This window comes from Salipiger bermudensis HTCC2601 (assembly GCF_000153725.1).
GTDB classification, from domain to species: domain Bacteria; phylum Pseudomonadota; class Alphaproteobacteria; order Rhodobacterales; family Rhodobacteraceae; genus Salipiger; species Salipiger bermudensis.
Window position 1 is genome coordinate 1,006,686 of the sequence record NZ_DS022276.1, and the last position, 40,437, is coordinate 1,047,122.

The 40,437-nt window shown below is 67.4% G+C and carries 40 protein-coding genes; 18 read left to right on the forward strand and 22 right to left on the reverse strand.

Features of this window, described 5'->3' with window-relative positions:
- Window positions 1–4 precede the first annotated feature (4 nt).
- Window positions 5–1,006, reverse strand: coding sequence for an N-acetyltransferase DgcN (dgcN, locus tag R2601_RS04850; RefSeq protein ID WP_007794410.1), 1,002 nt, complete (start codon window positions 1,004–1,006; stop codon window positions 5–7).
- A 259-nt stretch (window positions 1,007–1,265) separates the two neighbouring features.
- Here dgcN and R2601_RS04855 point away from each other — a divergent pair, with 259 nt between their 5' ends.
- A complete protein-coding gene (locus tag R2601_RS04855) occupies window positions 1,266–2,225 on the forward strand; it encodes an L-malyl-CoA/beta-methylmalyl-CoA lyase (protein WP_007794414.1) in 960 nt (319 codons plus the stop codon).
- A 261-nt stretch (window positions 2,226–2,486) separates the two neighbouring features.
- Window positions 2,487–2,900: a DUF6636 domain-containing protein gene (locus R2601_RS04860; protein ID WP_007794416.1), complete on the forward strand. Its 414-nt coding sequence runs from the start codon at window positions 2,487–2,489 to the stop codon at window positions 2,898–2,900.
- 51 nt (window positions 2,901–2,951) lie between these two features.
- Here R2601_RS04860 and R2601_RS04865 read toward each other — a convergent pair whose 3' ends face one another.
- Window positions 2,952–4,310, reverse strand: coding sequence for a dicarboxylate/amino acid:cation symporter (locus R2601_RS04865; protein WP_007794418.1), 1,359 nt, complete (start codon window positions 4,308–4,310; stop codon window positions 2,952–2,954).
- 263 nt (window positions 4,311–4,573) lie between these two features.
- On the opposite strand from R2601_RS04865, the gene rimK reads away from it, so the two are divergent.
- A complete protein-coding gene (gene rimK, locus R2601_RS04870; RefSeq protein WP_007794421.1) occupies window positions 4,574–5,959 on the forward strand; it encodes a 30S ribosomal protein S6--L-glutamate ligase in 1,386 nt (461 codons plus the stop codon).
- 232 nt (window positions 5,960–6,191) lie between these two features.
- A complete protein-coding gene (ilvD, locus tag R2601_RS04875) occupies window positions 6,192–8,021 on the forward strand; it encodes a dihydroxy-acid dehydratase (RefSeq protein ID WP_007794425.1) in 1,830 nt (609 codons plus the stop codon).
- A gap of 292 nt (window positions 8,022–8,313) precedes the next feature.
- On the opposite strand, the gene R2601_RS04880 is transcribed toward ilvD, so the two are convergent.
- Together R2601_RS04880 and R2601_RS04885 are read right to left on the reverse strand one after the other, a co-directional pair.
- Window positions 8,314–9,171 carry a hypothetical protein gene (locus tag R2601_RS04880; RefSeq protein ID WP_007794427.1) on the reverse strand — a complete coding sequence of 286 codons (858 nt, stop codon included), beginning with the start codon at window positions 9,169–9,171 and terminating at the stop codon, window positions 8,314–8,316.
- 195 nt (window positions 9,172–9,366) lie between these two features.
- On the reverse strand, window positions 9,367–9,819 hold the full coding sequence (locus R2601_RS04885; RefSeq protein ID WP_040544369.1) for an Lrp/AsnC family transcriptional regulator: 453 nt from the start codon (window positions 9,817–9,819) through the stop codon (window positions 9,367–9,369).
- Between the two features lie 72 nt (window positions 9,820–9,891).
- Between R2601_RS04885 and R2601_RS04890 the strand changes: the two genes are divergently transcribed.
- Complete coding sequence (locus R2601_RS04890) at window positions 9,892–10,491, forward strand: LysE family translocator (RefSeq protein WP_007794435.1); 600 nt, start codon at window positions 9,892–9,894, stop codon at window positions 10,489–10,491.
- 81 nt (window positions 10,492–10,572) lie between these two features.
- Window positions 10,573–11,535 (forward strand): acetyl-CoA carboxylase carboxyltransferase subunit alpha, encoded by a 963-nt coding sequence (locus tag R2601_RS04895; RefSeq protein WP_007794438.1) that lies wholly within the window; start codon window positions 10,573–10,575, stop codon window positions 11,533–11,535.
- 67 nt (window positions 11,536–11,602) lie between these two features.
- Here R2601_RS04895 and R2601_RS04900 read toward each other — a convergent pair whose 3' ends face one another.
- The gene (locus R2601_RS04900; RefSeq protein ID WP_007794441.1) at window positions 11,603–12,643 is read right to left on the reverse strand and encodes an aldo/keto reductase; all 1,041 of its coding nucleotides are present in this window, start codon (window positions 12,641–12,643) and stop codon (window positions 11,603–11,605) included.
- A gap of 196 nt (window positions 12,644–12,839) precedes the next feature.
- Here R2601_RS04900 and metG point away from each other — a divergent pair, with 196 nt between their 5' ends.
- Complete coding sequence (metG, locus tag R2601_RS04905; protein ID WP_007794442.1) at window positions 12,840–14,552, forward strand: methionine--tRNA ligase; 1,713 nt, start codon at window positions 12,840–12,842, stop codon at window positions 14,550–14,552.
- Window positions 14,553–14,689: 137 nt separating this feature from the next.
- Window positions 14,690–15,604, forward strand: a complete 915-nt coding sequence (gene truB, locus R2601_RS04910) for a tRNA pseudouridine(55) synthase TruB (protein WP_007794447.1) — start codon at window positions 14,690–14,692, stop codon at window positions 15,602–15,604.
- Between the two features lie 75 nt (window positions 15,605–15,679).
- Here the strand turns inward: truB and R2601_RS04915 are convergent, their stop codons facing one another.
- Both R2601_RS04915 and R2601_RS04920 read right to left on the reverse strand, forming a co-directional pair.
- The gene (locus tag R2601_RS04915; protein ID WP_007794448.1) at window positions 15,680–16,501 is read right to left on the reverse strand and encodes an alpha/beta fold hydrolase; all 822 of its coding nucleotides are present in this window, start codon (window positions 16,499–16,501) and stop codon (window positions 15,680–15,682) included.
- A complete protein-coding gene (locus R2601_RS04920; protein ID WP_007794451.1) occupies window positions 16,501–17,178 on the reverse strand; it encodes a haloacid dehalogenase type II in 678 nt (225 codons plus the stop codon). Before R2601_RS04920 ends, R2601_RS04915 begins: the two co-directional genes overlap by 1 nt.
- A 179-nt stretch (window positions 17,179–17,357) precedes the next feature.
- Here R2601_RS04920 and R2601_RS04925 point away from each other — a divergent pair, with 179 nt between their 5' ends.
- The 5 genes from R2601_RS04925 (at window position 17,358) to R2601_RS04945 (ending at window position 21,145) form a co-directional block, all read left to right on the forward strand.
- Window positions 17,358–17,786, forward strand: coding sequence for an FKBP-type peptidyl-prolyl cis-trans isomerase (locus tag R2601_RS04925; RefSeq protein ID WP_007794453.1), 429 nt, complete (start codon window positions 17,358–17,360; stop codon window positions 17,784–17,786).
- Window positions 17,787–18,174: 388 nt separating this feature from the next.
- Entirely contained in the window at window positions 18,175–18,963 is a 789-nt protein-coding gene (pcaD, locus tag R2601_RS04930) for a 3-oxoadipate enol-lactonase (RefSeq protein WP_007794455.1), read from the forward strand.
- Complete coding sequence (locus R2601_RS04935; RefSeq protein ID WP_007794456.1) at window positions 18,963–19,673, forward strand: alpha/beta fold hydrolase; 711 nt, start codon at window positions 18,963–18,965, stop codon at window positions 19,671–19,673. Before pcaD ends, R2601_RS04935 begins: the two co-directional genes overlap by 1 nt.
- A gap of 70 nt (window positions 19,674–19,743) precedes the next feature.
- Complete coding sequence (locus tag R2601_RS04940) at window positions 19,744–20,697, forward strand: lyase family protein (protein ID WP_007794459.1); 954 nt, start codon at window positions 19,744–19,746, stop codon at window positions 20,695–20,697.
- A 157-nt stretch (window positions 20,698–20,854) separates the two neighbouring features.
- Window positions 20,855–21,145, forward strand: coding sequence for an ArsR/SmtB family transcription factor (locus R2601_RS04945; protein ID WP_007794464.1), 291 nt, complete (start codon window positions 20,855–20,857; stop codon window positions 21,143–21,145).
- 58 nt (window positions 21,146–21,203) lie between these two features.
- Here R2601_RS04945 and R2601_RS04950 read toward each other — a convergent pair whose 3' ends face one another.
- The 6 genes from R2601_RS04950 to R2601_RS04975 form a co-directional block, all read right to left on the reverse strand.
- The gene (locus tag R2601_RS04950; protein WP_007794467.1) at window positions 21,204–23,105 is read right to left on the reverse strand and encodes an acyl-CoA synthetase; all 1,902 of its coding nucleotides are present in this window, start codon (window positions 23,103–23,105) and stop codon (window positions 21,204–21,206) included.
- Between the two features lie 142 nt (window positions 23,106–23,247).
- Window positions 23,248–24,462: a class I SAM-dependent methyltransferase gene (locus tag R2601_RS04955; RefSeq protein WP_007794470.1), complete on the reverse strand. Its 1,215-nt coding sequence runs from the start codon at window positions 24,460–24,462 to the stop codon at window positions 23,248–23,250.
- A 62-nt stretch (window positions 24,463–24,524) separates the two neighbouring features.
- Window positions 24,525–24,827, reverse strand: coding sequence for a DnaJ family domain-containing protein (locus R2601_RS04960; RefSeq protein ID WP_007794474.1), 303 nt, complete (start codon window positions 24,825–24,827; stop codon window positions 24,525–24,527).
- 88 nt (window positions 24,828–24,915) lie between these two features.
- Entirely contained in the window at window positions 24,916–25,347 is a 432-nt protein-coding gene (locus R2601_RS04965) for a MarR family winged helix-turn-helix transcriptional regulator (RefSeq protein WP_007794476.1), read from the reverse strand.
- Window positions 25,348–25,667: 320 nt separating this feature from the next.
- A complete protein-coding gene (locus R2601_RS04970) occupies window positions 25,668–27,227 on the reverse strand; it encodes a bifunctional metallophosphatase/5'-nucleotidase (protein ID WP_007794478.1) in 1,560 nt (519 codons plus the stop codon).
- A gap of 143 nt (window positions 27,228–27,370) precedes the next feature.
- The gene (locus R2601_RS04975) at window positions 27,371–27,943 is read right to left on the reverse strand and encodes a TetR/AcrR family transcriptional regulator (protein WP_007794481.1); all 573 of its coding nucleotides are present in this window, start codon (window positions 27,941–27,943) and stop codon (window positions 27,371–27,373) included.
- A gap of 112 nt (window positions 27,944–28,055) precedes the next feature.
- Here R2601_RS04975 and R2601_RS04980 point away from each other — a divergent pair, with 112 nt between their 5' ends.
- From R2601_RS04980 to arsC, 4 genes are read left to right on the forward strand one after another with little or no spacing between them, the layout of a single operon-like run.
- Window positions 28,056–28,274, forward strand: coding sequence for a putative antibiotic biosynthesis monooxygenase (locus R2601_RS04980; RefSeq protein WP_007794484.1), 219 nt, complete (start codon window positions 28,056–28,058; stop codon window positions 28,272–28,274).
- Between the two features lie 57 nt (window positions 28,275–28,331).
- Window positions 28,332–28,670, forward strand: coding sequence for a DUF952 domain-containing protein (locus tag R2601_RS04985; RefSeq protein WP_007794486.1), 339 nt, complete (start codon window positions 28,332–28,334; stop codon window positions 28,668–28,670).
- The gene (locus R2601_RS04990) at window positions 28,667–29,725 is read left to right on the forward strand and encodes a quinone-dependent dihydroorotate dehydrogenase (RefSeq protein WP_007794489.1); all 1,059 of its coding nucleotides are present in this window, start codon (window positions 28,667–28,669) and stop codon (window positions 29,723–29,725) included. The genes R2601_RS04985 and R2601_RS04990 overlap by 4 nt, the downstream gene beginning before the upstream one ends.
- A complete protein-coding gene (gene arsC, locus R2601_RS04995; protein ID WP_007794491.1) occupies window positions 29,722–30,060 on the forward strand; it encodes an arsenate reductase (glutaredoxin) in 339 nt (112 codons plus the stop codon). The genes R2601_RS04990 and arsC overlap by 4 nt, the downstream gene beginning before the upstream one ends.
- A 204-nt stretch (window positions 30,061–30,264) precedes the next feature.
- Here arsC and R2601_RS05000 read toward each other — a convergent pair whose 3' ends face one another.
- The 9 genes from R2601_RS05000 to R2601_RS05040 form a co-directional block, all read right to left on the reverse strand.
- Window positions 30,265–31,485 carry a phenylacetate--CoA ligase family protein gene (locus tag R2601_RS05000; RefSeq protein WP_007794495.1) on the reverse strand — a complete coding sequence of 407 codons (1,221 nt, stop codon included), beginning with the start codon at window positions 31,483–31,485 and terminating at the stop codon, window positions 30,265–30,267.
- Between the two features lie 13 nt (window positions 31,486–31,498).
- Window positions 31,499–32,059, reverse strand: coding sequence for an RNA 2',3'-cyclic phosphodiesterase (gene thpR / locus R2601_RS05005; RefSeq protein WP_007794498.1), 561 nt, complete (start codon window positions 32,057–32,059; stop codon window positions 31,499–31,501).
- A gap of 41 nt (window positions 32,060–32,100) precedes the next feature.
- Window positions 32,101–32,925 (reverse strand): ABC transporter ATP-binding protein, encoded by an 825-nt coding sequence (locus R2601_RS05010; RefSeq protein ID WP_007794500.1) that lies wholly within the window; start codon window positions 32,923–32,925, stop codon window positions 32,101–32,103.
- Between the two features lie 108 nt (window positions 32,926–33,033).
- Complete coding sequence (locus R2601_RS05015; RefSeq protein WP_007794506.1) at window positions 33,034–34,326, reverse strand: ABC transporter substrate-binding protein; 1,293 nt, start codon at window positions 34,324–34,326, stop codon at window positions 33,034–33,036.
- Between the two features lie 50 nt (window positions 34,327–34,376).
- The gene (locus R2601_RS05020; RefSeq protein ID WP_007794509.1) at window positions 34,377–35,453 is read right to left on the reverse strand and encodes a branched-chain amino acid ABC transporter permease; all 1,077 of its coding nucleotides are present in this window, start codon (window positions 35,451–35,453) and stop codon (window positions 34,377–34,379) included.
- A gap of 95 nt (window positions 35,454–35,548) precedes the next feature.
- On the reverse strand, window positions 35,549–35,803 hold the full coding sequence (locus tag R2601_RS05025) for a hypothetical protein (RefSeq protein ID WP_007794512.1): 255 nt from the start codon (window positions 35,801–35,803) through the stop codon (window positions 35,549–35,551).
- 219 nt (window positions 35,804–36,022) lie between these two features.
- A complete protein-coding gene (locus R2601_RS05030) occupies window positions 36,023–36,976 on the reverse strand; it encodes a branched-chain amino acid ABC transporter permease (protein ID WP_007794515.1) in 954 nt (317 codons plus the stop codon).
- A gap of 13 nt (window positions 36,977–36,989) precedes the next feature.
- On the reverse strand, window positions 36,990–37,853 hold the full coding sequence (locus tag R2601_RS05035; protein WP_050768432.1) for an ABC transporter ATP-binding protein: 864 nt from the start codon (window positions 37,851–37,853) through the stop codon (window positions 36,990–36,992).
- A gap of 88 nt (window positions 37,854–37,941) precedes the next feature.
- Complete coding sequence (locus R2601_RS05040) at window positions 37,942–39,906, reverse strand: AMP-binding protein (RefSeq protein ID WP_007794519.1); 1,965 nt, start codon at window positions 39,904–39,906, stop codon at window positions 37,942–37,944.
- Between the two features lie 259 nt (window positions 39,907–40,165).
- Between R2601_RS05040 and R2601_RS26925 the strand changes: the two genes are divergently transcribed.
- Window positions 40,166–40,437 (forward strand): Ntn hydrolase family protein (locus R2601_RS26925; RefSeq protein WP_007794522.1); only part of this gene is annotated, 272 nt, incomplete at its 3' end.

Sequence of the window (40,437 nt, forward strand, 5' to 3'; positions counted from 1 at the left end):
TGGCTCAGAGCGCGGCAACCGCATCCGCGAGGCGGTCTGCCCCGTGGCGGTAGGGATCGACCGTCGGCAGACCGAACTTCTCTTCGATCTCCTTGCAATAGGCCTTGGCCTCGTCCTCGCCCATGTGCTGGGTGTTGATCGAGATGCCGATCACCTTGCACGCGGGGTTGGCGACCTGCGCCAGCTGCAGCGCCACGTCGCGCACCGCCTCCAGCGAGGGCAGCTGGTAGCCCGGCAGGCCGCGCATGTGGCTGCGGGTCGGCTCGTGGCACAGCACCAGCGCGTCCGGCTGGCCGCCATGCACCAGCGCCATGGTCACGCCCGAGTAGGAGACGTGGAACAGCGAGCCCTGGCCCTCGATGATGTCCCAGTGATCCTCGTCGTTGTCCGGCGTCAGGTACTCGATCGAGCCGGCCATGAAGTCGGCGATGACCGCGTCGAGCGGCACGCCGTCGCCGGTGATCAGGATGCCGGTCTGGCCGGTGGCGCGGAAGGTCGATTTCATGCCCTTCTCGCGCATCGAGGCGTCAAGCGCGAGCGCGGTGTACATCTTGCCCACCGAGCAGTCTGTGCCCACCGCCAGCAGGCGCTTGCCCTTGCGCGGCTCGCCATTGGCGATCGGGTATTTCACCGACGGAATGCGCACGTCGTGCAGCTTCTGGCCGGTGGCGCGCGCCACGGCGGCGAGGTCTTCCTCGTCGCGCAGCAGGTTGTGCAGGCCGGAGGCGAGGTCGAAGCCCTCTTCCAGCGCCTCGACGAGCACCTTCTTCCAGGTCTGCGAGATCACCCCGCCCCGGTTGGCGACGCCGATCACCAGCGTCTTGGCGCCGGCGGCCTTGGCCTCGGCCAGCGTCATGTCGGGCAGTTTCATGTCGGCCTTGCAGCCCTCGAGGCGGAATTGGCCCACGCAGTTCTCCGGGCGCCAGTCCTTGATGCCCTGCGCCACCTTGGCGGCGAGGGGGTCCGGAGCGTCTCCGAGAAAGAGCAGATACGGCGTCTCGATCATGTCAGTTCCCTGTCGTTTGGATTCGCGGCATGTTGCCCCGCATCACACGCAAATACATCGCGAATGCCAGCGATCCACCGGAGCCCGCGCCGAATTTTCGTGCATTTCCGCCGCGCCGCCGAAGAATCGTGCATCCCTTCGCGCCTCTCACGCCGCAAGGCAGCGCCTTTCGCAGGAGGATTTTGCTTGCGCAGAATGGCGCAATTTAATAACCCCAATCGCGGAGTAAGCGAAATATCATTACGCAACGAGGACCCGCATGAGCTTCCGCATCCAGCCCGCCGCCCCGGCACGCCCCAACCGCTGCCAGTTGTTCGGCCCGGGCTCGCGCCCCGCGATCTTCGAAAAGATGGCCGGTTCGGCGGCGGACGTGATCAACCTCGATCTCGAGGATTCGGTCGCGCTGTCTGACAAGGACAGCGCCCGCGACAACATCATTCAGGCCATCGGTGACATCGACTGGGGCAACAAGACGCTCTCGGTGCGGATCAACGGGCTCGACACGCCCTACTGGTATCGCGACGTGGTAGAGCTGCTCGAGAAGTCGAGCGACCGGCTCGACCAGATCATGATCCCCAAGGTCGGCTGCGCCGCAGATCTCTATGCCGTCGACGCGCTGGTGACCGCGGTGGAGCGCGCCAAGGGCCGAGCCAAGCCGATCAAGTTCGAGGTGATCATCGAATCTGCCGCCGGCATCGCCCATGTCGAGGAGATCGCCGCCGGCTCGCCGCGCCTCGAGGCGATGAGCCTCGGCGCCGCGGATTTCGCCGCCTCGATGGGCATGGCGACCACCGGCATCGGTGGCACGCAGGAAAACTACTACATGATCCGCGAGGGCCAGAAGCACTGGTCGGATCCGTGGCACTGGGCGCAGGCCGCCATCGTCGCCGCCTGCCGCACCCACGGCGTGCTGCCGGTCGACGGTCCGTTCGGCGATTTCTCCGACGACGAGGGCTTCCGCGCGCAGGCGCTGCGCTCGGCCACGCTGGGCATGGTCGGCAAGTGGGCGATCCACCCCAAGCAGGTGGCACTGGCCAACGAGGTCTTCACCCCGTCCGACGAGGCGGTCTCGGAAGCGCGCGAGATCCTCGCCGCGATGGAGGAGGCCAAGGCCAAAGGCGAAGGCGCCACGGTCTACAAGGGCCGGCTGGTGGACATCGCCTCGATCAAGCAGGCCGAGGTGATCGTGAAGCAGTCCGAAATGATCGCCGGGCACTGAGCTCACAGGGCGAGACGTATCACGGCGCGGTCCTCAGCCGGGGGCCGCGCCTTTTTTCATGCGGGCCCGACGGCATCCCGCAGAACCGCGCGCGACGGGCTTCATGCGCTCACCCGCGCCGCCGCGCTCGCTCGCCCCGCTTCATCTGAGCGCCCTCCCCCACAAGTCGCTTCACTGCCACGGCACGATTGACAGACGCGTCCTCCCGGCGGACCCTGTACGGGCAAGACCTTTTCCGATTGCCTTTTTCAGGATCCGTCCATGTTCAAACCTCTTCTTGCCGCCGGCCTGATGCTGGCCAGCCCGGCCATCGCCGACGTTACCCCCTTCAAGACCCCGTCCGGCAATATCGAGTGCTACATCGGCACCGGCCCGAACTCCGCCGATCTGAGCTGCACGATCTTCCAGTTCAGCGGCACCCCCAACGTGCCACGCCCCGCCTCCTGCGGCAGCGGCTGGGGCCATAACTACGTCATCCTCGAGCGCGGACCGGTACAGATGGAGTGCCGCGGGCCGGGCCGGCCGAACACCGCACCCGGCGTCGACGTGGCGCCCTATGGCGTATCGGCCACCTGGGGCGGCATCTCGTGCCTCTCCGAAACCACCGGGCTGCGCTGCCAGAACGCCGACGGCCACGGCTTCCACCTGTCGCGCCGGGTGCTTCAGGTCTGGTGACACGCAAGAGGGCGCCCGAAGGCGCCCTCTCAATCGTTCCGACGCAGACGCCTACTCCGCCGGCTTGTGCGCCGCGTCGGCCAGCACGTGCTCGGCCTCCTCGTCGATATGCAGGTCGTCGGAGGTGATCACGCCGGCATTCGGGTCGGCATAGATGGCAAGGTCCATCTGGCCCTCGGTCTTGGCGACGATGGTCGAGACCACCGCGTCGCCGGTGATGTTCACCGCCGTCCGGATCATGTCCATCAGTCGGTCGACGCCAAGGATCAGCGCGATGCCCTCGATTGGCAGGCCCACCTGCCCCAGCACCATCGTCAGCATCACGAGCCCCACGCCGGGCACGCCCGCGGTGCCGATCGAGGCCAGCACCGCCATGGCGATCACCGTGAGATAGCCGCCAAGGCCGAGGTCGATGCCGTAGACATTGGCAAGGAACACCGTCGCCACGCCCTGCATGATCGCGGTACCATCCATGTTGATGGTGGCGCCGAACGGCACCGAGAACGAGGCCACCGAGTTGTTAACCCCCATGCGCTCGGTCACGCAGCGCAGGGTGACCGGGATGGTCGCGTTCGACGAGGCGGTGGAGAAGGCGAAGATCTGCGCCGGGCGGATCTTCTGCAGGAAGGTGATCGGGTTGAGCCCTGCGAACAGCTTCAGGAACAGCATCAGCGTGACGAAGAGATGCAGCAGCAGCGCCCCCACCAACACCAGCACATAGGCGATGACCGGCATGAAGAGGCCGATGCCCTGCTCGGTGAAGGTCTTGGCGATCAGGCAGAACACGCCGTAGGGCGCGAAGGCCATGACAATCTGCACCACCTTCATCATCAGCTCGTTCATGTACTCGCAGGCTTCCACGAAGGTCTTCGAGCGCTCACCCAGCATCAGCACCGCAATGCCGAGCACGATGGTGTAGAAGATGATCTGCAGCATCTCGCCGCCGGAGAACGCCGCCACCGGGTTGCGCGGCACGATGGCCGCGAAGGTCTCCCAGACGCTCGGCGCCTCTCGTCCGGTCACGCCCGAGGTGTCGATGCCCTCCATCACGAAGCCGTCGCCCGGCGAGACCAGCAGCGCGATCAGGATCGCCACCGCGATGGCGGTCCCGGTGGTCGCCATGTAGAGTCCGAAGCTCTTGCCGCCGACCCGGCCAAGGATGCGGATGTCGCCGATCCCGGCCACGCCGCAGATCAGCGAGAAGAACACCAGCGGCACCACCAGCATCTGCAGCGCGTTGACGAACATCCGCCCGACCATGCCGAAGAAGCCTCCGACGAGATGCGTGTTGATCGCCTCGATGCCGGCGATGTTGAGGATCACCCCGAGGACGAGCCCCGCCCCCATGGCGATCATGATCCGGGTGGTCAGCGACAGTTTGCCGTCGCTATCGCGCAATGCGGCCCCCATGGCAGTCTCCTTTTCGAATCCAGATCCCCAGTCTGCGCCGGTTCCGCGCCATCGCCGCGCAGAATCCGCTCGCAACCCCGGCTTTTCACGGGCGCGACGCCGCGCGATGCGCCCACAACGCACAAATAATAGACGATTTTCGCCTTTTGCGCGAGCGGGCCCATTTGCCTCGACGCTGCAGAAGGCTAGCTGCGCAGACGTATTGTGCCTGTCATACTGTCCCGCTACAGCGCGCTACCGCGCGTCTCGAAAGGAGCCCGTAGATGACCCAGTTCACCCTTGGATGGGAAGAGTGGCTTGCCCTTCCCGATCTCGGCCTTCCGGCGATCCGCGCCAAGGTGGATACCGGCGCGCGCACCTCGGCGCTGCACGCCTTCGCGATCGAACCCTTCGGCTCCGAGGACAAGCCGATGGTGCGCTTCGCCATCCATCCCGATCCGGCCGACCCGGGGCTCGAGATCATCTGCTCGGCGCCGCTCAAGGACCGGCGCGAGGTGACCTCGTCGAACGGCGAGACCGAGTTGCGCTTCGTGATCGAGACCACGGTGGCGATGGATGGGCGCAGCTGGCCCATCGAGGTGACCCTGACCGATCGCGGTTCGATGGCCTACCGCATGCTGCTCGGCCGCTCGGCGCTCGACGACGACATGATCGTCTCGCCCAGCCACAGCTTCCAGCAGCCCGAACTGTCCTTCGACGAGTACCGCGCCATCCCGCGCCACAAGCAGCACCGCCGCGCCCTGCGCCTCGCCATCCTGACCCGTGAGCCCTCGAACTATTCGACCCGCCGGCTCATCGAGGCGGCCGAGGCGCGCGGCCACACGATGGAGGTGATCGACACCTCGCGCTGCTACATGAACATCCGCGCCGTCGGCGGCGAGGTGCATTACGATGGCCGCCGCCTGCCGCATTACGACGCGGTGATCCCCCGCATCGGGGCCTCTGTGACCTCCTACGGCACCGCGGTGGTGCGCCAGTTCGAAAGCCTCGGCACCTATTGCCTGTCGGGCTCCGAGGGCATCACCGTGTCGCGCGACAAGCTGCATGCCCACCAGGTGCTGGCGCGCCACCGCATCGGCATGCCGACCACGGCCTTCGCCCGAAGCCCCAAGGATTCGGGCAATGTCATCAGCCTCGTGGGCGGCGCGCCGCTGGTGCTGAAGCTGCTCGAGAGCACGCAGGGCAAGGGCGTTGTGCTGGCCGAGACCAAGAAGGCGGCCGAGAGCGTAATCTCCGCCTTCCAGGGGCTGAAGGCCGATTTCCTGGTGCAGAGCTTCGTCAAGGAAGCCGCCGGCGAGGACATCCGCTGCTTCGTGGTCGGCGGCAAGGTGGTGGCCGCCATGCGCCGCCGCGGCAAGCCTGACGATTTCCGCTCCAACCTGCACCAGGGCGGCACCGCCGAGCCGGTGAAGATCACCCGCAGCGAGCGCGAGACCGCGATCAAGGCCGCCCGCGCCATGAAGCTCGACGTGGCCGGTGTCGACCTGCTGCGCGGCGAGGACGGCCCCAAGGTGCTCGAGGTCAATTCCTCGCCGGGGCTCGAGGGCATCGAGAAAACCTCCGAGAAGGACATCGCCGGGCTGGTGATCCAGCATATCGAGGAAAAGGTCGCCCCGCGCCCGCCCAAGCCGCGCCGCCGTGCCCCGTAGGGGCTTGCCCTGCCGGGCGCCCGCCCCACTGAGCCTGCCCTACCGATCCCGCGCAGCCCCCGGGCCTATGGCCCACCCTCGACCATAGGCGCCCCCTGCCCTTCTCTGGTTTCCAAATACCTCGGGGGAGTCGCCCGCAGGGCGGCGGGGACAGCGCCCCCATCCGCTGCGCCTTGCCGCAAGCGCTGGCGGACGATAAACAGCCCCAACACCGCCAACGGAAGGGAAACCCATGCCCGCCTATCGCTCCCGCACCACCACCCATGGCCGCAACATGGCCGGCGCCCGCGGCCTGTGGCGCGCCACCGGCATGACGGATGGCGACTGGAACAAGCCGATCATCGCGATCGTCAACAGCTTCACCCAGTTCGTGCCCGGCCACGTGCACCTCAAGGATCTCGGCCAGATGGTCGCCCGCGAGGTCGAGAAGGCCGGCGGCGTGGCCAAGGAATTCAACACCATCGCGGTGGATGACGGCATCGCCATGGGCCATGACGGCATGCTCTACTCGCTGCCCTCGCGCGAGATCATCGCCGACTCGGTCGAGTACATGGTCAACGCGCACTGCGCCGACGCCATGGTCTGCATCTCGAACTGCGACAAGATCACCCCGGGCATGCTGATGGCCGCGATGCGGCTCAACATCCCGGTGGTCTTCGTCTCCGGCGGCCCGATGGAGGCCGGCAAGGTCGAGTGGGAAGACGGCGAGAAGGCGCTCGACCTGGTCGACGCCATGGTCGCCGCCGCCGACGACAAGTACACCGACGCGCAGGTGCAGGCGATCGAAGAGGCCGCCTGCCCGACCTGCGGCTCCTGCTCGGGCATGTTCACCGCCAACTCGATGAACTGCCTGACCGAGGCGCTGGGACTGTCGCTGCCCGGCAACGGCTCGACGCTTGCCACCCATGCCGACCGCCAGCGCCTGTTCATCGAGGCCGGCCACCTGATCGTCGACCTCGCCAAGCGCTATTACGAGCAGGACGACGCGAGCGTGCTGCCGCGCTCGATCGCCACCGTTCCGGCCTTCGAGAACGCCATGACGCTCGACATCGCCATGGGCGGCTCGACCAACACCGTGCTGCACCTTCTGGCCGCCGCCAACGAGGGCGAGGTCGATTTCGACATGACCGATATCGACCGCCTGTCGCGCAACGTGCCGGTGCTGTGCAAGGTGGCGCCCGCGAAAGACGACGTGCACATGGAAGACGTGCACCGCGCCGGCGGCATCATGGCGATCCTCGGCCAGCTCGAGCGCGCCGGGCTGCTCGACAGCTCGGTGCACACGGTCCATGCCGAGACCATGGCCCACGCGCTCGATCGCTGGGACGTGTCGCGCACCAATTCCGAGAGCGTGCACGATTTCTTCCGCGCCGCCCCGGGCGGGGTGCGCTCGACCACCGCCTTCTCGCAGGACCGCCGCTACGCCGAGCTCGACCTCGACCGCCAGACCGGCGTGATCCGCGACGCCGAGCACGCGTTCTCGAAGGATGGCGGGCTCGCGGTGCTCTACGGCAACCTCGCCGAAGATGGCTGCATCGTGAAGACCGCCGGCGTCGACGAGTCGATCCTCAAGTTCTCCGGCCCGGCCCGCATCTTCGAAAGCCAGGACAGCGCGGTGAGCGCGATCCTGACCAACAAGGTGCATCCCGGCGACGTGGTGCTGATCCGCTACGAGGGCCCGCGCGGCGGCCCCGGCATGCAGGAAATGCTCTACCCCACGAGCTACCTGAAATCGAAAGGGCTCGGAAAGGATTGCGCGCTGGTCACCGACGGCCGCTTCTCCGGCGGCTCGTCGGGCCTGTCCATCGGCCACGTCTCGCCCGAGGCGGCCGAGGGCGGCACCATCGGCCTGGTGGAAGAGGGCGACCTGATCGAGATCGACATCCCCAACCGCAAAATCCAGCTCGCGGTGGATGACGCGGTGATCGCCGAGCGCCGCCTGAAGCGCGACGAGATGGGGTGGCAGCCGGACGAAAAGCGCAAGCGGAAGGTGTCGAAGGCGCTCAAGGCCTACGCCGCGCTGACCACCAGCGCCGCCAAGGGCGCCGTGCGCCAGATCTGAGCCCCGGCTCCGCGCGAAGAGCTCTTGCAGCGCCCCTCTCTCGGGGCGCTGTTTTCATATCTGCCTTGCCGACGATTGCACGCGTGGCACGGGCCGAAGGGGGCCAGCCCCCTCTTGGCCTACGGCCAATTCACCCCCGAGGTATTTTTGAACCAAAGAAGCCAGGAGCGCTGCGCCCGTGGCTTCTCTTCGTCAAAAATACTCCCGCCGGAGGCAGGCCGGTCTGCGCCGTGAAAGATCACCTCCGGCGAGAGCGCCGCGGCCACATGCTCTGCGCGTCGCCCCGATGGGCTCAGACCATCGCCCGGAGGCGCGTCTCGGCCTGCTCCATGAGCGCCGCTTTCTGCGCCGGCCTGGCCTGCGCGACGCAGAGGTCGGCCACCCCGCGCAGCGCCGCGCGCCGGGCTTCAAGGCCGGTCGCCGCGGCGGCAGCCTCGATCGCGGTCAGCCTGTGGACGCTGTTGCAGAACGAACCGAACGCAGCGCGCTCGGAGACCTCCGCGAGATGCTTCGGCGCCTTGAAGCGGGAGAAGATCCACCAGTGCAGCGGGTTGTTGATCTCGGTTCCGTAGGACAGCAGCTTGCGCATCAGCCTCGCGATGCGCGCGATGTCGTCCGGGTCACCGAGCAGCACGATGCCGGCGCATTTGACCGTGTTGCTGCTGCTGTTGAACAGATAGGGCGTCATGCGGCGCAGCTGCAGCCCCTCGACCTCCTCCCGGAACCACGACGCCAGCCGGTCTGCGTGGCGCGCCCCGGTCAGCAGGTCGAGGTTCAGCGCCACATTCAGGGCCGAGAACACCAGGTGGGTACGGTCCTTGCGCAGCCCGAAGGCGATTGGCATGGCACGGATCTGTGCCTCGGCCTCGAGAAACCGGTCGAGCCAGTGCTCCGCCTCCGCGACCATCACCTCCTCGCAGACCTTGTGACCGCCGGCGATCAGCGCGTAGAACCGGTCGATCTCGGTCAGGGCCGGCTCGCTGCGCAGCGCGTCGAGCAGGATGATCTGCTCGTCCAGACCGGCGGGGCGCTGGTTCTTCTTGTAGATCAGACGGCGCGCCGTATCGCGCCGCTTTCGCATTGGCAGATCCGCCAGCCGGGCCAAGGCCTCGCGCCCGGTGAGCACGGTGAAATCTGTGTCCTTCGCCATGACGGCTCCATCTGTGTCGGTCAGCGGACCGCCCACGCCCCTTGTGCCGGCGCGGGGGTCCCGTTGGCCCAAGACCTAGCCGCAGGGGATAACACGGTAAAGACAGGCCGGCGCTTTCGTGACACCGCTTGTGCAGCGCGGCGGCTCAAGCCCGTGCAGCGCACGACGACTCAAGCGCGTGCAGCACACGACGGCTCAGGCGCGCTGATCCTTGGGCGAGCCCATGACCACGTAGGAGGTGATGGCATTGACCTGCGGCAGGGTGCCCAGCACCTCGGTGTGGAAGGTCTTGTAGGCGGCAAGATCAGCGGCCTCGATGCGCAGCAGGTATTCCCAGTTGCCGGTGATGTTGTGGCACTCGCGCACCTCCGGTGCCCGGGCGATGGCGCGCTCAAAGGCCTCCTGCGCGCTCTTGGTGTGGGAGTTCAGCCCCACGGTAACATACGCGACAAAGCCCACCCCGGTCTTTTCGGGGCTGAGTACCGCGCGGTACCCGGTGATCACGCCGGCACTCTCCAGAGCGGCGACGCGGCGCAGGCAGGCGGAGGGCGACAGCCCGACCCTATCGGCCAGGGCGAGGTTGCTGATCCGCCCCTCCCGGGCAAGAACCTGCAATATCCTGCGGTCGGTATCGTCAAGTGCGCTCATTAGTTGCGACAATACTGATCTAGCGCGGCGTTTCGCAATCTCTCCCCGCGCATCTTCGGCAAATATTGCGCCATGACACCCGATCTGCTTCTCGCCCTCTCCGCCTTCGCGCTCGTCTCGGTGATCACGCCGGGGCCGAACAACATGATGCTGCTCGCATCCGGCGCCAATTTCGGCTTCCGCCGGAGCATTCCGCACATGATGGGCATCGGGCTGGGCTTTCCCACGATGGTGCTGCTTGTCGGGCTCGGGGTGATGCAGATCTTCGAGCGTTGGCCGCTGGCGCATGACCTACTGCTCGCGGTCTCGGTGATCTACATGCTGTGGCTGGCGTGGAAGATCGCCCATGCCGCGCCGCCGCCCGAGGCCGGAGCGCAGGCAAAGGGCCGGCCTCTGAGCTTCCTGCAGGCGGCCGCCTTCCAGTGGGTGAACCCCAAGGCCTGGTCGATGGCGCTTGGCGCGATCACGCTTTATGCCGCCGGGCGCGATCTTGCCTCGGTGCTGTGGGTGGCGGGCTGCTACGTGGTGATGTCGCTGATCTCGACCACCTCTTGGACGGTGCTCGGTCGCGAGATGCGCCGGGTGCTCAATCGCCCCGCCCGGCTGCGCGCCTTCAACTGGACCATGGCGGCGCTGCTGGTGGCCTCGCTGCTCCCGGTGCTGCTGGGCTGACACCAAAGCATTCGGCTGCTTTGTTGCAACTCGCCGCCTCAGACGCCATATAGGCCGCGAAAAACAAGAGTGCCCGGGCAAATGACTCACTATCTCGACTTCGAAAAACCGCTCGCCGAAATCGAAGGCAAGGCCGAAGAACTGCGCAACATGGCGCGGAAGAACGAAGAGATGCACGTGGAGGACGAGGCCGCGGCGCTCGACCGCAAGGCGCAGGATCTCCTCAAGGATCTCTACAAGAAACTGACGCCGTGGCGGAAGTGCCAGGTGGCACGCCACCCCGACCGGCCGCATTGCAAGGATTACATCGAGGCGCTGTTCACCGAGTACACGCCGCTTGCCGGCGATCGCGGCTTTGCCGACGACCACGCGGTGATGGGCGGGCTGGCGCGGTTCAACGACCAGCCGGTGATGGTGATCGGCCACGAGAAGGGCAACGACACCCAGAGCCGCATCGAGCGCAATTTCGGCATGGCGCGCCCCGAAGGGTACCGCAAGGCGATCCGCCTGATGGACATGGCCGACCGCTTCGGCCTGCCGGTGATCACGCTGGTGGACACCCCCGGCGCCTATCCCGGCAAGGGCGCCGAAGAGCGCGGCCAGTCCGAGGCCATCGCCCGCTCGACCGAGAAATGCCTGCAGATCGGCGTGCCGCTGATCTCGATCATCATTGGTGAAGGCGGCTCCGGCGGCGCGGTGGCCTTCGCCACGGCGAATCGCCTCGCCATGCTCGAGCACTCGGTCTACTCGGTGATCTCGCCGGAAGGCTGCGCGTCGATCCTGTGGAAGGATGCCGAGAAGATGCGCGAGGCCGCCGAGGCGCTGCGCCTGACCGCGCAGGACCTGCTCAAGCTCGGCATCACCGACCGCGTCATCGCGGAACCTCTGGGCGGCGCCCATCGCGACCGCGAGGCAACCATCGCCGCCGTCGGCAAGACCATCACCGCGATGCTGGGCGAGATGGACGACATGAAGCCCAAGGCCCTGATCAAGGCGCGCCGCGACAAGTTCCTGAGCATGGGCGACAAGGGCCTCGCCGCCTGAGTACGGCCCCGCATCGACAGTCGTCAGACGGCGGCGCGATCCCTCGCGCCGCCTTTTTCGTGCCGGATCAGTAGGGCAGCGGATGCGCCTTGTGGGTCTCGTCGAGCGCCTCGAGCAGCTCGTCCGAGAGCGTCACGTCGACCGCGCCCAGCAGGTGCTCGAGCTGGGCCATGGTGGTGGCGCCAAAGATCGACGAGGCCACGAAGGGTCGCCGCAACGACCACGCCAGCGCCATGTGCACCGGGTCGATTCCGAAGCGCTGCGCCACCTCGAGATAGGCGTCGACCGCCGGGAACACCCGCTCCGACTTGCGCCCGCCGAGGTTGCCGTTGAGCGCCATGCGTGAGCCCTCGGGCACCGCGCCGCCCTGGTACTTGCCGGTCAGCAGACCCGCGCCCAGCGGCGAGAACGGCAAGAGGCCCACATCCTCGTTGCACATCATCTCGGCCAAATCGGTGTCGGCGAGACGGCAGACCAGCGAATACTCGTTCTGGATCGAGGCGACGCGCGGCCCGCCGGTCTCCTCGGCGATCTTGAGCCACATCATCGTGCCCCAGGTGCTCTCGTTCGAGAGGCCGAAGGCGCGGATGGTGCCGCGCTCGACCTCGCGCTGCAGCGCGCCGAGCGCGTCATGCATGTGCTGCACGGTCTGCGCCCGGTCCTGCCCCGACGGATCGAAGCTCCAGTTCTGGCGGAAGTGATAGCTGCCGCGGTTGGGCCAGTGGAACTGGTAGAGGTCGATGGTGTCGGTCTTGAGACGCTTCAGCGAGCCCTCGATGGCGGCCGGGATGGTCTCGCCGCTGATCGGGGCGCCGTCGCGCACCATCTTGGAATCGCCGGTGTGCTTGCTGGCGAGGATCCACTCGTTGCGGCGTCCGGTCTTGGCGAACCAGTCGCCCAGGATCTCCTCGGTGCGGCCAATGGTTTCCGCGCGCACCGGGTTCACCGGGTACATCTCGGCAGTGTCCATGAAGTTGATGCCGGCATCGAGCGCGCGCTCGATCTGGGCGTGGCCGTCTTCCGGCGCGGTCTGGTTGCCAAAGGTCATGGTGCCGAGGCAGAGCTCGGACACGGTCATGCCGGTCCGGCCGAGCGGGTTCATCTTCATCGCGGTCTCCGTGGGTCGATTGTTGGCGCCAACCTAGCGAGCCGCGCCCGGATGCCAAGGGGCGGGGCGCGAAAGCCCGGCCCCGCACCGGCGGCGGGCGCGATCTGCTCAAGCCCTGCGCAGGCACGGGGCCACTGGCAACGCCGGGCCAGTTCCGCTAAAGCGGCATCAAACCGGACCACAGGACAGGCGATACATGGCACGGCATCTCATCACCTCGGCAATCCCCTACATCAACGGGATCAAGCATCTGGGCAATCTCGTGGGCAGCCAGCTCCCGGCGGATCTCTTTGCCCGCTACCAGCGCGCCCGGGGCAACGAGGTGCTGTTCCTCTGCGCCACCGACGAGCACGGTACCCCGGCCGAGCTCGCCGCCGCCAAGGCCGGCAAGCCGGTGGCCGAGTACTGCGCCGAAATGCACGAGGTGCAGTCGAAGATTGCCGAGGGCTTCCGCCTGTCCTTCGACCATTTCGGCCGCTCCTCGAGCCCGCAGAACCACAAGCTGACGCAGCATTTCGCCGGTGTTCTGGCCGAACGCGGCCTGATCCGCGAGGTCTCGGAGACGCAGATGTACTCGCCCACCGACGGGCGCTACCTGCCAGACCGCTACATCGAGGGCACCTGTCCGAACTGTGGCTTCGAGGATGCCCGGGGCGACCAGTGCGACAACTGCACCAAGCAGCTCGACCCGGTGGAGCTGATCAACCCGCGCTCCGTGATCTCGGGCGCCACCGATCTCGAGATGCGCGAGACCAAGCACCTTTATCTCTGCCAGAGCCAGATGAAGGATCAGCTCGAGAGCTGGATCGACACCCGCGAGGGCTGGCCGGTGCTGACCACCTCGATCGCCAAGAAATGGCTCAACGACGGCGACGGCCTGCAGGACCGCGGTATCACCCGCGATCTCGACTGGGGCATCCCGGTGAAGAAGGGTGAAGAGGACTGGCCCGGCATGGAAGGCAAGGTCTTCTACGTCTGGTTCGACGCGCCGATCGAGTACATCGCCTGCGCGCAGGAATGGGTCGATGCCGGCAAGGGCGACGACTGGACGCGCTGGTGGCGCACCGACAAGGGCGCCGAGGACGTGACCTACACCCAGTTCATGGGCAAGGACAATGTGCCCTTCCACACGCTCAGCTTCCCCGCGACAATCCTCGGGTCGGGCGAGCCGTGGAAGCTCGTGGATTACATCAAGTCGTTCAACTACCTGAACTACGATGGCGGCCAGTTCTCCACCTCGCGCGGGCGTGGCGTGTTCATGGACCAGGCGCTCGAGATCCTGCCGGCGGATTACTGGCGCTGGTGGTTGCTGAGCCACGCCCCCGAAAGCTCGGATGCGGAATTCACTTGGGAGAACTTCCAGTCCTCGGTGAACAAGGACCTCGCCGACGTGCTGGGCAACTTCGCCAGCCGCGTGACGAAGTTCTGTCGCTCGAAATTCGGCGAAGTGGTGCCCGAGGACGGCCGCACCGGCGAGCGCGAAGCGCAGCTGGTGGCCGACCTGACCGCGAAGGTCCGCGAATACGAAGAGCACATGGCCCATGCGGAGGTGCGCAAGTCCGCCACCGCGCTGCGCGCGGCCTGGGTGCTGGGCAACGAATACCTGCAGGACGCCGCGCCGTGGTCGACCTTCAAGACCGACCCGGAGACCGCTGCCGCCCAGATCCGCCTGGCACTGAACGTCATCCGCCTCTACGCGGTGATCTCGCAGCCCTTCATCCCCGACGCCTCGGCGCAGCTTCTGCAGGCCCTGAAGACCGACGACGACAGCTGGCCCGACGATGTCCCCGCGGCGCTCACCTCCCTGCCCGCCGGCCACGCCTTCACGGTGCCGGACGTCACCTTCCGCAAGATCACCGATGACGAGCGCGAAGACTGGCAGGCCCGCTTCGCCGGCAAGCGCGACTGATCCGCACCCGTCCCGGCGGCAGCGCCTACCGAGAGCCCGGATGCCTCCGGCGGGGGCAGCGCCCCCAACCATGCGCGATTGACAAGCCACGCTGAGGCTTGCTACCTCGCGCGCCTCATCACATGCGAGGGCAGACCATGGCACGCAAGAAGGGCCGCGACATTTCCGGCTGGCTGATCGTCGACAAGCCGGCGGGCATGACCTCGACCTCGGTGGTCAACAAGGTCCGCTGGGCGCTGGCCGCAAAGAAGGCGGGCCATGCGGGCACGCTCGACCCGGAGGCGACCGGCGTGCTCGCGGTCGCGCTTGGCGAGGCGACCAAGACCGTGCCCTTCATCACCGACGCCCTCAAGGCCTACCGCTTCACCGTGCGGCTGGGCCAGCGCACCAATACCGACGATGGCGAGGGCGAGGTGATCACCTCCTCCGACGCGCGCCCCTCCGATGACGAGATCAAGGAAGCGCTGCACGGCTTCGTGGGCGAGATCCAGCAGGTGCCACCGCAGTTCTCGGCGGTGAAGATCGACGGCGAACGCGCCTACAAGCGGGCTCGCGACGGCGAGACCATGGAAATCGAGCCGCGCCCGCTCTGGGTCGAGGAGCTGGTGATGACAGGCCGGCCCGACGCAGACCATGTCGAGCTCGAGATGACCTGCGGCAAGGGCGGCTACGTGCGCTCGATCGCCCGCGATCTGGGCGAGGCGCTCGGCTGCCATGGCCACGTGCTCAAGCTGCGCCGGATCTGGTCGGGCCCGTTCGAGGCCGAGGACGGCATCACCATCGAGCAGGTCGACGCACTGGCCAAGAGTCCGGAGCTCGACGCCAGGCTGCTGCCGCTCGAGGTCGGTCTGGCCGAGCTGCCGGAGCTCAAATGCACCGCCGAGGGGGCCGCGCGGCTGCGCAACGGCAATCCCGGCATGGTGATCCCCGGAGAGGTCGACTACGGCGACGAGGCCTGGGCCTCGTTCGAGGGCCGCGCAGTGGCGGTGGGTGTCTTCAAGGGCGGCGAGCTGCACCCGAACCGGGTGTTCGTGCAGCCCGCTGCCGGTTGAGCCCGCCAAGATTTTTCGGCGAAAAATCTTTTCCTGCCTGCCCTACAAGATCTTTCGGACGAAAGATCTTGGCCGTCAGCGCAGCATCGCCAGCCAGCGTTTCAGCGCATCGAGCGACTCGGGCTCGTCGAGATAGGGGATGTGGCCCCGCCCCGGCACCTCGACCGCGATCATGTCCGGGCGGCGGCGCTGCATCTCAGCGAAGGTCTCGCGCGTCAACAGGTCAGAATTGGCCCCGCGGATGGCGCAGAGCGGCAGGCCCTTCAGCGCGTCGAAGAGCGGCCACATGTCCTCGACCGGCTGCGCGCCATCACCCAGCACCGCGTCGCGCAGGCGCGGATCGTAGACGATCTCCAAACCGTCCGGCGTTTCGCGGAAGAACTTCCCGACCTCGGCCCGCCAGCGCGCCATCGGGACGCCTTCGAACTGGGTCAGCAGGGTCGAGAACGCGACCGCCGCCTCCTCAAGCGTCCCGAAAGCCGGGTTGCGGCCGAGATAGGCCTCGATCACCGCCAGCCCCGCCGGGGCGATCTCGGGACCGATATCGTTCAGCGCCACGCCGGTCAGGCGATCCCGGGCGGTGGCGGCGAGCAGCATGGCGATCAGCCCGCCGCGCGAGGTGCCGAGCACCGCGGCGCTCTCTAGCCCGAGGTGGTCGAGCAACTCCAGCGCATCGCGCGCCTCGACCGGGATGGTGTACTGGCTGTGATCGCCCCATTCCGACTGGCCGCGTCCGCGGTAATCCATCCGGATCAGCCGCACCTGCTCGAGATGCGGGGCGACATAGTCGAAATCCCGCCCGTCGCGGGTCAGCCCCGAGAGGCAGAGCAACGGCAGGCCCGCCCCCTCCTCGGTGTAGTGCAGCGACAGCCCGTCCGAGGTGGTGAAATGCGGCATCAGAGAAGCTCCGGGATCGTGGTCAGGTCGGTCAGAATATGGCCCGGGCGCGCCGGCAGCCGGTCCACCGGCAGTCCGGCCCGGTTGACCCAGGCGGTGGTGAAGCCGTAGCCCGCGGCACCGGCCGCGTCCCAGCCATTCGAGGAGACAAACAGCACCTCGGACGGTTCGGTTCCGAACCGGGCGCCGACCATGTCGTAGACCGCGCGGGCCGGCTTGAACACGCCGACCTCCTCGACCGAGAGCACCGCGTCGAGGTAGAGTCCGATCCCGGCGCTGTCGACCGCCCCCTCGAGCATGTCCGGCGAGCCGTTCGACAGGATCGCGCAGGTCTTTCCCAGGGCCTTGAGCTGCGCCAGCAGCTTCGGCACCTCCCTGTAGGGTGCGAGCTGCCAGTAGAGCGCCAGAAGATCCTCGCGCAGTTCGAGATCGTCTAGCCCGTGGTGCTCCATCGCCCAGTCGAGCGCATCCTGTGTCACGTCCCAGAACGGCACGTGCTCGCCGGTGATCGCCCGCAGCCAGGAATATTCCAGCTGCTTGCGCCGCCAGTCCTCGGCCAGCCCGGCCCAGACCTCGGCCAGCGCGCCCTGACCGGGCTGCTCCGCCTTGCGCCGCGCGGCGCTCGCGACGTCGAACAGCGTGCCATAGGCGTCGAAGATGCAGGTGGTGATGGTCATGAACGCGTCCTCCCGGCGGAAAACTTGCACGGCAACGTTGGTGTTTAAAGGAGAATTCCGGGCGTTTGTTTGCATTCCGCAAGGCGGATGGTTAGCTTTGTGGGGATCGACACGAGCACCCGCCCCCGGCGGCCTCGTCAATTCACGCATTATCTTCCCGAAAAGACACGGAGTTTCTCATGACGCAGGTCAAGACCGGCGACACCGTTCGCATTCACTACACCGGCACGCTCTCCGACGGCACCACCTTCGATTCGAGCGCTGGCCGCGATCCGCTGGAGTTCACCGTCGGGTCCGGCCAGATCATCCCCGGCCTCGACAAGGCGATGCCCGGCATGACGCCGGGCGACAAGAAAACCGTCGAGATCGCATCGGAAGAGGCCTATGGAGAGGTCCACCCCGAGGCCGTCCAGCAGGTGCCGCGCACCGAGATCCCGGACCACATCCCGCTCGACCTCGGCACCCAGCTGCAGGTTCAGACGCCCACCGGCCAGACCGTGCAGGTGGTGGTCGCCGAGGTGACCGAGACCGAGGTCACCCTCGACGCCAACCACCCGCTGGCGGGCAAGGACCTGACCTTCGCCATCGAGCTGGTCGAGATCGCCTGAACGGCGCGCCCGTTGACGGGGGCGCAAGCCTCCGGCGGGCGCATTCGAGACGCAGAGAAGACCCCGGGGCGGTGCAGACCGCCTCGGGGTCTTTTTTTGTCTCTTGTTCGCCTGCGGGCCGGTTGTCCCGGCGGTCCGACAGACAGGGCGGGAGGATGCCTCCGGCGGGAGTATTTGGGACGTAGAGAAGATGGGGGCGCTGCGCGTTGGCCCGGAGGGTCCGCTTGGGGTGGCGTGCCGGTCGAGAGGCGCCCGGCAGTGCATCCGGTTGGGCGGGCGGGCGCCTCCGGCGGGAGTATTCGGGACGTAGAGAAGATGCGGGGCTGCGCGTTGGCTTTCCTCGCGGGGCGGGGGGCGGTAGGGTCGCTGCGAACGAGAGGAGTGCCCCATGCAGATGGCCGATCTGGGCGATATTCGCCTGCATTACCGCATCGACGGCCCGGAGGACGGCGCGCCGGTGGTGTTCTCGAACGCGCTCGGCACCGATCTGCGGATCTGGGACCGGGTCGTCGCGCGGCTGCCCGAGGGGCTGCGGATCCTGCGCTATGACACCCGCGGGCACGGGCTCTCGGACGCGCCGGAGGGGCCCTATTCCATGGGGACGCTGGTGCGCGACACCGAGCGGCTGATGGCGCATGTGGAAATGCAAGACGCGGTGGTCGTGGGGCTCTCGATCGGCGGCATGATCGCGCAGGGGCTGGCGGCCAAGCGGCTCGACCTGGTGCGCGCGCTGGTGCTGTCGAACACCGCCTGCAAGATCGGCACGCGGGCGATCTGGGCCGAACGCATCGCGCAGGTCGAGGCCGGCGGCGTCGCGGCGCTGGCCGAGGGTACGATGCAGCGCTGGTTCTCGGCCCGGTTCCGCGCCACACCCGAGAGCGCCGCCTGGCGGCACATGCTCGAGCGCAGCCCGGTGCAGGGCTATCTCGGCTGCTGCCACGCCATCGCCGGCACCGATTTCATCACCCCGACCTCGGGGCTGCGGCTCGCTGCGCTCGGCATCGCAAGCTCCGAGGACGGCTCGACCCCGCCCGACCTGGTGCGCGAGACCACCGAGCTGATCCCCGGCGCGCAGTTCCGGCTGATCCGTGGCGCCGGGCACATCGCCTGCGTCGAGGCGGCGGACGTCTACGCCGCGGTTCTGAGCGAGTTCCTTGCGGCGCAGGGGCATCTCTGATGGCGCGCTTCCTGCTGGTGCATGGGGCCTCGCACGGCGCGTGGTGCTGGCGCGACGTGGTGCCCGCGCTGACCGCGCTGGGACATTCCGCCACCGCCATCGACCTGCCGTCGCATGGCGCGGACCCGACCCCGGCGGCCGCGATCGGCCTGCAGGACTACATCGATGCCATCCTCGCGGCCCTGCCCGAGCCCGCCATCGTGGTGGCGCATTCCATGGCCGGAGTGCCCGCCACCGGCGCCGCCGATCGCGCTCCGGCAAGCGTGCAGCGTCTGGTCTATCTCTGCGCCTACCGGCCCGAGGACGGCGACAGCGTCGCCAGCCTGCGCCGCGCGCAGACCGAGCAGCCACTTCTGACGGCGATCCGCCGCGACCCCGACGGCACAACCTTCCGCTTCGATGCCGCCATGGCGCCTGAGCTGTTCTATCATGACTGCAGCCCCGCGGATCGTGCCTTTGCGCTGGACCGGCTGGTGCCGCAGGCGATCCGCCCGCAGGCCGAGCCGGTCACGCTCACCGGGGCGATCGCCTCGGTGCCGCGCAGCTACATCCTGTGCAGCGAGGATCGCGCGATCCCGCCACGCGACCAACAAAGGATGGCAGCGGCGCTTGCGGACGACGAGGTCTATGAGCGCCCCTGGTCGCATTCGCCCTTCCTGGCGCACCCCGAGGCGCTTGCGTCCCTGCTCTCCGGGATCGCGGCGCCCTGACGCGCAACCTGCCACTGGTCAGGCCACCGGCGCCCCACTATAGGGGGAGCGCCAAACGCACGAGGACGCAATGACCGCCACGCCATTCGACAGCGCCCATTTGCACAAGCTCTTCGCCGCCGGCGAGATCGGCAAGCTGTTCTCGGACAGCGCCGAGATCCGCGCGATGATGATCGTGCTCGGCACGCTGGCCAAGGTTCAAGGCGCCGCCGGCGTGATCCCCGAGACCGCGGCCAAGGCGATCCACCGGGCTTCGCTCGAGCTGCAGGTCGATCCGCGCGGGTTGGCCGAGCAGGCGGCGCGGGACGGCAGCCCGGTGCCGGCGCTGGTCGAGGCCTTTGCCAGCCTGATGCAGGCGCCGGAATACGCCCGTTACCTGCTGCATGACGCCCGCCCGCAGGATATCGAGGACAGCGCGCTGATGTTGCGGCTGCGGCAGGCCCTGACGCTCTACGGCGACGAGCTGGACACGCTTCTGGACCAGCTCGCGGCGCTGGCGGGCAGCGGCCGGCAGCCCTGTGCGGCGCTGTCCTGCGGACGCTCTCTGCTGCCGTTGCGCGATGCCCTGCCCGAGCTGCGCGGGCGCGCGCTCTGCGTGTCGCTCGGCGGCGACACGGCGCTTCGCGCGGCGCTGGCCGAGGCGCTCAACCTCGCCGATCCCGGCCGCGACTGGAGCGAGGAGCGCAGCGGACCACGGGCCATCGCGGACTGGGCCGCCCAGCTCACGCAGGCCTTGGCGCTGATCCGGGCGCCGGGCGAGACCGGCACCGAGGCGGCGGCACTGGCATCGCTCTGGGTGCACTCCTCGGCCATGCGCAGCATGTTCCCCAGCGCCCAGTGCGGCGCCGCGGCTCGGTTCACCGAATGGCTGGCCCTTCCGCAGCTCATGCTGGGCACCGGCGCCGCCCTCAAGCATGCGCGCGCCCTCGCCGAGGAGCGGATGCAACGGGCTCCGACCGGGCCGGGCAAGACGCTGGAGCCCGAGGCGCTTGAGCGCTTCATCGCCGCGGCGACGCGCGGCTAGGCAGGCCCGGCCATCAGGCCGGCAGTTGGGCGCCGTCTGGCCGCGTATCCGGTGGCGCTATCTCGCAATCTGCGCGGGACATGCTATATATGCTGCATTCGCAAAGTGAGCCCGCATCGTGACCGATCAAACCCATATTGTTCCCCCGCCGAAGGAAATGGCCGAGAACGCGCGCAGCGCGGCGGCCTACCTCAAGACGCTGGCTCATGAAGGCCGGTTGATGATCCTGTGCCATCTGGGCGCCGGAGAGAAATCGGTGGGCGAGCTCGAGCAACTGCTCGAAATGCGACAGGCCGCCGTAAGCCAGATGCTCGCCCGTCTGCGCGAGGAAGAGCTGGTGACCACGCGACGCGAGGGCAAGACGATCTATTACAGCCTTGCCAACGAGGACACGAGCCGGGTCATCGGCCTGCTCTACGAGATTTTCTGCGCCCGCCACGAGTGCTGAGGCACGCCTCCCCCTGAAACGACACCGGGCGGCCCGAGCCGCTCGATCCGTGCAATGCCTACTCGGCCGCGACCTTTCGGTCCGCCACCCAGTCCCACGGTCGGGTGAAGGCGCCGAGGCAATGGCACACCGACTCTTCGTCTGCACCGTTGCGTTCGACTTGCGCCACCAGACCGCGCTTGCGGTCGTCGATCACGTCGACCACCCGCGCCGGCAGTTCCGCCGCCTCGAGCGCGGCGTTGTAGATCCGCTGGATCGCCAGCATCCGCAGCTTCGGCTTGAACACCTTGCCCACCGCGGTCTTCGGAAGCTCGGGAAGGATGGTCATGTGCTTGGGATAGGCGGCGCGCTCGTGAATATGCACACGGGCGTGCTTCATCAGCTCGTCCTCGCTGACCTCTGCGTCCGCGACCAGCTCCACGAAGGCGCAGGGCAGCTCGCCCGCATGGGCGTCGGGCTGGCCGATGGCACCGGCAAAGGCCACCGCCGGGTGCGCCAGCAACGCCTCCTCGATCTCGGCCGGATCGATGTTGTGACCGCCGCGGATGATCAGGTCCTTGGCCCGGCCGGTGATCCAGAGATAGCCCTCGTCATCGACGCGGCCCAGATCGCCGGTGCGCAGGTAGATGCCCTCGTGGAAGAGATCGTGGTTCTTGTCCTCTTCGGTATAGGTCGAGCCGGCATAGACGCCCGGGTTGGCGACGCAGATCTCGCCGACCTCGTCGGTGGCGCATTCCCGCGGCCCTTCTCCGGTCTGCTTGACGATCTTGACGTGGGTGTAGGGAAAGGGAATGCCGATCGAACCGACCTTCTTCTTCCCCTCGGGCGGGTTCACCGAGACGAGGCAGGTCGCCTCGGTCAGGCCGTAGCCCTCGCAGACGGTGACTCCGCAGGCGCTCTCGAAGCGCTTGAACAGCTCCATCGGCATCGGCGCCGAGCCGGAGAAGGCCGCGCGCACGCTCGAGATGTCGGCATCGACCTTGCGCTGCATCAGCGCCGAGACGGCGGTGGGCACGGTGATCACGAAGGTGATCTTCCAGCGCTCGCAGAGCTTCCAGAAATTGTCGAACACGCCGTCGCCGCGATAGCCTGCGGGCGTCGGGAAGACCACGTGCGCGCCAGAACAGATCGCCGACATCAGGATCACGTGCACCGCGAAGACATGGAACAGCGGCAGCGGGCACATGATGTTGTCATGCTCGTCGAAAAGCAGGTTGTGCCCAAGCCAGCCGTTGTAGAGCATCCCCGAATACAGATGCTGTGCCACCTTGGGCATGCCGGTGGTGCCGCCGGTGTGGAAATAGGCCGCAACGCGGTCGCCTTTGCTGTCGGCAAAGCTCAGCTCGGTCGGCTGCTTGCGCAGTTCCTTGTTGAAGCACTTCACGTCGGCATGGGGATGGCCATCACTCTTGGGCCGAATGAGCGGCACGATCCAGGATTTCGGCGGCGTGAGATAGCGGTTGAGGTCGATCTCGAGCACCGTGTGCACATGCGGCGCGTGGCGGCAGGCCTCGGCCACCTTCTGCGCCACGTCGGTCTTGGGAAATGGCTTGAGCGTCACCACCACCTTGGCGTCGGTCTCGCGCAGGATGGCGGCGATCTGCTCGGGCTCGAGCAGCGGGTTGATCGGGTTCACGATCCCCGCCACAGCGCCGCCCAGCAAGGTGTAGAGCGTCTCGTTGCAGTTCGGCAGCACGTAGGCGACCACGTCGTTCTCGCCGACGCCCAGGCTGCGGAACAGGTTGGCCGCCTGCGCCGTGCGGTCGCGCAGCTGCGCCCAGGTCACGGTCTCGGCCTTGTCCCCGGGGCCCGAGAACATCTGGTAGCTGACCGCCGGACGGTCAGGGAAGGCCTCTGCCGTGCGGCTCAGCTGGCCCCAGAGCGTGGCGGGAACATCGCGTTCCGCCCACGGCATCTCGGCTTCGATCGCGTTGCGGTCGCTCACGGACGCAAAGCTCATGGTATGGCTCCTCCCTCGTGCCCGGACGGCGCCGGGCGATGTTCTCCTCGCGTCACAGTCTGAGAAGGAACGGCCGTCGGCGCAAGGCACAGGGACGTTACGGCAGCCCCGTCACGACGCAACGTTCCGACGCGCGCGGCAGTCACTTGGGCGCATGCCCGCCCGTACGCAGCAATCCCGAATAGAGCAACAGCCCCCATGGCGCCAGCGCCGCCTCGACCTGCGCCCAGACGGTGCCGAATCCCAGCGCGTCGAAGCGCGCCGCGCGGGCGATCTCGGTCAGGTTGCGCCGCCCGTCGATCGCCGCCAGCACCGGCGCCGCACCGCGCGGCAGGGTGATCTCGGCCGAGAGCTGGCCGATGCGCAGCGGCAGGCTGCGCCCCTGCGCCACGGCCTTGGCCAGCGGCTGCCGCTGCACGCCACGCAGGTGCGGCACGAGGCTGCGGTCGGTGCCCTTGGCGATGGTCGTCCCGGTGCCCTGTGGCACGGCATAGGCGGTGTGCATGCGGATGGTACCACGCAGCTTCTCGGCCACCGCCATCTGCTGCGCGCGGTCCATGCCCTCGGGAACCTCGGCGATCTGCCCGAGATCGTAGATCGCAGGCGTGGTGAAGGAGGCAAGATCCCAGCCGGTTTCGCCCAGCACCCCGAGCAGCTCGGGCACGCTGAAGGCGCGATCCTGACCGTGCAGCAGCAGGTCGTAGAAGCCGGCGTCGCTCTTGTGGTGATCGCCGAGATTGCGGTTGCTGGCGAAGGGATGGCCCTCGGGCAAGGTCGCGGCAATGGTCTTGGCCCGCTCCAGCCGCTCTGCCGCGGGCAGCCCCTCGAAGAGCGCGCCGAAGGCCTCCTGCAGCGCGTAGACGCCCGAGCGGCCATAGGGCGCGTAGACCATGAAGCCGAGCCCGCCCCCGGGCGCCAGAGCGGCGCGCAGGGCGCGGAAGCCCTCGGCCGGATCGGGCAGATGATGCAGCACGCCGCAGCAGTCGATATAGTCGAACGCCCCGTATTCGGCCGCGTCGAGCAGGCTGGCAGTGTGGAAGCTGATGTTGGTCAGGCCGCGCATCGCCGCGCGCGCCTCGGCCACAGCGCGCGAGGCGGTGGAGAGGTCGAGATAGGTGATCTCGGCCGCGGCGCCGGCCTTGTCGAGCAGCGTGGCGAGTTGGATCAGCCCGTCGCCGGTTCCGCCGCCGGCGACCAGCACCTTGAGCGGCTGCGACCAGTCGCGCTTGCCGCGCCACAGGAAGTGATCCATCTCGAGCGGGTGCGACGGCGAGCCGGTGATCAGCCGGGTCTTCTCGTCCTCGGGATCGCGCTCGGGATAGGGAAAGGCTTCGTACTGTTCCTTGACGCTGACCATCCGGCGCGGCCCTCCTTGATGCGGCCGCGACCCTGCCACGGCGCTTGGAGATTGTCCAAGCCTCAGCGCGCCTTGCGGGCGATCTCGATCTTCGCCTCGAGCAGCGACATGTCCTGCATCATCCGCCGCCGCTCGCTGCGGTCGGCGGTGTCGCGCAACGCCTCGCGAAGCCTTGACAGCTCGCGCGAGAGCGAGACGAACTCGGGCACCGCGCCGTTGTCCTTCAGGATACGGGTCATCACCGCCGCCTCGGGATCGTCGCAGGCAGGCAGAGGCCTGCCGGCACCGGGCAGGTTGTCGAAGGCGCCCTCCCCTTCGGCCTTTGCGATGCGGGCGTTGATCAGGTCGATCAGCGGATGATCCATCGGCGTCTCCTGAACCGGCGCATGGGCCGGGTGGCATGGACCGCAAGGATGCCGCAGTTCGGGCCCCGCTTCCAGCCCGTCTCGGGGCTTACTTGCGCAGCGCGTCGACGGCCCGGGTCATCAGGTCGAGGAAGGCTGTGCGCTCCTCGTCGCTCATCTCGGCGGTGGCGCGGGCGTTGACCGCCTGCGCCTCGGCCTGGGCCGGCCCCTGCAGATCGCGGGCGCGCTCGGTCAGATGGATGGTGCGGGCGCGGGCGTCGCCCGCGTGGGCGCGGCGCTCGATCAGCCCGTCGCGCTCCATGCGCTTGAGCGTGTTGGCCATGGTCGCCTGTTCGACATCCAGCCGCTGCACCAAGTCGCGCTGGGTCAGCCCATCCTCGCGCCAGAGCTCGAGCAGGCACTGGAACTGCGCCGGCGCCAGCCCCATGGGGTTGATGCGCTCGGCCAGCGCCTGGGCAAAGAGCCGGGCCTGGTGATTGGCGAGGTAGCCGGCGGAGCGCGACTTGTCGAAATCCTTCATGCGCCCTGCCTTAACAGCGCCGTGATCGCATGGCTATCGGCGGATCCGCGAGACGTCGCGGCACGGGTGCGCCACGATGGGGGCGCTGCCCCCGTCCGCGCGAGGCGCGGCCTCCCCCGGGATATTTCAGGCCAGAAGAACCTCAGGGGCGCTGCGCTCCTGGCTTCTCTTCGTCAAAAATACTCCCGCCGGAGGCAGTCCGGCCCCTGCGGCCAGGCCCGGTTTGCGGAACGTCTTTCGGCGAAAGGCCCCCTGCACGCATGCAAGGGGCGCGCGGTGGTCAAGCCGCGCGCCCGGTCAACAAGCTCCGTTCGGGAGACTTATTCCATCACGGTGATTCGACCGTCGGTATAGGGCGCGTAGGGCGCGTTGGCGGCGAGGTACTCCGCCGTCACATCCGCAAGGTCGGGGCCGAAGTCATAGGCGTTCTCGGCATCGACGAACATCTTGTAGCCATCGCCCCCGTTGCGCACGTAGTTGTTCGACACCGCGCCGTAGGTGGCTTCGGGGTCGACCGGCTCGCCGCCGACCATGACCTCCGAGATTCGGCTGCCCGGCTCGGCGGAGGGATCGACGCTGAACGACATGCCCGCCACCTGCGGGAAGCGGCCTGCGCCTTCCTCCATCTGGCTGACGCCGTTCTCAAGCGCCTCCACCAGCGTCGCGCCGGTGATCTGGAAGGTCGAGAGGGTGTTCTGGAACGGCAGCACCGTCAGCACCTCGCCCATGGTGACCTCGCCCGCGTCGATCGAGGCGCGCAGGCCGCCGCTGTTGGCGATGGCAATCTGGATGCCCTGATCCTGGACACGGTCGAGCATGGCATCGGCCACGAGGTTGCCCATCGAACATTCCATTGCCCGACAGACATCGCGGGCTCCGACGATCTCCTCGGCGGTCTCGGCGACGATTTCGTTGCGGATCTCGTCGAGCGGAGCCGCGGCCTCGGCGATGCGCGACTTGGTGGTCTCGTCCTCGGTGACGCTGGCATCCATGACCAGCGGTGCCCCGGAGGCTTCGGTGACAGTACCGTCATCGTCGAAGGTTACGCTGAGCTCGCCCAGGAACTTGCCATAGGCGTAGGCCGAGACGATCGCGGTGTCGCCCACCATGGTGGGATAGGGGCCCTCGGCCCCGTCCATCTCGCCCAGCAGGGTGTTGGAGTGGCCGCCGACGATCACGTCCACGCCGGTGGTGTTCTCGGCGACCGCGAGATCGACCTTGTAGCCCGAGTGCGACAGCACGATGATCTTGTTCACGCCCTCTTCGGTCAGCTTGTCGACCTCGCCCTGCACCGCGTCGGCGGGGGGCGTGAAGATGACGTTCGGCCCCGGCGAGGCAAGCTCGTCGGTGTCCTGCGGGGTCAGGCCGATGAGGCCGATCTTCTCGCCGTTCTTCTCGATGATGGTCGACTTCATGATCGCATCGGCCAGCAGCGGCTCGCCCGAGACATCGGCATTCGACATCAGCACCGGGAACTCGACCGAATCGACGAAGCCGCGCAGCACCTCGGGGCCGTCGTCGAACTCGTGGTTGCCCACGGTCATCGCGTCGTAGCCCATCTTGTTCATCATTTCGGCGGCGAGCTTGCCCTTGTAATAGGTGTAGAACAGCGTGCCCTGAAACTGGTCGCCGCCATCCACCAGCAGGTAGTTGTCGAGCCGGCCCTTGGCCTCTTCGAGCGCGGTCACGAGGCGGGCGGAGCCGCCGAAGCACTCGCCCGCGGCGTTGTCCTCTTCACCACAGGTCGAGTCGTACTTGCTGATCGGCTCGAAGCGGGAATGGAAATCGTTGGTGTGAAGAATGGTCAGCGAATACTCGGCGCTCGCAGCGCCGGCGGTAAGCGCAAGCGCGGCGGCACTGGTCAGCAGACGGAAATTCATCGGGGAAACCTCTCTGTGGGCGTTATTATGACAGGATTGTTGCAACGCTTCCGCGAGTGAGTCAAAGCACGGCTTCACCTTACGTAGCGCCCGCCCGTCGCAGCAGGGCGGCAGCGCCTATTCGGGGCGCTTCGTTTCGCGCGCTATGGGACGGTCCAGCCCCGCACCAGCGTACGGGCCATGCCCGCGGTATCGGCGTCGAGCCGGTCGACCAGGAGGTGCAGCCACGCCATCGCCATCACCGCCCGTGCCATGTCCCGCGCGGGGACCTCTCCGGAAAGCTCCCCGCGCGCCTGCGCCCGCTCGAACAGCACCGAGAGGCTCTCGAGCCGCCCGAGCCGGTAGGCCTCCAGCGCCTCGAGGACATCCGGGTCCGCCTGCGATGCCGCGATGATGTGGCGGAAGATGCGGCCCTCGGGACGCCCCCAATGCGCGAAGAGCGTGTCGAGCACCCCCTTCACGTCGCCCTCGAGCGTGCCGGTATCGGGATAACCCGCGATGCGCTTCTGGCGCTGGTAGACCGCCATCAGCAGCGCGCCGCGGGTCGGCCACCAGCGGTAGAGAGTCGCCTTGCCGGCGCGGGCGCGCCTGGCCACGGCCTCCATGCTGAGCCCGGAAATGCCCTTCTCCTCGACCAGCGCCTCGGCGGCGTCGAGCACCGCGGCCTCGGTCTCGGGATTGCGGCGGGCGCCGATGGAGGCTCGTTTTTCGGTCATTGGCGATGGATCCGGTCTTTTTTTCCCGTCTTACGTCTTTACAAGCACCGAGGCCAGCCCCTATAGAAACGATACGTTCCGTTCAAATACCTGCGCTACCAAGGATCCGTACATGACCGTTGCCGCCCGTCCTCCCTCCCGCGCCCGGCTCGCGATCTTCGTCTTTCTCGGGGTCTACCCGCTGGTGACCGCGCTGATCTATGCCCTCGCCCCGCTCACCGTCGGCTGGGAGATCTGGCAGCGCAACCTCGTGATGGTGCCGATCATCGTCGTCACGATGATCTGGGTCATCATTCCCCGCATTCACCGCCATTGCGGCCGCTGGCTTTGACAGGCAACGACGCCGCCGGGGATTGACCGGCGCGGCGTTCGCGGTCATCTGGGGACCATGCTGATCTACAAAATCCTGAGGTCCGGGGAATGGGCCGCGCTGCAGGCAGAGGCCGAGACCACCGGTGCTCCGGTGGACGAGGCCGATGGCTATATCCATTTCTCGACCCTCGCGCAGGTGCGCGAAACCGCTGCCAAGCATTTTGCCGGCGGTGACGGGCTCTACATCCTCGCCTTCGAGGCGGACGATCTCGGCGAGGCCCTCAAGTGGGAGCCGTCGCGCGGTGGTGCCTTGTTCCCGCATCTCTACGGCCCCCTGAAGCTCGCCGACGTGCGCTGGTCGCGTCCGCTGCCGCTCGGCCTCGGCGGTCATATCTTCCCGGATGACATGACATGAGCCTGATCGAACGCGCCGGTCTGGCGGTGCTGCACCGCATCGATCCCGAGGCCGCGCATGGCCTCGCGATGCTGGCGCTCAAGACGGGCTTGGCCCCGTCGGCGGGCCCCCTGACCTCCGAGCGCCTGCGCTGCAGCGTTGCCGGTCTTTCGCTTGCCAACCCGGTCGGGCTTGCCGCCGGGTTCGACAAGAACGCCGAGGCGCTGCCCGGTCTGGCGAAATCCGGCTTCGGCTTCGTGGAGGTCGGCGCCGCCACGCCACGCCCGCAGCCCGGAAACCCCAAGCCGCGGCTGTTCCGCCTGACGCAGGAGCAGGCGGCGATCAACCGGTTCGGCTTCAACAATGACGGCATGGAGGCAATCGCCGGCCGGCTGGCACATCGCCCGCGCGACATGGTGCTGGGGCTCAATCTCGGCGCCAACAAGGACAGCGACGACCGCGCCGCGGATTTCGCGCAGGTGCTGGCACGCTGCGGTGGCGATCTGGACTTCGCCACGGTCAACGTGAGCTCGCCCAATACCGAGAAGCTGCGCGACCTGCAGGGCAAGGATGCTCTGTCGGCGCTGCTCGCCGGCGTGCTCGCGGCACGCGACGGGCTGGCCAAACCGATCCCGGTGTTCCTTAAGATCGCCCCCGATCTCGACGAGGCCGGGCTGACGGACGTGGCCGAGGTGGCGCTGGCCTCCGGCATCGACGGCATCATCGCCACCAACACCACCCTCTCGCGCGAGGGGCTGAGCTCGCCCTTCGCGGCGCAGGCGGGCGGGCTCTCGGGCCAGCCGCTGTTCGAGAAATCGACCCGCGTTCTGGCGCGGCTGTCGCAGCTGACCGAGGGCAGGCTGCCGCTGATCGGCGTCGGCGGCGTGGGCTCGGCGGAACAGGCCTATGCCAAGATCCGCGCCGGCGCGTCGGCGGTGCAGGTCTACACCGCACTGGTGTTCGGCGGCATGAGCCTCGTGCCCGAGATCGTGCGCGGCCTCGACGCGCTTCTGCAACGCGACGGCTTTGCCAGCGTCGCCGAGGCGGTGGGCACGGGCCGGGAGGATTGGCTGTGATCCTCTGGCACAACCCGCGCTGCTCGAAATCGCGCGAGGCGCTCAAGCTTCTGGAGGCACAAGGCGTCCGACCCGAGATCCGCAAATATCTCGAGGACGCCCCCACCTACGAGGAGCTCAAGGCGGCCCGGACCGCCCTGAACCTGCCGGCGATCGAGATGATGCGCAGCAAGGAGCCCGCCTTCCGCGAGCTGGGCCTGAGCAAGGACGCCGACGACGACACCTTGCTGCGCGCCATGGCCGCCGAGCCCAGGCTCATCGAACGCCCGCTCGCCATCGAGGGCCCCCGCGCCATCCTCGGCCGCCCTCCAGAAAAGGTGCTCGACCTTCTCTGACCGCCAACCAGACGCCCCGTCTTCTTTGGTTCAAAAATACCTCGGGGGTGAATTGGCCGCAGGACAAGAGGGGGCAGCGCCCCCTCTCTTCTTTCTTGATCGCGCGCCTCCGGCGCGACAGGGCGCAGCGCCCCCTTCCGCCCACGCCCCCAGGTGCCCCGCCGGGACGGCAGCACATGGCCCACGTCACTCACCCGGCAAAGTTCAGTCGTAGACCCGCGCGTCCTCGATCACCACGCCATCGCGGGGCAGCCCGCCCGGCGGCACAAGTTCCACCGTGCCCTTGAGCTTCAGCACCTCCGCCACCGTGCCGGCATAGGCCGCGGGGTCGCCGGCACTGGTCTCGATGCGCACGGTCAGCACGTCCATCTCGCCCTCGCGGCTGGCCACCACCCGCGCCCGGTCGATCTCGTCGTGGCGTGCCACCAGAGCCGCCACCTGCTCGGGGCGCACGAACATGCCCTTGATCTTGGTGGTCTGGTCAGCGCGGCCCATCCAGCCCTTGATGCGCAGGTTGCTGCGCCCGCAGGGGCTCTCGCCCTCGAGCACCGCCGACAGGTCGCCGGTGGCGAAGCGGATCAGCGGGTAGTCGGGGTTGAGCGTGGTCACCACCACCTCGCCGACCTCGCCCGGAGCGACCGGATCGCCGGTGCCCGGGGTGACGATCTCGACGATCACCCGCTCGTCGCAGATCATCCCCTCCATCGCCTCGCTCTCGTAGGCCACCATGCCGAGATCGGCGGTGGCATAGCATTGCCGGCAGGCGATGCCGCGCTCGGCGTACCAGGCACGCAGCGATGGGAACAGCGCCCCGCCCGAGACCGCCGCCCGGGTGATGTTCAGCTCAAGACCCAGCGTGTCGGCCTTCTCGAGGATCAGCTTGAGGTAGTCCGGCGTGCCGGCATAGGCGGTGACGCCCAGATCATGCGCGGCGCGGGCCTGCAGCTCGGTCTGGCCGGTGCCGGCGGGCAGCACCGCCGCCCCCACTGCCCGGGCGCCGTTCTCGAAGATCATCCCGGCGGGTGTCAGGTGATAGCCGAAGCAATTCTGCACGATGTCGCCCTGCCCGATGCCGCAGGCATGCAGGAAGCGCCCGAGCCGCCACCAGTCCTGCTCGATGCCGCCCGGCTCATAGATCGGCCCCGGAGACTGGAAGACATGGGCAAAGCCATGCACCGGCCTCGCGGCGTAGCCGCCAAGCGGCGCCCCCGGCCCCTGCGCCGAGACCAGGTCCGACTTGCGCAGCACCGGCAGGCGCGCCAACGCCGCGCGGTCGGTCACCCTGGCGGGGTCGACCCCGGCCAGCGCCTCGGCATAGCCCGGCAGGCCCTTGGCGCGGGCAATCTGCTCCGGCAGGGCCTCGGCCAGTGCCGCGGCGCGCGCCTCGGCGCTGCGCGTTTCGAGTTCGTCGTAGTAGCTGCTCATCCGAGCCTCCCTCTCATCCCGTCCCGGATCCTGTCGCCAGCGGATACTCCGCCAGCGTGTCGTAAACCGCCCCCTCGGGCGTCAGTGTCGAGCCCACCAGCCGCATCTCCGCGACCGGTTCGGGTGCCGTGCTCAGCCCCTCGAGCGGCGCCAGCGCGGCGTCGAGCCGCGGCCGGTCGGCGTCGCGCAGCCCGGCGCCGAAGCGCAGGAGCGTCACGTGCGGGCGAAAGCGCTCCCGCGGAAGCGCCATCCCCGCTGCCGTGGCCGCCCGCACCGCCTCGCGCTGCAGCGCGACAAGCGCGGGCACCTTCGTCACCTCGGCGGCCAGCAGCTTGACCCGCCGCCCGCCGAAAGTTGCCAGCCCCGAGAGCGCCAGCGTCACCGCCGGCAGCGCCCGCTGCCCGAGCACCAGATGCAACTCGCGCAGCTCGGCCTCTGGCCGGTCCCCGAGGAAGGCCAGCGTCAGGTGCAGGTTGTCCTCCGGCACCGCGCGGCCGACCGGCACCGCCTCCTGCACCGCGATCAGCGGCGGCAGGAGAGGCTCCGGGATCGGCAGGGCAAGAAAGCACCGCATCTCCCTCCCTCTTGAGATGTCTCAGCCGCGCCGGTCGCGGATCACGCCAGCCACCGCTTGCGGCGGCGATAGGAGCGCACGTCGCGGAACGACTTGCGGCCCTCGTCCGAGACGCCGAGATAGAATTCCTTCACGTCCGGGTTTTCGCGCAGGTCGGCGGCGGGACCATCCATCACCACGCGCCCGTTCTCGAGAATGTAGCCGTAATGGGCGAAGCGCAGCGCCACGTTGGTGTTCTGCTCGGCCAGCAGGAACGACACGCCCTCGCCCTCGTTGACCGCCTTCACGATGCCGAAGATCTGCTCCACCAGCTGCGGCGCGAGGCCCATCGAGGGCTCGTCGAGCAGGATGGTCTCGGGGCGCGACATCAGCGCCCGCCCGATGGCGCACATCTGCTGCTCGCCGCCCGAGGTGTAGCCCGCCTGCGACTTGCGGCGTTCCTTGAGGCGCGGGAAGTAGTCGTACACCATCTGCAGGTCGGCCTCGACCGCGCCCTTGCCGTCCTTGCGGGTGAAGGCCCCGGTCATCAGGTTTTCCTCGACGGTGAGGTGCTCGAAGCAGTGCCGGCCCTCCATCACCTGGATGACGCCTTTCTTCACCAGCGCCGCCGGGTCGAGATCCTGCACCCGCTCGCCGCGATAGCTGATCGTGCCCTTGGTGACCTCGCCGCGCTCGGAATGCAGCAGGTTCGAGATCGCCTTGAGCGTCGTGGTCTTGCCCGCCCCGTTGCCACCGAGCAGCGCGGTGATGCCGCCCTTGGGCACCGAGAGCGACACCCCCTTCAGCACGAGGATCACGTGGTTGTAGATCACCTCGATGTTGTTGACCTCGAGCAGGGTCTCGCGCGTCTGACCGGCGTCCAGCATGTCATGTCTCTCCAGTGTCGGTGTGTCAGGCGGCGAACGGGCCGCCGCCGGACGGATCAGTGTCGGTATGTCCGGCGACGATCGAGGCCATCGCCGGACGGGTGCGGATCACATCTCGCAGTCTTCGTTGACCGGCCAGGGTGCGTTGGCCTCGGCGTATTCCTGCGCCTTGGCCATCTCGAGCTCCGAAATCGCCTCGCTGTCGGGCATGATCAGGTCGGAGGCCTTGACGAATTTCGCGCCGTCCCACTCGAGGATCCAGCCGCCGGAGTGGCCGGTGTGGTTCGAGCACGAGGTCGAGAACGGCGGCACCATGCCGGTCATCCCGAGCTCTTCGAGACGCTCCTCGGTGAAGTTCAGGTTCTCGAGGCCCCAGCGCAGGTCGGCGGGCGAGATCTCGGCCTTGCCGGTATGCTCCTGCGCCACTGCGATGCCCTCGGCGAGGATCGCCGAGATCACCAGCCCGCGCGAGTAGAAGACGCCCTGCATCTCTTCCTCGTTGGACTGGCTGTTGCCGGCATCGACCACGTGCTGCTTGACGTCCGCCATGACCGGCGCGTCCGGGTTCGGGAACGACCAGCTGACCGACTTGTAGCCCTTGCCGTCCTCGCCGACGATCTTGAGGTCGGCGTCATGACCCGACCACCAGACGCCGAGCATGTTCTCCATCGGGAACTTGGTCTTCACGGCCTCGGTGATGGCGCCCGCGTTCATCGCGCCCCAGCCCCACATGATGACATAGTCGGGACGCTCGCGGCGGATCTGCAGCCACTGCGCCGACTGGTTCTGCATCTCCTTGAGGCCGACCGGGATCGGCACCAGTTCGAAGCCCTGCGCCTCGGCCTTCTGCTCGAGATAGGGCAGCGGCTCCTTGCCGAACGGGTGGTCGAGATGCAGGAAGGCGATCTTCTTGCCGCTCAGGTCGCCCTGATCCTGCAGGTACTTGAGGATGATCGAGGCGCCGTCCCAGTAGCTCAGCGGGGTGTTGAAGGCCCACTGGAAGACCTTCCCGTCGGCCATCGGCGAGAAGCCGTAGCCCGGGGCGAGGATCGGAATCTCGTCGATATTGGACTTGGGCAGCACCTGCAGGGTGATGCCGGTCGACCACGGCTGGGTCACGATGGCCTTGCCCTTGGTCTTCTCGTAGCACTCCACGCCCTTTTCGGTGGAATAGCCGGTCTCGCATTCGTCGAAGTCGATCATCACGCCGCCAATGCCGCCGTCACGGGCGTTCAGCATGTTCATGTAATCGGCCTGACCGTTCATCAGCGGGATGCCGGTGGCCGCGAAGGGGCCGGTCCGGTAGGCGAGGTTCGGGGCGTAGAGGCCCTCGGCCATGGCGGTGGTGCCCATGACAGCGCCGAGCGTCGCCGCCACGGCGATCCTGGTGAAAGTCTTCATCGTCAAAGTCTCCTCCCTTTTATTCGATGATCTTGCGCCGGCCCGGCCCGTCAGTGCGGGAAGGGCCAGATGATGAGCTTCTCCCGGATCAGCGCCCAGAGCCGGGCGAGCCCGTGCGGTTCGATGATCAGGAAGAAGATGATGAGCGAGCCCACGATCATGATGTTCAGGTGCTCGACGGTGGCCGAGCTGATCGGGATGCCCAGCGCCTCTGGCAGCGTGTTCAGCACCACCGGCAGGCCGACGATCAGGATCGCGCCAAGATAGTTGCCGAGGATCGAGCCCAGCCCACCGATGATGGCGATGAACAGGATGCGGAAGCTCAGCGGGATGTCGAACAGGTTGGGCTCTGCCGCGCCGCGCCACATGAAGACGAAGAGTGCGCCCGCCACGCCGACCACGTAGGACGAGACGGCAAAGGCGGTGAGCTTGGAGCGCATCAGGTTGATGCCGATGAGCTCGGCGGCGATGTCCATGTCGCGCGTCGCCTTCCACGTGCGGCCCAGATTGCCGCGGGTGAGGTTGATGCAGAGCAGCGTGAGCAACGTCACGATGGCCAGCACCACGTAGTATTGCACCGTCGACGAGGCCTGCGGGCCGGCGACGTAGACACCGAACATCTCGAGGTTCGGCACCTGGATCGCGCCCGAGGCGTTATAGTTGTAGAGCCAGCCCCATTTCTCGAACAGCCAGACCAGGAAGAACTGCGCCGCCAGCGTCGCGATGGCGAGGTAGAAGCCCTTGATGCGCAGGCTGGGGATGCCGAAGGCCACGCCCACCCCGGCGCTGAACACGCCCGAGAACAGGATCGCCACCACCGGGTTCAGCCACGGCATCAGCGTGACCATCTTGTAGCAGGCATAGGCGCCCACCCCCATGAAGGCCGCGGTGCCGAGCGAGAGCTGGCCGGCATAGCCCGTCAGGATGTTCAGGCCGAGGGCGGCCAGCGAGTAGATCAGGATCGGGATCAGCAGCGTCTGGAAGGCAAACTCGCTCGCCATCAGCGGGAAGATCACCCATGCGAAGGCGAGGATGACGGCCAGCAGGAACGCGTCCTGCCGCACCGGAAACAGCGCCTGATCGGCCTGGTAGCTGGTCTTGAATTGTCCGGCCGTGCGATAGAGCATCCCGGGTCCTCTCCCTTGTTGTCAGGCCGCAGGGGCCCGGTGCGGTCGGAAGATCCGCCGCGAAATCGTCGTTTCCAGAGCCGCGTATCGCGGTGTCAGAGACTGCCTTCGTGCAGCCGCAGATCCTCGTCCGGGTAGGCCCGCTTCGGCGCCGGGGCATAGCCCGTCACCTCGCTGTGCCGCACCAGCCAGAGCCACGCCCAGAGCCCGAGCCCGCCGCCGATGGCGGCAAGGATCAGCGCCGTGACCATCTGCCCGTCGGCACCGCTGTCGGCGGTCAGGGCCAGATAGCCGAAGGCCCAGAAGCCGGCCCAGGCTGTGACGTTGAGGATCGCGATCAGCTTCGCCATCTCTTTCTTCTCCCTTGCAGCGGTGCCGCCAGCTCTCCTCCCGGCGCCACCCACCCGTCTCCTCGGAGCCTTGAAGGGGGCTCCACCCTGTCGCGATGATCCGGTCGCATCCTGCGCCGCTCTCACCTGTCCGTTGCCCGAAGGCTTGCCGGGGCTCCGCCCTCTGGCGCCTCGGACCCTCCCCCGGAGGGTCTGGCGCGCCAGAGCCGCGGACCGGCGCTAGACCCTTTCGATGATGCGTTCTCCGAACAGCCCCTGCGGGCGGAACAGCAGCACGATCAGCGCCAGCACGAAGGCGAACCAGGTCTCGGTATTGCCCCCGAGCAGCGGCTGGCCCCAGTAGATTTCGAACAGCTTCTCGAGCATCCCGATCATCAGGCCACCCACGATGGCCCCGGTGATCGATTCGAGTCCACCCAGCATCAGCACCGGCAGCGCCTTGTAGGCGATCACCTCGAGGGCAAAGCTGACGCCCGCCCGCGCGCCCCAGGCGATGCCCGTGACCAGCGCGATGATGCCGGCGATGAACCACACCAGAACCCAGATCTGCTGCAGCGAGATGCCCACCGACAGCGCCGCCTGGTGATCGTCCCCCAGCGCCCGGATCGCCCGGCCCATGCGGGTCTTGTTGAGGAAGGCCAGCAGCGCCACCACCAGCAGGGCCGCCACGATCACCGCGGTGATATCCTTCTGCTCGAGGATCAGCAGGCCGCCCCAAGGCTCGAGTACGACGCTGTCCGTGGGGATGCCCAGTTCCTCGGTGATCATCACCTTGTTCTCGCCGCCGAAGATGATCTCGCCGAGGCCGATCAGGAACAGCGTGATGCCGATGGTTGCCATGAACAGGATGATGTCGGGCTGGCCCACCAGCGGGCGCAGCACCACGCGTTCGATGGTGACAGCGAGGCCAAACATCACCGCCAGCGTGAGCAGCACGCAGATCCAGGCCGGCACGCCCATGGCGTGCAGCCCGACAAGGGTCAGCGCGGCGAACACCACCATGATGCCCTGCGCAAAGTTGAAGATTCGCGAGGACCGGAAGATCAGCACGAAGCCCAGCGCGATCAGCGCGTAGAGGATGCCCGAGACCAGACCCTCCCACAGAACCTGCAGCAGGAAGTCGGGCGCCGTGAACATGTCCACGAAAGGCTTGATGAAGATGTCGTTCAGCATGTCTCTCAGTCCCTCAATGCGCCACGCCGAGATAGGCGTCGATCACGTCCTGGTTCGCGCGCACCTCGTCGGGCGGGCCGTCGCCGATCTTCTTGCCGTAATCCATCACCACCACGCGGTCGCTCAGGTCCATCACCACGCCCATGTCATGCTCGATCAGGCAGATGGTGGTGCCGAACTCGTCGTTCACATCGAGGATGAAGCGCGACATGTCTTCCTTCTCCTCGACATTCATGCCCGCCATCGGCTCGTCGAGCAGCAGGATGCTGGGTTCGGCCGCCAGCGCCCGGGCCAGCTCCACGCGCTTTTTCAGGCCGTAGGGCAGCCGCCCCACCGGCGTCTTGCGGATCGACTGGATCTCGAGGAAGTCGATCACCTTCTCGACCACCTCGCGGTTGGCGATCTCCTCGTCGCGGGCCTTGCCCCACCACAGTGCCTGCGAAGCGATGCCGGCATTCATATGCGTGAGCCGCCCGGTCATCACGTTGTCGAGCACCGACATCCCCTCGAACAGCGCGATGTTCTGGAAGGTGCGGGCCACGCCCATCCGCGCCACCTCGTAGGGTTTCATCGGTGGCCGCTTGGCGCCCTTGTACCAGAGCTCGCCCTCGGAGGGCGTGTAGAAGCCCGAGATGATGTTGAGCATCGACGATTTGCCGGCGCCGTTGGGGCCGATGATGGCCCGGATCTCGCCCTCGCGGATGTCGAAGGAGATGTCCTTGATCGCCACCACGCCGCCGAAGCGCAGGGTGATGTTGCGAAGCTCCATCAGCACCCCGCCGATCTGCCGCCCGTCCGCGGTCACGTAGCCTTCGCTGTCCTTCACGGCCGCCTGCCTTTCGTCATTCGTCCAGTGTGTCTGTTCGGTCCCGTCCATCATGCGCGCCCCTCCCCGCGGGTGCGCCGGTCAGCGGGATGGCGGGCGGGGCGATTTGCGCAGCAAGAGCGCCGTCCAGCCATCCCCATCATTCTGCCGCCATCGCGGGCGGTGCCGCCGGCACCGTCTTCGCGTCCATGATCGCGAGCGTGGCGCGGATCTTGCCCTTGCGCCCGTCCTCGTAGGTCACTTCGGTCTCGGTGTAGATGCTGTCCGAGCCGTCATAGAGCGCCGCCACCAGGTCGTGGAACTTCTCGGCGATGATCTTGCGCCGCACCTTGCGGGTGCGGGTCAGCTCGCCATCATCGGCGTCGAGCTCCTTGTGCAGCACCAGGAAGCGGTGGATCTGGCAGCCCGAGAGCATCTCGTCCTCGGCGACGCTGGCATTGACCTCCTCGACATGGCCCCGGATCGTCTCGAGCACCTGGGGATGCCCGGCAAGCTCCTGGTAGGAGGCATAAGCGATGTTGTTGCGCTCGGCCCAGTTGCCCACGGCGGTCAGGTCGATATTGATGAAAGCGGTGCAGCGGTCCTTGCCCGCCCCGAAGACCACCGCCTCGAGGATGTTGGGGAAGAACTTGAGCTTGTTCTCCACATACTTGGGCGCGAAGAGCGCCCCGTCGGCCATCTTGCCCACGTCCTTGGCGCGGTCGATGATGCGCAGGTGGCCGGTGCCCTCCTCGAAGAAGCCCGCGTCGCCGGTGGCGACCCAGCCCTCGGGATCCTTGGTGTCGGCGGTGCTGTCGGCGTTCTTGTAATACTCCACGAACACGCCCGGCGAGCGGTAGAACACCTCGCCGTTCTCGGCGATGCGGATCTCGACCCCCGGCGAGGGCACGCCCACCGTGTCGGGCCGGACCTCGTTGTCGGGCTGCTGGGTGATGAAGACCGAGGCCTCGGTCTGGCCGTAGAGCTGCTTGAGGTTGATGCCGAGCGCCCGGTAGAAATCGAAGATCTCCGGCCCGATCGCCTCGCCGGCGGTGTAGCCGACGCGGACGTTGGAAAAGCCCAGCGTGTTCTTCAGCGGCCCGTAGACCAGCCCCGAGCCCAGCGCGTATTTCAGCCGGTCCAGCAGGCCCACTGGCTTGCCATCAAGGATCTTCGGCCCGACCTCGCGAGCATGGGCCATGAAGTGGTGGAACATCTTGCGCTTCAGCGCGCCCGCGTCTTCCATGCGGATCATGATCTGGGTCAGCTGGGTCTCGAACACCCGCGGCGGCGCGAAATAGTAGGACGGCGCGATTTCGCGCAGGTCCGTCATCATGGTCTCGGCGCTCTCGGGACAGTTGACGCAGAAGCCGGTCCAGTAGGCCTGCCCGATCGAGAAGATGAAATCGCCGACCCAGGCCATGGGCAGGTAGGCGAGCACTTCCTCGCCCGGCCCCAGCTTGTCGAACTCGGCCGAGTTCTTCGCGGTCTCGATGATGTTGCGGTTCGACAGCACCACGCCCTTGGGCTTGCCGGTGGTGCCCGAGGTGTAGAGCATCACGCAGGTGTCATCGTAGCCGAGACTCTCGCGGCGCGCGGTCAGCTCGCCGATGAACTCGTCATAGGCGGCGCGGCCCTGATTCTGGATATGCGAATACTCGTGCAGCCGGCGATGATCGTATTTCCGCATGCCGCGCGGATCGACATAGATCATGTGCTCGAACTGGTGCAGGTCGTCCTGAATGTCGATCACCTTGTCGACCTGCTCCTGATCGGCGGCGATGACGAAGCGGGCACCGCAATGCTGCAGCGCGTATTCCATCTCTTCCGCCGCCGCGTCCTGGTAGAGCGGCACCGGCACCGCGCCGCACATCTGCGCCGCCACCATTGACCAGTAGAGCGTCGGCCGGTTGCGGCCGATCACCGCGACGTGGTCGCCCTTCTCGACGCCGAGGTTCAGCAAACCCAGCGCGAAGGCTTCGATCTCGGTCTCGGCCTCGGACCAGCTCCAGCTTTGCCAGATGCCGAATTCCTTCTCGCGATAGGCCGGACGGGTGCCGAACCGGGTGGCGTTGCGCTGCAACAGAGCCGGAATCGAGCGCAGACCTTCCGCGCCCTCGGACATGTAAGCCAAGTTGTCTCCTCCCAATGCGCCCGGCTCCTCTTCCGGGCGGTGACCCCGTCTTGGCGAGGTCCGACGCGTCTCCCGTGCGTCTGGCCTCATTAAGGGTCAGGGTGAGGCTGATGGTCAATCATTTCGTGATGATTTCCGGATTCTTACGAATTGTAACAGCTCGGGGCGGGAGAGTGACGGGGGCGCAGCGCTGCCTGTCTGGCGGGGCGCCTGGGGGCGCGGGTGCATGGTGCCCCCAGAGGATTCGGTCATGACCTACTGCGTTGGATTGCTGCTCAACGCGCGCGTTGTCCTGCTGTCGGAGACGAGGACCAAGGCCCGTCTCGGCAACATTTCGACCTATCGGAAGATCTTCCGGTTCGAGCCGGCTGGGGATCGCCCCCTCGGCATCCTGACCGCCGGGTCGCTGTCAATCGCCCAGACCGTGATGGCGCGGCTCGCCGATGCCAACGAAGAGGCGGACAACGACCGCTCGATCCTGCCCGCGCCGACGATGCTCCAGGTGGCCGAACTTGTCGGTGC

Excerpts from the sequence above, each read along its gene's own strand:
- dgcN (WP_007794410.1), bottom strand. The coding sequence starts at position 1,006 with ATGATCGAGACGCCGTATCTGCTCTTTCTCGGAGACGCTCCGGACCCC.
- ilvD (WP_007794425.1), top strand. The coding sequence starts at position 6,192 with ATGCCCGCCTATCGCTCCCGCACCACCACCCATGGCCGCAACATGGCC.
- R2601_RS04935 (WP_007794456.1), top strand. The coding sequence starts at position 18,963 with ATGGCGCGCTTCCTGCTGGTGCATGGGGCCTCGCACGGCGCGTGGTGC.
- R2601_RS04955 (WP_007794470.1), bottom strand. The coding sequence starts at position 24,462 with ATGGTCAGCGTCAAGGAACAGTACGAAGCCTTTCCCTATCCCGAGCGC.
- R2601_RS04895 (WP_007794438.1), top strand. The coding sequence starts at position 10,573 with ATGACTCACTATCTCGACTTCGAAAAACCGCTCGCCGAAATCGAAGGC.
- R2601_RS04920 (WP_007794451.1), bottom strand. The coding sequence starts at position 17,178 with ATGACCATCACCACCTGCATCTTCGACGCCTATGGCACGCTGTTCGAC.
- R2601_RS04980 (WP_007794484.1), top strand. The coding sequence starts at position 28,056 with ATGACCGTTGCCGCCCGTCCTCCCTCCCGCGCCCGGCTCGCGATCTTC.
- R2601_RS04950 (WP_007794467.1), bottom strand. The coding sequence starts at position 23,105 with ATGAGCTTTGCGTCCGTGAGCGACCGCAACGCGATCGAAGCCGAGATG.
- R2601_RS04860 (WP_007794416.1), top strand. The coding sequence starts at position 2,487 with ATGTTCAAACCTCTTCTTGCCGCCGGCCTGATGCTGGCCAGCCCGGCC.
- R2601_RS04880 (WP_007794427.1), bottom strand. The coding sequence starts at position 9,171 with ATGGCGAAGGACACAGATTTCACCGTGCTCACCGGGCGCGAGGCCTTG.
- rimK (WP_007794421.1), top strand. The coding sequence starts at position 4,574 with ATGACCCAGTTCACCCTTGGATGGGAAGAGTGGCTTGCCCTTCCCGAT.
- R2601_RS04940 (WP_007794459.1), top strand. The coding sequence starts at position 19,744 with ATGACCGCCACGCCATTCGACAGCGCCCATTTGCACAAGCTCTTCGCC.
- R2601_RS05020 (WP_007794509.1), bottom strand. The coding sequence starts at position 35,453 with ATGCTCTATCGCACGGCCGGACAATTCAAGACCAGCTACCAGGCCGAT.
- metG (WP_007794442.1), top strand. The coding sequence starts at position 12,840 with ATGGCACGGCATCTCATCACCTCGGCAATCCCCTACATCAACGGGATC.
- R2601_RS04900 (WP_007794441.1), bottom strand. The coding sequence starts at position 12,643 with ATGAAGATGAACCCGCTCGGCCGGACCGGCATGACCGTGTCCGAGCTC.
- R2601_RS05015 (WP_007794506.1), bottom strand. The coding sequence starts at position 34,326 with ATGAAGACTTTCACCAGGATCGCCGTGGCGGCGACGCTCGGCGCTGTC.
- R2601_RS05035 (WP_050768432.1), bottom strand. The coding sequence starts at position 37,853 with ATGGACGGGACCGAACAGACACACTGGACGAATGACGAAAGGCAGGCG.
- R2601_RS04975 (WP_007794481.1), bottom strand. The coding sequence starts at position 27,943 with ATGACCGAAAAACGAGCCTCCATCGGCGCCCGCCGCAATCCCGAGACC.
- R2601_RS04855 (WP_007794414.1), top strand. The coding sequence starts at position 1,266 with ATGAGCTTCCGCATCCAGCCCGCCGCCCCGGCACGCCCCAACCGCTGC.
- R2601_RS04990 (WP_007794489.1), top strand. The coding sequence starts at position 28,667 with ATGAGCCTGATCGAACGCGCCGGTCTGGCGGTGCTGCACCGCATCGAT.
- R2601_RS05000 (WP_007794495.1), bottom strand. The coding sequence starts at position 31,485 with ATGAGCAGCTACTACGACGAACTCGAAACGCGCAGCGCCGAGGCGCGC.
- R2601_RS04970 (WP_007794478.1), bottom strand. The coding sequence starts at position 27,227 with ATGAATTTCCGTCTGCTGACCAGTGCCGCCGCGCTTGCGCTTACCGCC.
- R2601_RS04965 (WP_007794476.1), bottom strand. The coding sequence starts at position 25,347 with ATGAAGGATTTCGACAAGTCGCGCTCCGCCGGCTACCTCGCCAATCAC.
- R2601_RS05030 (WP_007794515.1), bottom strand. The coding sequence starts at position 36,976 with ATGCTGAACGACATCTTCATCAAGCCTTTCGTGGACATGTTCACGGCG.
- thpR (WP_007794498.1), bottom strand. The coding sequence starts at position 32,059 with ATGCGGTGCTTTCTTGCCCTGCCGATCCCGGAGCCTCTCCTGCCGCCG.
- R2601_RS04915 (WP_007794448.1), bottom strand. The coding sequence starts at position 16,501 with ATGCCGCATTTCACCACCTCGGACGGGCTGTCGCTGCACTACACCGAG.
- pcaD (WP_007794455.1), top strand. The coding sequence starts at position 18,175 with ATGCAGATGGCCGATCTGGGCGATATTCGCCTGCATTACCGCATCGAC.
- R2601_RS05040 (WP_007794519.1), bottom strand. The coding sequence starts at position 39,906 with ATGTCCGAGGGCGCGGAAGGTCTGCGCTCGATTCCGGCTCTGTTGCAG.
- R2601_RS04885 (WP_040544369.1), bottom strand. The coding sequence starts at position 9,819 with ATGAGCGCACTTGACGATACCGACCGCAGGATATTGCAGGTTCTTGCC.
- R2601_RS05025 (WP_007794512.1), bottom strand. The coding sequence starts at position 35,803 with ATGGCGAAGCTGATCGCGATCCTCAACGTCACAGCCTGGGCCGGCTTC.
- R2601_RS04945 (WP_007794464.1), top strand. The coding sequence starts at position 20,855 with ATGGCCGAGAACGCGCGCAGCGCGGCGGCCTACCTCAAGACGCTGGCT.
- R2601_RS04985 (WP_007794486.1), top strand. The coding sequence starts at position 28,332 with ATGCTGATCTACAAAATCCTGAGGTCCGGGGAATGGGCCGCGCTGCAG.
- R2601_RS05010 (WP_007794500.1), bottom strand. The coding sequence starts at position 32,925 with ATGCTGGACGCCGGTCAGACGCGCGAGACCCTGCTCGAGGTCAACAAC.
- R2601_RS04925 (WP_007794453.1), top strand. The coding sequence starts at position 17,358 with ATGACGCAGGTCAAGACCGGCGACACCGTTCGCATTCACTACACCGGC.
- R2601_RS04865 (WP_007794418.1), bottom strand. The coding sequence starts at position 4,310 with ATGGGGGCCGCATTGCGCGATAGCGACGGCAAACTGTCGCTGACCACC.
- R2601_RS04890 (WP_007794435.1), top strand. The coding sequence starts at position 9,892 with ATGACACCCGATCTGCTTCTCGCCCTCTCCGCCTTCGCGCTCGTCTCG.
- truB (WP_007794447.1), top strand. The coding sequence starts at position 14,690 with ATGGCACGCAAGAAGGGCCGCGACATTTCCGGCTGGCTGATCGTCGAC.
- R2601_RS04960 (WP_007794474.1), bottom strand. The coding sequence starts at position 24,827 with ATGGATCATCCGCTGATCGACCTGATCAACGCCCGCATCGCAAAGGCC.